Consider the following 52,321-nt stretch of genomic DNA (forward strand, 5'->3'; position numbering starts at 1 on the left):
GCCCACCACCGACAACCCGACCCCGTCCACAGCCCCGCACACGCAGAAAGCCCGGCACCCACAAAACTCCAGGCCTCTACAGGTAGCTCGGCGTCCGCCGGTGATCGGTCGTCCGTTGGCAATCCGGCGCTCGTCCGCACTCACGCACCCGTCGGAAACCTGATGTCTGCAGGAAGCCCGGCGGCCGCGGGTTCGGCCTTCACCGGGATCATGCCGTCCACCAAAAGCTCGGCGTCCGGGATCCCCACCTCTGTGGGCAACTCGGCGCCCGCGGAAAGGTCGGCCTTCGCTAGCACCCTGGCCTCCGCCGGTACCCGGGCGCTAGCGGGGGCTCCGGTGCACGCGGTTAGGGCGGGTCGTGTGGAGATGTCGGCCTCCGCAGGTACCCGAGTCTCCGCTGGCGGCCCGGCTACCGCAGACACCCCGGTGCCCACGAGCAGCTCGGTCTCCATCGGCACTCCCGTTTCGGCCCGGAGCTGGGTGGCCGCTGACACGTCTGCCTTTGCAGGTAGGACGGTGCTTGCGCGGAGCCTGGCCGTTGCTGGGGGTCTATCGGACGTGAGGCATCAAGGTCTTGCGGCAGTGGAGGGGACATCGTGACACCGACGGTCGCCCGGACACGGGACGAACTGGCCGAAGCTCGCTCCAGGATCAAGGGGACCCTGGCGCTTGTCCCGACCATGGGGGCGCTGCACGAAGGCCACCGCTCTCTGATCCGGCAGGCTCGTCGAAGCGCGGACGCGATCGCGGTCAGCATCTTCGTCAACCCGCTTCAGTTCGGCCCAAATGAAGACTTCGACCGTTATCCACGGACGCTCGCCGCCGACCTTGAGATCTGCACTGCCGAAGGCGCTGACCTCGTCTTCGCGCCGCCCCACCCGGTGATGTATCCAGACGCCCCGCAAGTCACGATCAAGTCGGGCCCAATGGGTGAGATCGTCGAGGGAGCCACCCGGCCGGGCCACTTCGACGGGATGCTCACCGTCGTCCTGAAGCTGCTCAACCTCGTCCGTCCCGATGTGGCGATCTTCGGTGAGAAGGACGCGCAGCAGCTCGCGATGATCCGCCGGATGGTCGCCGATCTGAATGTCCCCGTCGAGATCGTCGGCGCCCCGACCGTCCGGGAGCCGGATGGCCTGGCCCTCTCGAGTCGTAACCGCTACCTCTCCGAGGCCGAACGCCAGACCGCCCTCGCCCTGTCGCGCGCCCTCCATGCCGGCGTGGACGCCACCTCCGAGGGGCCCGAGGCGGTCATCGCTGCGGCGAGCACCGTCCTCGACAAGGCCGCGACCGCCGACCCGCCGCTCCTCCTCGACTATCTCGTCCTGGTCGACCCCGCGACCTTCACCGCGATCACACCTCCCTACGGGGGTCCGGCCGTCCTGGCCGCCGCCGGCCGTGTCGGCGCCACCCATCTCATCGACAACGTCCCCCTCCAGTTCCCCGAGGAGCCCTGATGTTCAGGACGATGTTCAAGTCGAAGATCCACCGCGCCACCGTGACGCAGGCGGACCTGCACTACGTCGGCTCGCTGACCATCGACCAGGACCTCATGGACGCCGCAGACCTGCTGCCCGGCGAGCAAGTCTCGATCGTGGACATCGACAACGGCGCCCGCCTGGAGACCTACCTGATCGCGGGCGAACGCGGCTCCGGCGTCATCGGCATCAATGGCGCCGCCGCACGCCTCGTCCAGCCCGGCGACCTGGTCATCATCATCAGCTACGCCCAGGTCACCGACGCTGAGGCCCGCGAGTTCGTCCCTCGTGTCGTCCACGTCGACCGCTCCAACAGGATCATCTCCTTGGACTCCGACCCTGCCGCCCCCGTCCCCGGCACCTCTCAACTGCGCGGTGACCAGACCCACCGCTAACGCACCCACCCGACTCAAAGCCGAGACCCACCAGACCGCCACCCTCACCCGCGGACGCCCGTTGCGCCGGACGCCCGTTGCGCCGGACGCCCGTTGCGCCGGACGCTACGCCCGTCCGACGTTTGCGTCCGCCCGACGCTGCGGCTGCCCGGCGAAGCGCCCTTGGTTGGTAAGGCCTTCTCTCGCTTAACGGTCTTGCCTTGAGGCAGGCCACCTCGCGTTGATGCAACGGTCTTGCTCGTCTCGGCGTAGCGGCCGCCCGGCACGGCGACCTCGTCCGGCACAGCGACCTTGTTTGACGCGGTGACCAGACCCACCGCTAACGCACCCACTCGCCTCAAAGCCGAGACCCACCAGACCGCCACCCTCACCCGACCGACGCCCCTCTCGCTGGGCGCCCATTGCACCGGACGTTGTGCCCGTCCCACGTCGCGCCCCGTCCGACGCTGCGGCTGCCCGGCGAAGCGCCCGTGGATGGAAGGGTCTTGCCTCGCGTGACGGTCTTGCCTTGAGGCAGCTCACCTCGCGTTGATGCAACGACCTTGCTCGTTTCGGCGCAGCGGCCGCTCGGCACGGTGACCTTGCTCGACGCGGCGATCCAACTCACCGCTAACCCACCCACTCGACTCAAGCCGAGACCCACTAGACCGCCGCCCTCACCGACCGACACCCCTCGCGCCGGACGCCCATTGCGTCCGACGCTGTGCCCGTCCGACGCTGTGCCCGTCGAAGCGCCCGTGGATGTAGAGGCCTTGTCTCGCGCAACGGTCTTGCCTTGAGGTAGCCCAGCTCGCGTTGATGCAACGACCTTGCTCGTCTGGGCGTCCTCGTTTCGGCGCAGCGGCCGCTCGGCACGCGACCTCGTCTGGCAGCGACCTCTGTCCGACGCGGCCACCTTGTTCGACGCGAGATCGCGCTCGTCTCGGTGGCCTCCATGAAGTATCGGCCTCGCCTGACGCATGGTCCTCGCCCGATGTATCGGCCTTGCTTGGGGCAGCGGGTTGCTCAGTGCAGTGGCTTGCTTTGGCGAAGCGGCCTTGGTTGGTGTGGTGACTTTGCTCGTGGTGGTGGCTTGTGGGCCGGGGCGTGCTCACAGGCTCTGGGCTGGGGGTGGTGGTTCCGGTTGTCCGGGGTTTGTGTGGAATGTGGGGGCGGGCGTTCGGGTGAGGTGGAGTTAGGGTCATAATGACGAGAACCGATCCCGAGGAGGGTTCATGATCCCTTCCGTTCTCGCCGCCCCCGAGCCCGGCTGGACTACTGAGACTGATGTCGTCGTCATCGGCTCCGGCATCGCGGGCCTGGTCGCCGCGTTGCGGTGCCGTCAGCATGGGCGGGTGCTGCTCGTTACCAAGTCCCTCCTGGACGCGGGGTCGACCCGCTGGGCGCAGGGCGGGATCGCCGCGGCGCTCGCGCCCGACGACACCCCGGAGGAGCACTTCGTCGACACCCTCACTGCTGGTGTTGGGCTGTGCGACGAGGACGCTGTTCGGGCGCTCGTCAACGAAGGGCCGGACGCTGTTCGCGGGCTCATCGAGCTCGGTACCGCATTCGACCGTTCCAGCGGTGGGGACATTGCGCTGACTCGGGAGGGCGGACATCACCGGCGGCGGATCGCGCACGCGGGCGGCGATGCGACCGGTGCGGAGATCAGCCGTGCTCTTCTTGCCGCCCTCAAAGACTCTGGTGTCGATGTGATCGAGCATGCGCTCGTCCTCGATCTGCTGAAGGACGGCACCGGACGCGCGGCCGGGGTCACCCTTCATGTCATGGGCGAAGGGCAGCCGGGCGGCGTCGGTGCCATCCGTGCCCGTGCCGTCGTGCTCGCCACCGGGGGGCTAGGGCAGGTGTTCTCGGCCACTACGAACCCCGAGGTCTCCACGGGCGATGGTGTCGCGCTCGCGTTGCGGGCGGGAGCCGATGTCGCCGACCTTGAGTTCGTCCAGTTCCATCCGACCGTGCTGTGGCTCGGTGAGGGTGCACGCGGGCAGCAGCCGCTGATCTCGGAGGCTGTGCGGGGCGAGGGCGCATATCTCGTCGACCATTCGGGGGAGCGGTTCATGGTCGGGCGCCACGAGCTCGCGGACCTCGCTCCACGTGACGTCGTCGCCAAGGGCATCGTGAACCGGATGCGCGAGACCGGTGCGTCCCACATGCTGCTGGACGGCCGGCACTTTGGCGCCTCGATGTGGGAGAACCGGTTCCCGACCATCCTGGCCGCCTGCCGGAACTACGGCATCGACCCTGCGACCGAACCGATCCCGGTCGTGCCCGCCGCTCATCACGCGAGCGGGGGTGTCCGCACGGACCTGCACGGACGGACGTCCGTCCCCGGCCTCTACGCCTGCGGGGAGGTCGCCTGCACCGGCGTCCATGGCGCGAATCGTCTGGCGTCCAACTCCCTTCTGGAGGGGTTGGTCTTCGCCGAACGTATCGCCGCCGCTCTTCAGTCCGAACTGGAGTCGGCCTCTAGCCCGCTGGCAGTCGGAGGCCATCCGTTGGGGTCAAGCCGTCCGTCTGCGTCAAGCCACTTGCCAGCGTCTACCGCAACCGTGTCAGCGTGCGCGTCCGCAACCGTCCTGGCGGACCCGCCGGCTGCGGATGGATCTTCTGTGGGCGTGGTTGGCGGGGGAGCCCGTGAGTTGGCTAGGGGAGTGGGCATGGTGGGCGGCTCCGATGGCGTTTGTGGGCTTTTTGGGGCTGGGGCGAGGGAGGAGATCCAGCGGATCATGACGGCCTATGCGGGTGTGCTGCGTGGGGCGGAGGGGCTTGAGATCGCCGCCCGTGAGCTGGCCGCACTGGCGGGTGCGGGTGCGGGTGCGGGTGTGGGGCCAGAGTTGGGTGCGGAGTCGGGGCCTCAGCAAAGGGCTGAACCGGGTGCGGACGCTGGGCGTGAGCTGCGTGCGGACGCTGGGCTTGAGCTGGGTTCGGAGTTGAGGACTCGGTCAGGGCTTGAGGTGGGTGTGGAGGCCGGGTCTGAGGTGGGTGCAGACGCTGGGCCTGGGCTGGGTTCGGAGTTGAGGGCTCGGTCAGGAGCCGGGCCGGGGGTGGAGGCCTTGCCTGAGCTGGGTGTGGGCGCTGGGCGTGAGTTGGGTGTGGAGGCCGGGCCTGGGCTGGGTGTGGAGTTGGGGCGCGAGCCTGGGGGCGAGCCGGGGGCGGTTGTTGAGCCCTGGGTGGAGGCTTGGGAGGCGACCAATCTGCACATTGTCGCGTCCGCGATCGTGGCGGCGGCGCGGCGGCGGGAGGAGACGCGGGGCAGCCACTGGCGGCAGGACTTTCCAGAGAGACGCGACGGCGAATGGCGCGGCCGCCTGATCGCGCGGCTGGAGGGGAACGTCCTGACGACCACCTACGAACCTCTGGAAGGAAAGCGCTCATGACACCGGAACTGTCGCAGAAGCTGAGCGACGCCGGGCTCGATCCACAAGCTGTGGATAACCTCGTCCGGACGGCGCTGGCCGAGGACGGCGAAGTCGACGTCACCAGCATGCCGATCTTCGCGCCCGAGGACACTGCGGCCGGGGACCTCAGAGCCCGTGAGGACGGCGTCATAGCGGGCGTTCCCGTGGCGTGCGTCGTGCTCGACATGCTGGACGTGGCGTACGAGGCAAAGGTTGAGGACGGAGACCGGGTCGTCCCAGGGCAGGTGCTCATCTCGGTGAGCGGCCCCACCAGGGCGGTGCTGCGCGCGGAAAGGACGGCCCTGAACCTGCTGACCCACCTGTCTGGAATCGCAACGGCCACCCGGAAGTGGACGGACGCGATGGCCGGCACCAAGGCCAAGGTGCGTGATACGCGGAAAACGCTGCCGGGTCTGCGCGCCCTGCAGAAGTACGCCGTGCACTGCGGCGGCGGCGTCAACCACAGGATGGGCCTGTACGACGCCGCGCTCATCAAGGACAACCACGTCGCGGCCGCTGGAAGTATCACCAAGGCCTACGAGTCCATCCGCGCTGTGTATCCGTCCCTCCACATCCAGGTGGAGTGCGACACCCTCGCGCAGGTCGAGGAGGCCCTCGCGGTGGGCGCGCAGAGCATTCTGCTGGATAACATGACCGACGCCGAGACGGCCGAGGCGGTGCGGCTTGTCGCGGGGCGGGCGGAGCTTGAGGCCAGCGGTGGGCTTACCCTGGATCGGGCCCGAGACGTCGCCGTGACCGGCGTGGACTACCTTGCCGTCGGCGCGCTGACGCACTCGGCGCGCGTGTTCGACATCGGCCTTGACTTCACCTGATCAGCGGGGACCTGATGCTGCTCACCATCGACGTCGGCAACACCCAGACCGTCCTCGGCCTGTTCGAGGGCGACGAGGTGATCGAGCATTGGCGGATCAACACCGATCCGCGCCGCACCGCCGACGAGATCGCGGTGGTCCTGCAGGGGCTCGTCCAGCAGAGCCCATTGCTGGCCGAGACCGACATCAGCGGCATCGCCCTGTGCTCCACGGTTCCGTCCGTCCTGCACGAGATGCGGGAGATGTGCCGCCGCTACTACGGCGACGTGTCGGCGGTGATCGTGGAGCCCGGCGTGAAGACCGGCGTCCCCGTCCGGATGGACAATCCGAAGGAGGTCGGCGCCGACCGCATCGTGAACGCGCTGGCCGCCGTCCACACGCATGGCGGCCCCGCGATCGTCGTCGACTTCGGCACCGCCACCACGTTCGACGCCGTGTCCGCGAAGGGTGAGTATGTGGGCGGCGCGATCGCGCCCGGCATCGAGATCTCGATCGACGCGCTGTCGTCGCGCGGGGCTCAACTGCACAAGATCGAGCTGGTCAGGCCGCGGAACGTGGTGGCCAAGAACACCGTCGAGGCGCTTCAGTCCGGGATCATCTTCGGCTTCGCGGGGCAGGTGGACGGCATCGTCGAGCGGATGTCCGAGGAACTCGCCACGGACCCCGCCGAGGTCACGGTCATCGCCACCGGCGGCCTCGCGCCCCTCGTCCTGGAGGAGTCCCGCAGCATCGACGCGTTCGAGCCGTGGCTCACCCTCATCGGCCTGCGCCTGATCTACGAGCGCAACACCGTCTAGGCGGCCCTTGGCGCTTCCGTCTGACCCGGCCTAAGCGGCACGCCCGCCTGGTCGTCACGCCTGGCGTAATTGTTGGGTCCGGCTTGACTGTCTTGCGCTCGGTGTGGGCGTGTGGCCGTGGGGATGGGGCGGTAAGTCGTTCGCGGGGCATCGAACGGGGTGGATAGCCTTTGGGGCGTGACAGACGAGACCTTCGACGAGCTCCCGGAGCAGATGCGTGTGCGCCGGGAGAAGCTCGACCGGATCCGGGCGAGCGGCATCGACCCCTACCCGGTGACCTTCCCGCGGACGGCGACGATCGGCGACGTCCGCGCGAAACACCCGGACCTGGAGCCGGGCACCGAGACGGGCGAGAAGGTCGGCGTCACCGGTCGCGTCATGCTGATCCGCAACACGGGGAAGCTGTGCTTCGCGACCGTCCGGGACGGCAGCGGAGAGATCCAGATCATGCTGTCGCTCGCCAAGGTCGGGCAGGAGCAGCTCGACGCCTGGAAGCGGGACGTAGACCTCGGCGACCATGTCGGCGTCGAGGGCGAGGTCATCACGTCCCGGCGCGGTGAGCTGTCCGTCATGGCGGACCGGTTCGCGATCACGTCCAAGTGCCTGCGCCCGCTGCCGGAGAAGCACGCGGGCCTGACCGACCCGGAGGCGCGGGTCCGGCAGCGGTACGTCGACCTGATCGTCAACGACGAGGCCCGGAAGATGGCCCGGCTCCGCAGCGCCACCGTCCGCGCGGTGCGGGACTTCTGGCAGGACGAGGGGTACCTCGAGGTCGAAACGCCGATGCTGCAGCCGATCCATGGCGGCGCGACGGCGCGTCCGTTCGCGACGCACATCAACGCCTACAACATGGACCTCTACCTGCGCATCGCGATCGAGCTGTACCTGAAGCGGCTCGTCGTCGGCGGAATCGAGAAGGTCTTCGAGATCAACCGGAACTTCCGGAACGAAGGCGCGGACTCCACGCACAACCCCGAATTCACAATGCTGGAGGCGTACGGGACATACCTCGACTACAACGACATGGCCGACCTGACGCAGCGGATGTACCAGAAGGCGGTCGTCGCCGCCCTCGGCACCACCGTGGTCGTCCATGACGGTGTCGAGGTCGATCTCGGCGTGCCGGAGTGGCCGCGGATCACGCTGTACGGGTCGGTGTCGGGTGCGCTTGGCGAGGAGGTCACGCCGCACACGCCGCTAGAGGACGTCCGGAAGCTGGCCGATGCGCGCGGTGTCTCGTGGGACCCGAAGTGGGGGCAGGGCAAGCTCGTCCAGGAACTGTTCGAGGAACTGGTCGAGCACACCCTCGTCCAGCCCACGTTCGTCATGGACTACCCGGTCGAGACGTCGCCGCTGACCCGCCAGCACCGCGAGGAGCCCCTCCTCACCGAGAAGTGGGATCTCATCGGCTTCGGGACGGAGCTGGGCACCGCGTACTCCGAGCTCATCGACCCGATCGAGCAGCGCCGCCGCCTCACCGAGCAGTCGCTGCTCGCCGCGGGCGGCGACCCCGAGGCCATGCAACTGGACGAGGACTTCCTGCGCGCCCTGGAGTACGCGATGCCGCCCACCGGCGGAATGGGCGCCGGCATCGACCGGATGATCATGGCATTCACCGGCAAGGGCATCCGCGAGACCATCCTGTTCCCCCTGGTCAAGCCCGAATAACGACCGGAAGATCGCCCGGTAGCGCGCGGGTGACCTGTCGGCGTCGCTGGTACGCCGCCGCCGTATAGGCGCGGCGGCTTGGTCGGCGCGGCACCCGCCTACCGGTCGAACCTGCCACGCTGCTGGGACGTCTGCAGCAGGTCGCAGGGCTGTCCAGGCCGTGTTCGTGTTCGAGCGGGCCGGAATCGACTCCCGCGGTCGCCAACCGGTTCCTGGCCGCGCCATTGCCCTCAATACTGGTTGTGCGAGAGAAACCTGAACGAGCCATGGCCCGCTAGAAAAGGAGCGGTCCATGGCCCGTGCGATAGCCGGACGGTCGAGCGTTTTCAGGCGCTTTCACGAATGACGAGGTCGGGTCTCAAAACCACCTGGCGGTGTTGATGGGACTTGCCCTCGCCTATTTCGGCCAGGGCGAGTTCGGCGGCTTCCCAGCCGAGTTCACGGCGTGGCTGCCGGATGGTGGTGAGCGGCACGGCGGCGCTCGCGGCGAGTTCGATGTCGTCGTACCCGATCACGGCGATGTCCTCGGGGACGCGGGCGCCGAGACGGGTCAGCTCGTTGATCAACCCGATCGCGAGCAGGTCGTTGGCGCAGAACACGCCGTCGGGCTGCGGCGACATCGCCATGATCTCGTGGGCGGCGGCCTGTCCCTCGCCGGGGCTCAGCGCCTCCTGGATCAGGGTGGGGGGCTTTCCGAAACCGGCCTCGACGATGGTGCGGGCGGCGCCGTCGCGGCGTTCGACGCAGGGCTGCGGCTCGGGGACGCCGGTCACGAAGGCGATCCGTTCGCGGCCGATGCCGAGCAGGTGCGCGGCGGCGATCTCACCGCCGGCGACGTGATCGACCTGGGCGGAGCAGACCTCGCTGGCGTCCCGGTCGATCAGCACCACGCTCATCCCGGCGGCGCGGAGCTGGGCGATGTCGCGGGAGCCGAGCCCGACGGGGATGATCAGAACCCCGGCAGCATTCTGCTCCTCCAGGAGTTCCACGGACCGCCGCTCCTTGGCGGCGGAGTGGTCGCTGGAGAGCCAGAGCGCGTCATGGCCGAGGGCGTTGAGCGCGGCCTCGGCCCCCCGGGCGACGTCGGTCGCGTACGGGTTGGTGAGGTCTTCGACGACGACTCCGAACGCGCGGCGCGGCTCGTCGCCGAACTCGCCGGCGGTGCGTTCGGGGCGGCGGCGGAGCCTGCGAGCGGACTCGTTTCGGACGAATCCGAGCTCCTCGATCGCCGCGCGAACACGGTCACGGGTAGCTTCGGCCACGAGGTCTGGCCGGTTTAGGACATTCGAAACGGTCCCAACTGAGACTCCAGCACGCCTCGCGACCTCACGAATACTGGTCTGTGGCAACTCGCTCCTCGTCCCGTCCCAGGCTTGTTTTCCCAGGTAGTGGCGTTTTGCATAGTGCATCCGCGAATGCGTGGTCACAGACCGCGATCATCGGCGCGCACATTGCACTGAACCAGCGCTTGACGGGCCGGATCCGGCCGCCTAGCGTTCCGAGCCGAAGCGTAGCTTGAAACGATTCACGATCTTCGACCACGGCGAGATCTGGCGAGTCGAACGAGAAGGGACGGGTGCGGATGGCTGGCGATCTCATCCCGTCTCCCTCGGATGGCCAACGAGTGAATCGTCACCCGGAGTTCCCCCGAACGACCCCGCAATCGGCCCAACGGCCACCTCCGGCCAAGCGCGTGAGACAGAAAAGGAACCCGATGATCTGAGTCCGGAGGCGCTCCGGACCCGGCAACCCAACGCGCGTACAGATCGAGGCCAACCCGTGCCTGTGCAGCGGACGGCTGCATCCCCGCGGTCATCACCACGGACGAGGGAGGACGGAGTGGAACAGGCCACACTCGCACGTCGTGGCACCGACGATTTCGGGCTGAGCGAGGAGGAGATTCGGCTGCTCGCTCAGATCGCCAGCGGTGTCACCGCCGATGTGGCGGCACGCAAGCTGGAGCTGAGCGCACGGACCTTGCGACGCCGGTTGCGGACCATCTGCGACCGGCTGGAGGTCAACACCCCTATCGAGGCCGTGGTGTGGGCGGCCCGAAGGCAGCTCATCTAGCGGCAACCCCCAACGACGCTCGTCCGGGGACGGCGAGCGTCACGAGAAATCCAGGCGGCGAAATCTTCAGAAGAACCCCCGTCCGACCCCGCAGCGGCGGCGCCCGCGCCCTGACAGGTAGGTCCCTGCAGGAGGCGTCGCCGCGGACGGTGTTCAAACCACGCCGTGGATCTCCTTAAGCACGCGCTCGACCTTTTCGACCCCCGTTCACACCCGGCCGGGACGTCATCGGCTGGGGCGCCATCCATGACGCGCGGCCTCAGGCCCGCCCTCCGCTCCTTGGAGGGAGCGACCTAGGGCGACTCCAGAGGCCGCCGTGATCGCTGTCACACGGCCCGTACGGGAGCGCTCAGGGGTATCTACCGAGCGCCGTGGGGCTGTCCGTCCAGGGAACTCAAGGGCCCGTCCTTCCAACGGACGCCCGAGGGCGTGGATGCGGCCGTTCAGTGAGCTCTCCGCGCATGCCATCCAGATGCAACCAACCAGCCGACGCTCCTAGCGCAGGCTCCGCAGGGCACCTCCTTGTACAGCATCAGCCGTCCAGCTGATTTCCGTAGGACGCCCAAGCGGGTGCACAGGAACTTGCGTGCCGAGCCTTGGGACCGTTCGTTCTGTGGCGTCTTTGACTGCCTTGTGTGGTGGGCGGGCTGGTCAATTGCGAGGGCGTCCGGGTGGTGAGCATGTTCAAGTGGCGCAGGTGTTAGCGGACGCAGAGGGAGGCAGTGTCACCGCCCTTTGCGGGCCTGTGCATGGGGTGCCGAGGGTTGTCGTCTTGCGAAAAGGCCGTCGTCCCACAGGCGTGCGCTGCCGGACGGGTTAAATCGGGGGTCAGGCGACTCGGACGGCGCCGGCGTAGGGGCGTCCGGCGATGGGCGCGATCTTCACGACGTCGCCGGTGTGAGGCGCGTGCAGCATCTTGCCGTCGCCGACGTACATCCCCATGTGGTGCAGGTCGGAGTGGAAGAACACGAGGTCGCCCGGCTGGAGCTCACTGCGTGACACGTGAGTGCCGGCGTTCCACTGGCTGCCGGTGTAGTGCGGCAGGTTGATGCCGACCTGCTTGTAGGCCCACATTGTCAGGCCTGAGCAGTCGAAAGAGTTCGGCCCAGCAGCGCCCCAGACGTACGGGACGCCGATTTTGCTCATCGCGTACCGCAGCGCTTGCGCACCCTTGCCGGTGCCGACGACGGGGAGCTTGGCGAGCTGGGTGGGGTCCCTCTTGACGAGCTTGCCGCGGACCTTCTCGTAAGTTTCGGTGACCTTCTTGCGCTGCGAGTCGAGTTGCGTGCGCAGCGCCTGCACCTGCTTGGCGCGCTCTTCGGCGGACTTACGGGCGCGCTGCGCGGCCTGCATCGCCTGCATGAGACCGAGGACTTTGCTGCTGTCGCGCTTGGCGAAGTAGTTGAGCGTGGCGGCCTGGTCGAGGACGGACTGCGGGTCCTGGGAGGCGACGAACGACACCGCGGGGTCAGAGCCGCCCTGCATGTAGCTGGTGGCGGCCAGAGAGCCGACCTTCTGGCGGATGCTCTCGAGAGTCTTCTCCTGCCGCTGGGCGTTCTCTGTGGCGACCTTGGCGGCGCGTTGCGACTGGGCGAGTTTGACCTTCAGCCCGTTGTACTGCTCGGTGAGCTTCTCCAGCTCGTCGGCGAGCTTGAGGGCCTTCGTCCTGAGTTCCTTCGTGGACGGCTCAGGCTCGGCGTGCGCCACCGCGGTCGTGTGCGGCGCGACCGAGAGGACGGCGAGGGCGCCGGCCACGGTGATCGCCCGGACGCGGAACCGGGCCGTCCTCCGGCCTGGCGTTGGCCGCTGGGAGCTTGAACGAGCAGATCGTGAAAAGGAAGCAGGGCGCGATGGCTCCACGAATTCTCCTCTCCTCGTCCGCCTACCGAGTTAGCTGTCGGGTTGGGGCTGGAGCAGCCCGTCCGCTGGCGCGCGCGGAAGCCGGTTCCACGCGGGCTGCGGATTCACCCCTCACGGCGTGTGCCCGGGGGCGATCCCCGAACGATCCGGAAGTGGGTCCCCGGCTCCTCGGGGCGCTGGTTGCGGCCCGTGGACTCGGCGGTTCGGCCTCCGTCCTGCGGTAGGCCGATGTCAGCGCAGGACACTAACGGAAGCCGCATTGGATGCCAACCACAACCCGTGAAATCGCAGGTGGCGACGCTCGTCGGCCCCGGACCGCCCGCGGTGCCCCCCGAGCATCCATGTGTTCTTGCTCACTTTTTGGGACACTCTATGAGCAATGCCTAGTCGCTTTTATCTAGTTACGCGGGATGGACGTCGCCGCATGCACAGACCCGCCGACAGTTGTAAAGGCGCCACGTTCGATAATCTCGCCTGTTTGTGGAGGTCGTGATCCGGCGAGCCCGTACCGCCGACGTTCAAGAGATCCGCAGGCTGGTCGATCTGTACGCCGGGTCGGGACGACGCCTGCTGAAGAAGTCCGCGGTGAAGCTGTACGAGGACGTCCAGGAGTTCTGGGTCGCCGAGGACGTGCAGCACGGGGCGCCGGGACGGGTCGTGGCCTGCGGCGCGCTGCACGTGATGTGGGAGGACCTCGCGGAGGTCCGCTCCGTCGCCGTGGACAAGGAGTACGGCGGCCGTGGCATCGGCCACCGAATTGTCACCCGTCTGCTGGAGACCGCTAGGGAACTCGGCGTGCGGAGGGTGTTCTGTCTTACCTTCGAAGTGGAGTTCTTCGCGCGCCATGGCTTCCAGCAGATCCTGGGGACTCCGGTGGCGCCAGAGGTGTACGAGGAGCTTCTCCGCTCCTACGACGAAGGCGTTGCGGAGTTCTTGAACCTCGATCGGGTCAAGCCCAATACGTTGGGCAACACCCGGATGTTGCTTCGCCTGGAGGACTGACCCGATGAGCGATTCCCCGAACCGCGGGCGGCGGTACCCGCCGCAGCAGGGGCAGGGCTCCTACGGCCCGCCGCCCCCGTACCAAGGTCCCCAATGGCAGCAACCACACCACCAGCAGCCGCAGAGCCAGCCTCAGCAGCAATGGCAGCAGCAGCCTCAGCAGCAGCAGTGGGGGCAGCAGCCGGCGTACAACGAGCCGTACGACGCCTCCTATGACGAGTACGGCGGCGGTGAGCTGCCGCTGGCTCCGATCCTTCGCCGCGCGGGGGCGCGCCTCATCGACAACGGGCTCGTCGCGGTCTTCGGGTTCGCGCTCGTCCTGCCGATCACGATCGGTGCGTTCGGCCTAGGCAAGCCAGGCAGCAAGACCGAGGACGAGGGGGGTGTGTGGAACTGGCCCATCATCTTCACCCTTTTCTGTGTCCTGTCGGTGCTGCCGCTGCTCTACGAGGCCGTCCAGCTATCCATGTCTGGACGGACGCTCGGCAAGCGCCTCATGGGTATCGGCATCGTCCAGGCGCCTGCCGGGGAACCACTGACCACCACGCAGGCCATCTGGCGCGCTGGAATCGTCCACGTGGGCTACCAGATCGGCGTGTTCTTCTTCCTCGTCATCGCCGTGATGGTGTGGGACTACGCCGCGTACGGGATGGTGCTGGTCTGGGCGGGTGCGTTGATGGCGTACCTGTGGGCGATCTGGGACCAGCCCCTGCACCAGGCCCTCCACGACCGCTTCGCCGGGACACTGGTCATCGACGAGCGAACCGGATACGACGAGTACACCGAGACCGAGTACGCGGAGTAAGCCCGTGCGGGAGGCAACGCTCGCCGAGCCGGGCCAGCGCCTCCTGGCTCGCATCGTCGACACCCTCATCGTCGGCGTGCCTGTCATCGTCGTCGTCCGCGCAGTGGTGTCCGGGCCCACGGTGGACGTCGTCGCTCCACCAGCCTTGGCCGGATGCATGTTGCTCTACGAGGCGATCCAGCTCGCCCTCTGGGGCCGGACGATCGGCAAGCGCGTTGCTGGCATAGAAGTCGCTATCGCCGTCCCAGGCGCGACCCTCGCCTCCACACCCAGGGGGACGGACGCTGAGGCAGGCTCTGAGCCGACCTCAGCGCGTTCAGCGGTCGCTGCTGAGGCCGGCACCGGGGCGGGCGCTGAGACGAACGCTGAGGCGTTCACGGAGACCACCATCGGCGCGGCCGCCGCGCCGAACCCTCTCCAAGACACTGAGACGTCCCCTGCGCCTGACGCCCTACCAGAGCGAGGGCAGGACGCTGGGGCCGCCTCTATGGAGGCTGCTGAAGCTGGGCAACGTGGCCCTGCGCGGGGGCTTACGTCTGACGCCGGGCCAGGGCAAGCGCAAGACGGTGAGTGGACGCAGCTGCGGGACGGCGGGCCCGGGCAAGCGCAAGGCGGCGAGGCGTGGCCAATGCAGGGGGCTGTGCCGAGCTCTGGCCCTGGGGTGGGGTCGATGTCCGGCGATGAACCGGAGCAAAATCGGGGGCTTGAGGCGGAACCGATAATCGGTGCCGATCTCGGGAAAGGGCGAGAGGGCGATGCTGAGGCGACGCCGGATTCCGAACCGGACGGCGTGCTGATCAGTGAGCAGGCTCGCCTGGACGTTGTGCGCGCCGTTGTGCGTGCCGCGGTCTATTCGCTGCCGATCGCGGCCCGTCCGATTCCCGTTGCCGGGCTACTTGCGGGCATCTTCTGGTTGGCGAACGCGGGGGCCCTGTACGAGGGCACGTGGCGCCAGGCCGTCCATGACAGGCTCATCGGGACGCTGGTGGTAAAACGTCCGCCTCCCGATTCCTCGGCCTTCTGAGATCCTCTCGGGCGTCCTCGTCCGAACTGAGGGACGGCCGGGCCTGTGCCCGTCGCACTCATGATCCCTCGGCGAGCGGAGTAGGGCGCGTCCGGCCATACCGGCTTTCGCGGAGATGCTCGCTCTGTTTCGGACGTCTAGCGTTCGGGCTGCTATTGCCAGCTTGCTCAGGTTACGGACCCGAATCGGGGTGAGATGTGTCTCGTCCCGGACGCGTCCTCCGCTTTGAGAGCCGCTTCCGTGTCCCTGGTCCTTCGCCCTGCGTCCCGACCCGCATAGGACTCTGGACTTACTCCGGATGGGACACCGTCTCGCTTGGAACGGGCCTTTCGCTCCACGTGCGCCTCTACATCGAAGGAGTCTGCCGCCCGGCTTCGGGACGTCCCTCGGAGGCGGGTTGAAGAAGTGGGACGTAGGTGGGATTGTGTCGCAATCTCCTGATTTCGGGATGGGTGAGTACCGGCTGCTTCCACGCGGAGAGCGCGGTCGGTGACTTCCCGTCACGAAGCGGCGGCAACAGATTTCGGTGGGAGCCGACCGGCCGTTATCCACCCACATCGTCCGCCGGAGGCGGTGATCAGCTCCCGCGGCGGGTCTCTGCGGGTCCTGGCCGCATTCCTGCTCGTGGCGCGGTTAGTGCCGTTACGCCAGAGTTAATCGGTGGCGGCGGTGTCCGTGAGCCCCGGCCGTTAAGGTCGCCCGCACGGCCTTTTACGCCCGGACGGCTCGTCCGTCCGAAAGCCGAGCCGTCCGCGAACCTGAGTCAATGCGGAGGCATCGCCGCAGGTCAGCGACGCGCGTCGGGACAACGACCCCGCCCGAAATCCCTGCGGTGGTTCCGTCTGACGAAAAATTCGCGGGCCGCCTCCGGCATCCCCCGGCATGCCGCCGGACGTGCCGGAAACGACGACGCGATTACACCCGGTCACGGCCTGGAAGACGACTTCGCCGGGCAGTGCCGGTTCCAAGGACGGCAGCGGAATTGTCATCGGCGCACTACTCGGTATATGTTTGTCAACCGAATGCAGTTTGCTCAAGCCGAAAGGGTCTGTCCCCATGGCACAGAAGGTTCAGGTGCTTCTCGTCGACGACCTCGACGGTGGCGAGGCGGACGAGACCGTAGCGTTCTCGATCGACGGCGCCTCCTACGAGATCGACCTGAGTGGCGCCAACGCAACGAAGCTGCGGGATTCTCTTAAGCCGTTCGTGGAGAAGTCGCGCAAGGCGGGTACGGGGTCGCGTCGCCGCCGGCAGCGTGGCGCGTCCAGCCGCGAGCGCAGCGCAGAGATCCGCGCCTGGGCCAAGAACAATGGCATCAAGGTCAATGAGCGCGGCAGGATCCCAGCACATGTGATCGAGCAGTACGAGGCGGCCAACTGACCCTCAGCCACCGGCGGCCCGTCTCAGTTCGCGAGACGGGCCGTTCGCCTGCGGGCTCGTTCACTGTTCGCTTCAACCGTTCACTGGGCCGGTTCCTCCGGCCCGATCGCCCGGCCGAGTTCGGCCCGAGTTCGCCTGTGTCGCCGTTACCGGGCTCGTTCCCTGGGCCTGTTCCTCGCCTCGTTCCCTGACTTCGATTCCCCCGCCCGTTTCGCTTGAGGCGTCCTTGAGGCTCCGGTTCACCCGGCGGGTTCGTCCGCGAGGTCGTTTCAACTGCAACCCGTTCGCGAGGCTGGTTCACTCATGCCTCGCGTTCACTTGACCGGGTCCGGCTGCGCGTCGTTTCCGCGCACTCCGTTCACCCCCGTACGCGGCAGCCAGTTCCCGCACGGCGTCGTTTCGCCCGCGCCTCCCCTTCACTTGATCAGTTTGTCCGCGGCGTCGTTTCCTGAGCGCCCCTTCACGCCTTGGGGCCGCCCCGCTGCGCCGCCACACACGTCCAGTTCGCACAGCGAATCCGCAGGGCGCATTCACACGTCCCGTACACGCGCGGCCCACACGCGCGGCCCACATGCGCGGCTCGTCCACACGGCCAGCCAGCCTCGCGGTCCGTTCGTGCGGTCCGTTCGTGCGGTCCGTTCGTGCGGTCCGTCTGGGCGGTCGGTGTGGAGGCACTTGTGCGTGCGGACCCTTCGCAGGGCGGTGGCTCAGCTAGTCCGCCTTAACGGGCTGTGGGCGGTCGTTCGCCCAGCGGTACCGTCCAGCCACTCAAAGTCCTGGGGTGGGCGTTCGCTTGTGGCGTAGCGGCCGGACGGTTTGCGTGCTCGCCCGGCGAGGTACAGAGGCCGCGTGGGTGGACCAATACCCCCATTCGGCACTCTCGGCCCGCGCCCTGATCCACCTGCGAAAAGCCCCCGTTCGCTTGGGGCGTAGCGGGAACATGACGCACCGATGCGGTAGTTGGATGAGACTGAACAGCGCTTAGCTGGGGAACGTCTCCTGGTGGGAGTGCACCGGGCGGCCTCCTCGGGGCGGGCTAGCATGCGGAAGGACAGTTCCGGACGTTCCGGACTCTGCCCAACCGCTCTGTGAGGAGCGACGAGATGTTCGAGAGGTTCACCGACCGCGCGCGGCGCGTTGTCGTCCTGGCCCAGGAGGAGGCCAGGATGCTCAACCACAACTACATCGGCACCGAGCACATCCTCCTGGGCCTGATCCACGAGGGTGAGGGTGTCGCTGCCAAGGCTCTGGAGAGCCTGGGGATCAGCCTTGAGGCGGTGCGCCAGCAGGTCGAAGAGATCATCGGCCAGGGCCAGCAGGCGCCATCGGGCCACATCCCGTTCACTCCGCGTGCCAAGAAGGTCCTTGAGCTGTCGCTGCGCGAGGCGCTGCAGCTCGGCCACAACTACATCGGCACTGAGCACATCCTGCTGGGTTTGATCCGTGAGGGCGAGGGCGTCGCGGCCCAGGTTCTTGTGAAGCTCGGCGCAGACCTCAACCGGGTGCGCCAGCAGGTCATCCAGTTGCTGCACGGCTACCAGGGCAAGGAGCCGGCCGCCTCCGGCGGTCCCTCTGAGTCGGCTCCGTCCACCTCCCTCGTCCTCGACCAGTTCGGCCGCAACCTGACGCAGGCCGCGCGCGAGGGCAAGCTCGACCCGGTTATCGGGCGTGGCAAGGAGATCGAGCGGGTCATGCAGGTGCTGTCCCGCCGTACCAAGAACAACCCGGTGCTGATCGGCGAGCCCGGCGTCGGCAAGACCGCCGTCGTCGAGGGGCTCGCGCAGAAGATCGTCAAGGGCGAGGTGCCCGAGACGCTGAAGGACAAGCAGCTCTACACCCTCGACCTGGGCGCGCTGGTCGCCGGCTCCCGGTACCGCGGTGACTTCGAGGAGCGCCTCAAGAAGGTGCTGAAGGAGATCCGCACCCGCGGCGACATCATCCTGTTCATCGACGAGCTGCACACGCTGGTCGGTGCGGGCGCCGCGGAGGGCGCGATCGACGCCGCGTCCATCCTCAAGCCGATGCTGGCCCGCGGCGAGCTGCAGACCATCGGCGCGACGACGCTGGACGAGTACCGCAAGTACCTGGAGAAGGACGCCGCGCTGGAGCGCCGCTTCCAGCCGATCCAGGTCGCCGAGCCGTCGCTGTCGCACACGATCGAGATCCTCAAGGGCCTGCGGGACCGCTACGAGGCGCACCACCGCGTGTCGATCACCGACAGCGCGCTGGTCGCCGCGGCGCAGCTCGCCGACCGCTACATCAGCGACCGGTTCCTGCCCGACAAGGCGATCGACCTGATCGACGAGGCGGGCTCGCGGATGCGCATCCGCCGGATGACCGCTCCGCCGGACCTGCGCGAGTACGACGAGAAGATCGCCGACGTCCGGCGCGACAAGGAGTCCGCGATCGACGCGCAGGACTTCGAGAAGGCCGCGGCGCTGCGCGACAGCGAGAAGAAGCTGCTCGGCCAGAAGGCGCAGCGGGAGAAGGAGTGGAAGGCCGGCGACATGGACGTCGTCGCCGAGGTCACCGACGAGCTGATCGCCGAGGTCCTCGCCACCGCCACCGGGATCCCGGTCTTCAAGCTGACCGAGGAGGAGTCCACCCGGCTGCTGCGCATGGAGGACGAGCTCCACAAGCGCGTCATCGGCCAGGAGGACGCCATCAAGGCGCTCTCGCAGTCGATCCGGCGCACCCGCGCCGGCCTGAAGGACCCGAAGCGTCCCGGCGGCTCGTTCATCTTCGCCGGCCCGTCCGGCGTCGGTAAGACCGAGCTGTCCAAGACGCTCGCGGAGTTCCTGTTCGGCGACGAAGACGCGCTGATCCAGCTCGACATGTCCGAGTTCATGGAGAAGCACACCGTGTCGCGGCTGTTCGGCTCCCCGCCCGGCTATGTCGGATACGAGGAGGGCGGCCAGCTCACGGAGAAGGTCCGCCGCAAGCCGTTCTCGGTCGTCCTGTTCGACGAGATCGAGAAGGCCCACCAGGACATCTTCAACAGCCTCCTGCAGATCCTGGAGGACGGCCGCCTCACCGACGCGCAGGGCCGTGTCGTGGACTTCAAGAACACCGTCATCATCATGACGACGAACCTGGGGTCCAAGGACATCTCCAAGGGCGTGTCGATGGGCTTCGCCCGCCAGAACGACGAGCAGGGCTCCTACGACCGGATGAAGGCGAAGGTGTCGGAGGAGCTCAAGCAGCACTTCCGTCCCGAGTTCCTCAACCGCGTCGACGACACGGTCGTGTTCCACCAGCTCACTCCGGCCGAGATCATCCAGATCGTCGACCTGATGATCGCGAAGGTGGACGACCGGCTCAAGGACCGCGACATGGGCATCGAGCTGCAGCAGGATGCCAAGGACCTGCTGGCGCTGCGGGGCTACGACCCCGTCCTCGGCGCCCGGCCGCTGCGCCGGACCATCCAGCGGGAGATCGAGGACAGCCTGTCCGAGAAGATCCTCTACAGCGAGCTGAAGGCCGGCCAGATCGTGATCGTGGGCACGGAGGGCTTCGACTCCGACAACAAGGACGCGACGGTGGAGAACGCCAAGTTCACGTTCAAGGGCGTCCCGAAGCCGACCACCGTCCCCGACAGCCCGCCGCCCATCGAGGGCGCGGTCAACTTCAACAAGGACTGAGAACGTCCAGGAAGGGCCCGCACCGGTTCCCGGTGCGGGTCCTTCCGCATTCCCAACACTCCTAGGAATTCCCAACACTCCTAGGACCGCATGCCCGCACCTGTGACCCAGGCCTCTGCGACTGCCTCCGTCGGCGTCCCTATGGCCCGCGGCCTCCTTTGCAGGCGCGCCCTGAGCTCCCTGCGACCGCACGCTCGGCCGCACCCTTGCGGCCAGTAGCCCTAGGCCCAGGTGGCCGCTTCTCGGGCGTCCCTGCTGGCCCGCGTGGCGTCCTGCAGGCTCATGCCAGCGCCTCGTCAACCGGCATCTCCGGTCACCCCTGTGGGCCGTAAGGTTCAGGCCCTGGTGGCCGTATCAGGGCGTCCCTGCCTGCGCGCGGCGTCACTACAGGCCGCGCCCAGCGCTTCTGCGGCCGCCCCTGCGGCTATTAGGTTCAGGCTCTGGTGGCCGTCTCCGGGTGCCTCTGCCTGCGCGCGTGGCGCGTCCCTACAGGCCGCGCCCAGCGCCTCTACGACCGCATCTGCGGCATCCCTGCGGCTATTAGGTTCAGGCCCTGGTGGCCGTCTGCGAGCGGCCTGCCTGCGCGCGTGGTGTCCCTGCAGGCCGTGCCCGGCGCCCCCTACGACCGCACCTGCAGCACGCCTTCAGCCGCATTTCGCCGCACCAGGGCTTCCCTGCGGATGCGCGTAGCGTGCCTGCGGCTGGTGTGCCCGGTGTCAGTGTGGCCGAACGCCCCCGATCTATCCCCTGCAGGCGTGACCGGCACCATTGCGGTCGTCGCGTGCATAGACGCCTAGGCGGCGTCCAGAGGCGTCCTCTGTGGGTGCGCGGCGCGTGGTTGGCGCATCTGCTGGCCTAGTGCTGGCGCTGACCGTGCGGGCGCCTGCTCAGAGGTGTCCAGAGGCGTCCAGCGGCGTCCTGCAGGCCGATCGCCCGGTGCCGCTGCGGGCGCATGGTTGGTGTCTCGGCGGGCACCATGCGCGTACCGCTGGCGGCAAACGCGTATTGCCAGCGCATCGGCGTACCGAACGACTCGCAGGAGCCGACATGAGTCACCCGCCGCGCATGGTTCTGTCCGCACCCGTCCTCGACGCCCCAGACCCGCACGCTCTGGCGGCCTTCTACAGGCGCCTCCTGGGCTGGACGGTCGTTCAGGACGAGCCTCACTGGGTGAAGCTCCGGCCGCCCAACGGGGGCACCGGGCTGTCGTTCCAAGCGGAGCCTCTCTACAAGGCGCCCACATGGCCCGCCGCTGCCGACGACTCCCAGCAGATGATGACCCACCTGGACATTGAGGTGGACGACCTGGACGCGGCCAGCGCGCACGCAGAAGCCACGGGTGCGGTCCTGGCCGACTTCCAGGCCGACGAGGACGTTCGCGTCTACCTTGACCCGGCCGGACACCCGTTCTGCCTCTTCCTCCCAGAGCCGGAAGAGCCTCTCCACCCCGACGACGGCCCGTAATCCACAGAACGCTGTTCTAGTGCCTCCGACCACCGGCGTCAGCAACCCTAGATGTCGGAGGTGGCCCATAGTGTTCGAACATGCGATCGAATATGGAGCCTCAACGGGAAAGGCGCGCCCGCGAGGCCCACGTCGCGCAGGCGTTCCTGCGGGACGTCCGCTCTCCCGCGCCGGCCCAGCTTCCGATCTTCCGGTCGCGCCTGCAGGGCGAGCTGCTGGCGCGGCTGCTGCTGGGGCCGGAACGCGAGATGTCCATGCTCGATCTCGCGGTGATGCTCCGCACCGACCTCGCCTCGGTGATGCGCGAGGTGGAGCGCCTGGCCCGGGCAGGCATCCTCGACCTACGCCGCACCCTGGCCGGACGCTTAGTGAGGCGGGACGCCGACAGCCCGCTGTACGAGCCCCTCGCCCACCTCCTGATGCTGACCTTCGGTCCGGCGGCGGTGGTGGCCGAAGAGTTCGGACGGCTGCCGTCCGTCCGGGAGGTCCACCTCTTCGGCGCTTGGGCGGAACGCTACGAACACCCGGCCGGCACCCACCCAGCCGACGTAGAGGTCCTCCTCGTCGGACACATCACCCCAGACGTCGCATTCGACGTCGCTCAGGAAGCCGCTGCACGCCTGGCTCTCCCGGTGCATCCCGTCGTCCGCACACCGGCCCAATGGCACGACGACTACGACCCCTTCCTCCGCGAAATCCGCAACGCCCCCCGAATCACCCTCCACCCTCAAGAGCCGACAGCCAGGCGCTGATTTCGCGGTGGAGTCGGGACTTGGTCGAGGACGGGGCGAATGAGGCGTCAACGCCGGCACGGGCCAAGCTGGCGAGGATTTGGTCGTCGTAGCCGAAAGCGTCGCGGACACGGGCGTACTCGGCGCTGAGGGGAGTGCCGATCAGGGCAGGGATGTCGGTGTTGAGAGTCACGATCAGGCCCGCGTCAAGAAGACGGGGAAGGGGGTGATCTTCAAGGGCGGGGACGAAACCCAGAGCGAGATTCGAGGACGGGCACACCTCCAGCGGGATCTGGCGTTCGCGGACTTCGGCGACAAGGTCCGGATCGTCCAGGACACGGATGCCGTGACCGAGGCGTTCGGCATGCCCAGGGCCGATGGCCTGGCGGATGCTCGCCGGCCCCTCGCCTTCGCCCGCATGGTGAACGACGTGCAGGCCCGCCTCTCGCGCAGTGGCGAACACCTCGTTGAAGGGATCGCCGGGGTAGCTCTCATCACCGGCGAGGCCCACGGCGACGACGCCTTCGTGGCGGCGCGAGAGATCGAGTGTCCGCCAGGCCCGTTCGACGGACCGGCGCCGCGAGTGGTCGAGGATAAGGCGGCACTCGATCCCGAACGCTTCGCGCCCGGCGTCCAGCCCCTCCAGGACGGCGGCCAGCGGCATACCGAGGTCGCCGAGGCGCTCGCCGTGGCCGGCCGCGGTAAAGGACACTTCGGCATAGCGGACGCCCTGCGCAGCCTCGTCCTCGCAGAACTCAAAGGCGACCCTCCGGAAGTCATCTGCGCGGCGTAGGCAGGCCCGGACGAGGTCGTTCTGCGCGAAGAAGGCGGCGAAGCTCCCAAAGGCGCCCACGTCATCGGGCACCTTCACACCGTTGGCCACGCCGATCTCCCGAAGCGTGGCCCACCGCACGGTGCTCTCCAGATGCACATGCAGATGGACTTTGGACAAGCTCAACAGGTCACGCACGCCCGTAAGCTACGCGACGCCCGACACGCCCGCCCAACCATTATTGGGCGCCGACCTGCGAAAGGCCCCGACCAGACTCCGTCCGAGCGCGGTATGCGGGCTCCCGGACACGATGCTCCGCGCGATTGGCGCGCAATAGGACGCAAGCACATCCCAGCAACCGCCCTACGTCGCCGCCCCGAGCGATGGTTCGCCAGAGCGTCGCGCAGAACTCCGGCCGATGATTCGCCCGACACCCGCAACAACCGCGCCACCCACCCGTGGCCGCCCCGCACACACCCATCGGCAAATGGTCGCCTGGGAGCGACGTCGGCAATTCGCCGCCGCCAACCTCCCCTACACCTTGACCAGCCAAACCGTCGCCAAGACCCGGATCCCCACAAGCACGGCGAGTGGCCGCGACTTCGCCAAGGCCCGGATCTCGCAAGGACGGCGAGTGGCCGCGACTTTGTCAGGGCCTGGATCTCGTAAGGACGGCGTGTGGCCGCGACTTTGCTGTCGGAAGGAAACGGCTTCCCGGGGTCGAGAATTGGCGCGGATTCGGACGGCGGTGATGGTCGGGCTCATACGGGTGAAATACCGGCAACATCCGGAGTTGGCAGAAGTGCTGCTCAGGGCGCGGTTCCGCCGATTGTGTAGGCGGGATGGAGTCCGCCACTGGATCACGGGTGGGGGAACCTGCCGCAACTGGGTGGGACGGCCACTGAACTCGTGCGATCGGAAGTTCGAGTCCAAGATTCAGACATCGCTTTCCTCTGAGGCCGCGCGGCCCTAGTCTGATCAACTTCGCCGACGGGGAAAGGGGAACCGGTGAAGCACAGGTGGATGTACGGGGCCATCGGGGTACTGACCGCAGCGGCTCTGGCGGGCTGTTCCGCGAGCCCGGCCCAGGTTGAGGCGGCGAACGTCGCCGACGCGCAGAAGACGAGCAAGGTCGCGGAACGGCTGCGCCTCGTCATGGACGAGTTGCGGTTTCAGGAGGTTCTCGACACCGCGCCGCCGACCACGGCACAACTCCGCACCATGCAAAACCCCGTGGACAAGGAGGCACAGCGCTCACGGCCGTTCACCACGGCCGACCCTAAACCGATAGTGCAGCAACCGCAGATGGACGCCACCATCATCGAATTGGACAAGCACGGTCGTCCCGTCTCGTCCGGCACCGTTCTGATGAGCCCGTCCTACAAGAACGGCGTGATCGTGCCGGTCGACCGGAACCTGTCCACGACGAGTGTGCGGTGGCGCCAGTGGGATGACGCGGGCTGGTACAAGAACAAGGGTCAGGGCACCATCGATGTGGTTCCGGGCAGGGAGGGCGCGCCGCTCGACCACATGCTCGATTACCCCGCGTCTGTGTTGAAGCTCATGGTCAACTTCGGGGTGTTGCAGCTCGTCGACAAGGGCGAGATCACGCTGGACGAAACCTACGCCTATGAGCCGACCGAGATCAGCCCGCTGTGCGGGGAGGCCACCAGTAACACCGTCCGCAAGTACATGGACGCGTCGCTCACCTGGTCGTCCAACGCCGCGTCCTGCGCCCTGATCAAGCTGCTGCACGACCACAAGGCCATCGACCCGCTGAACCAGACGTTCCAGGACCTCGGGCTGCAGACGCTGCAGCTCAAGGGCACGAGGGCGTCCAACGGCGGCCGCTGGTCGAACGAGGTCACGATGAGCTCGCTCGACACGGCCAAACTGCTGACGCTCGTCAACGGCGCCCCAGGCACGGTGTGGACGGCCCCCAACGGCAAGCCGGTGAAAAGCGACGACGTGTTGAGCCCGGCGTCGCGCAAGTTCTTCCGCGCCGTGCTGGCGCAGCAGGGGTTCAACGACATGCTGTCCAGCACGAACTGGTGCGGTGGGAAGTACCCGGCGGCCGGCCTGCCGAACGCCGCCCCGTCCCGCTGGGTCGGCGCGGACGGCACCGTGACCGTCGACGGCAACAAGTTCGGGCGGGACGTCCGTCCCTGCAACAAGAAGGCCGAGGTCGCGTTCGCGCACAAGACCGGCTGGGTGAACAACTCGGCCGGCGACGCGGGCATCGTCCGGGCCCTGCGCGGCGAGGGCGGGCGCCACTACGTGATCGTCGTCTTCTCGAACCTCGGCACGCAGTATGTCGATGCTGGACGGCCTGAGACGCCGCCCGGCATCTACCCGTTCACCTACACCGAGAAGTTCGCGCAGCTCGGCCGCATCATGGACGCCTACGAGAAGCGCCGCGCCGCCACCAACTGAGGCCCCCGCTTGAGGGCCGGTCGCCCGAGGACCGGCCCTCAAACGTGACGGTCCAGGCTTGGGTCCGTGGAGCGTCGTCCGTCCTGGTCGGCCGGTTCTGATCGGTTCTCGAGGCTCAGACCGTCCTTGCCCGGCACCGCAGGGTCGGTCCTGGTCGTGTCTGCAAGGGGCGCTTCTGGACGGGCCTCCTGCAGGGGGTTGGACTGAGTCGCTTCTGCAGGTCGGTTTCGAGCCCACAATCTACGGATTAAAGTCCGGAGTTCTGGGGTGGGCCTTGGTTGGGTCCGCAGGTTGCTGATCGACGGGTGTCCTGCAGGGGCGAAGCTAGGGAGTGGTTACTGGGGGAGGGCGTAGCGGCCGTCTTCCAAGGGGTCGACCAGGCCGTCTGCGATGAGGGCGTCGAGGGCGCGTTCACGCTGAGGGGCGTCCGACCAGACGATGTCGAGGGCCGGTTTCGCGACCGGTCCTTCTGCGTCGCGGAGGACGGCGAGGATGCGGCCCCGGCACTGCCGGTCGGTTCCCGCGTACGTCTGGCCCCGGCGTGGTGGACCGTCGTAGGCGGGACGCCCGTTCCGCTGCCACGTGCACTTGTCGAGCACCGGGCAGTCGACGCAGCGTGGCGTGCGGGCCGTGCACACCAGCGCGCCCAGCTCCATGACGGCGACGGCCCAGCGGGCGGCGGTCGCGGGATCGACGGGCAGGAGGCTCTCCGCCAGCTCCACCTCGGCCTTCGTCTGCGACTTCGGCGGATACTCGTCGCCGGACAGCAGCCTGGCCAGGACGCGCCGCACGTTGGTGTCCAAGACGGCGTGCCGCTGCTTGAACGCGAAACTCGCGACGGCCGCGGCGGTATAGGCGCCGATGCCGGGCAGGGCCAGCAGCTCCTCGTGCGATGACGGGACCTCGCCGCCATGCCGTTCGGTGATCGCGCGGGCGCTCTCGTGCAGGCGCAGCGCGCGGCGCGGATAGCCGAGCCGCCCCCATGCCCGGACGGCCTCCCCGGACGGTTCGGCCGCGAGCTCGGCGGGCGTCGGCCAGCGGGACATCCAGGCGTCCCAGACCGGCAGGACGCGCGACACCGGCGTCTGCTGGAGCATGATCTCGCTGACCAGGACGCCCCACGGGGTCGCGTCCGGCGCCCGCCACGGGAGATCCCGGGCGTTCGCCTCGTACCAGTCGAGGATGGGCGCGGTGTAGGCGGCGTTCACGGTGGTGGTGTTCATGGCGCGCCGCCATTGTGGCACGCGGCGGGTCGTCCCCTCTTTCCGGATCGCTGAATGCATACTGACCGCATGGGGGCGAATACTGGACGTAACACGGACGGTTCTCGGCTCGATCAATACTGGCGGCGCCGCGCGGTCGCCTTGATCTGCGTTCTCGGCGCGGTCGGCCTGCTCGCTTGGGCCTGTGGCGGCGGCAGCGGCGACTCCGGCGGCTCGGGGGAGTCCGGGCCGGTTCGGAACGCGGGCGCGGTCGGCGGCGCCGGCCCCGGGTCCCCGCCGACGGCGATGCCGACGGTCACCGTCACCACGACGGCCACTCCGGAGCCGAGACAGTCGGACGACGGTGGACCTTGCCGCGAGGGCGACCTCGTGATCAGCATGTCGACGTCCCGGGACGCCTACGCGGGCGCCGCCCGTCCCGAGTTCAAGATCATGGTCGTCAACACGGGCGAGGGTTCCTGCGAGTTCGCCGGGCGCGGCTTCGACGTCCGTGTGACGTCCGGCGACGACAGGATCTGGTCGTCCGCCGAATGCCGTCGCGGCGACCCAGCCAAGGAGACGCTCCGGAGGGGCATTCCCTTCGTAGAGACCATCACCTGGAACCGCACACGCGGCTGCAAGGACAGCAGTCCCGCCCGTCCGGGCACCTACGTGGCCGACCTGAAGGGCCACAAGGTCAAGAAGCAGATCTTCCGCCTCCGCTGACCCGGCCCCGAGCACCTCCGCCGACCGAACCGCGAGCCGGAGCCGGACGGCCCGACAACAGCACCCGCGACTGCGCCTACCGCAGCCCACCGCTGCAACCCGCCGCTGCAACCCCCGCCGCCGCAGCCTGCCGCTGCAACCCCCGCCGCCGCGACCGGCTGCCGTAACCGGCTGCCGCAACGCGCCCCCGCGACCCGCCGCCGCAGCCTGCCGCTGCAACCCCCGCCGCCGCAGCCTGCCGCCGCAACGCGCCGCCGCGACCGGCCGCCGCGACCGGCCGCCGTAACCGGCCGCCGCAGCCCGCCGTCGCAGCTGGCCGCCGGAACCCGCCGCCGTTGCAACCGGCCGCCGCGACCCGCCGCTGCAACAGCCCGCCGCGACCCGCCGCTGCAACCGGCCGCCGCTGCCCGGCGCCGCAACGGCGCTGCGACCGGCCGCTGCGACCGGCCGCTGCGACCGGCCGCTGCGACCGGCCGCTGCGACCGGCCGCTGCGACCGGCCGCTGCGACCGGCCGCTGTAGCCCGGCGGCGCTTGTTGCCCGGCGCTACTGCAACCGGCCGCCGTAGCCGGCCGCCGTAGCCCGTCGTCGCAGCGGCGCAGCAACCGGACGCACCTGCTACTGCGCTGGCCTCAGCCATCTGCTTGCTGGCCTTGGCTGGCTAATGCGCTGGCCTCGGGCATCGCCGCAACCATGCGACTACCGAAACCGTTGCGATCGCGTCCGGAGGCTTGGTCGGGGGCGAAGACGCGAGTGAAGCGAGAAGCCGATCGTGTAGCGAGCCGTCAGGCGAGTCGGAGCGATGCCGGCGAGCGCGCCGTGTTTCTCGACGATGGAGGGCCCCAGGGCCCGAAGGAGGAGAGAAAAGCCAATTACACGTATCGTTCGAGGATTGAGGATTCGGCCAGGCGGGAGAGGCCCTCGCGGACGCTGCGGGCTCGGGATTCGCCGACGCCGCCGACGGCCTGGAGGTCGTCGATGCTGGCCGCGAGGAGTTTCTGCAGGCCGCCGAAGTGTTCGACGAGGCGTTCGACGACCATGCTCGGCAGCCTCGGGACCTTGGCGAGGAGGCGGAAGCCCTTCGGGCTGACGGGCAGGTCGAGGGCGTCCGGGCCGGCGAAGCCCATCACCTCGGCGACCGTGGACAGGTCGAGCAGTTCCGTCGCGGACAGCGTGTCGAGCGCGGAGAGGATGGCGTTGACGCCTCGGGCGCGGGTGTCGTCGGACGGGTAGTCGCGGACGATCAGCTCCCGGTCGACGTCGACGCCGGACACCAGCTCGTCGAGCTGCAACGACAGCAGGCGGCCGTCCGTGCCGAGTTCGACGACGTAGCCTTCGATCTCGTCGGCGATGCGGCGCACCATCTCCAGGCGCTGGACGACGGCGCTGACGTCCCGGACGGTGACGAGGTCCTCGATCTCGAGCGCCGACAGCGTGCCGGACACCTCGTCCAGCCGCAGTTTGTAGCGTTCGAGCGTGGCCAGGGCCTGGTTGGCCTTGGACAGGATCGCGGCGGAGTCTTCGAGGACGTAGCGGATGCCGTCGAGGTACAGCGCAATGATGTGCATCGACTGGCTGACCGAGATGACGGGGAAGCCGGTCTGGCGGGCGACGCGCTCGGCGGTGCGGTGGCGCGTCCCCGACTCCTCGGTGGGGATGGTCGAGTCGGGCACGAGGTGGACGGCGGCGCGGACGATGCGGCTGTGCGTGTCGTCGAGGACGATCGCGCCGTCCATCTTCGCGAGCTCGCGCAGCCGGGTGGCGGAGAACTCGACGTCGAGTTCGAAGCCGCCCGAGCACAGATCCTGGACGGGTTTGTCCCAGCCGAGCACGATCAGGCCGCCGGTGTGGCCCCGCAGGATCCGCTCCAGTCCGTCGCGAATCTGGGTGCCCGGGGCCACCGCGGCCAATGTGGCGCGGCGGCGTTCGTCATGACCCTTGTCGTGTGATGGCACCTGACCCCCGGAGGTCGCTGGACGGCGTCAGTTTACCGAGGAGGGCCGCGCACTGGTTCCTCCCCAGGTCGCAACCGTGTGCTGCGCGGGGTAATACTCTGGCGGGACCCAGGTTACGGGGCCGTAAAGGCGACCTGGAGCGCCTGTTGCAGGCTGTCGACCTCCATCACCTTCATGCCCTCGTAGCTCGTGAGCTGCGGGTCGGCGCGTTTGAGCGGCGATCCGTCGGCGAGTTCGAGGGATCCGCGCGGGACGACGGCGTGCTTGAATCCGAGCCGCGCCGCCTCGGCCAGCCGCCGCTGGACGCCCGGCACGACGCGGACCTCGCCGGCGAGCCCGACCTCGCCGAGCGCGATCAGGCTGCCCGACAGCGACTGCTCGACGGTGGACCCGGCGACGGCGAGGGCGAGGGCCAGGTCGACGGACGTCTCGGTGAGCCGGACGCCGCCGACCGTCGACACGTACACGTCCTGCTCGTGCATGGAGATCTTGCAGCGCTGCGCGAGGACGGCGAGGACCATCGCGACGCGGGAGGTGTCCAGCCCGGACGTGGCGCGCCGCGGCGCCGGGAGGTGCGACTTGGCGACCAGCGACTGCACCTCGGCGACGAGGGGGCGGCGGCCTTCGAGCGTCACGGTCACGCAGGTGCCGGGGACGGGCTCGTCCCGCCGGGTGAGGAACAGCCCGCTCGGGTCGGGCAGGCCGACGATGCCGAGTTCGGACAGGTCGAAGCAGCCCAGCTCGTCGGTCGGCCCGTAGCGGTTCTTCACGGCGCGGATCATGCGGAGCCGGGAGTGCCGGTCGCCCTCGAAGTACAGGACGACGTCGACGAGGTGCTCCAGCAGCCGCGGCCCCGCGATCGCACCCTCCTTGGTGACGTGGCCGACCAGCATGACGGTGATGCCGCGTTCCTTGGCCACCCGGATGAGGTTGGCGGCGACCTCCCGGATCTGCGTGACGCCGCCGGGCGCGCCGTCCGCCTCGGACGACCCGATCGTCTGGATGGAGTCGACCACGAGGAGGGACGGTTCCACGGCGTCGACGTGCCCGAGGATCGCGGACAGTTCCGTTTCGGCCGCCAGGTACAGGTCGTCGGTGATCGCTCCGACGCGGTCGGCGCGCAGCCGGACCTGTTCGGCGGACTCCTCGCCCGTCACATAGAGGACGCGCTGACCCTCCGCCTTGTCGCCCTCCGATCCGCGCGCCACTGGGACGTTGGTCTCGGACGGCGTGGACGCCAGCGCGGCGACCTCCAGCAGCAGCGTCGACTTGCCGATGCCCGGCTCGCCGGCCAGCAGCAGGACGGCCCCGGGCACGATGCCGCCGCCGAGGACGCGGTCCAGTTCGTCCAGGCCGGTGGCTCTGGTCTGCGCGGACCGCACGTCCACCTGCCCGATCGGACGCGCCGGTGTGCTGACCGGCCCGGCGGACACGACCCGCGCCGGGGTCGCGGACGCCGCTTCGGTGACCGTCCCCCAGGTCTGGCACTCGCCGCAGCGTCCGACCCACTTGGACGTCTGCCAGCCGCACTCCGAGCACCGGTAGGCCGCCTTGGCTGTCTTCGCCTTCGCCATGCGCCGAAGCGTAGAGGTCTCCTCTGACACGCGGGCGCAGCCAGGCGCAGGCAGGCGCAGGCAGGCGCAGGCGGGCGCAGGCGGGCGCAGGCGGGCGCAGGCGGGCGCAGACCAACGTGGACCGGCGGGCGTGGGTCAGGCGGAGAGGTTCTTGCGGGCGCGGTCGATGAGGTCGCCCAGGTGATCGGCGACGACGCTCGGACGCTCCATCATGACCATGTGCCCGGCGGACGGGACGATCTCCACCCGCGCGTCCGGCACACAGGAGGCGATCTTGAGGCTGTGCCCGGCGGGGGTGAGCAGGTCGTGTTCCGCGCCGATGACCAGGGTGTCGGCGCCAGCGAGGGACGCGCAGTCGCTGATCCCGTCGGTCGTGATCATCGAGTGGAGGAAGCCGGCGAAGGCGTCCATCCGGGTCTCGGCCATCATCTGCTCGGCGAACGCGACGGCGCCGGGACCGGCGTCGGGACCGAACGCGATCAGGTCCTCGACGAGCATGGCGGCGCGGCGGCCGAGGTGGCGGACCCTCTCGACGGCGCCCGACCCGGCGCCGAGGGCGCCGAGGGCGCGGGGCAGCATACGGTGGGTGGCGCGCGCGAGCAGCGCGGGTGCGCCGAGGGTGACCTCGCCGAGCCCGCCGGACGACGTGCACACCAGCCCGGTGGCGACGATCTTGCTGCCGATGAGGCCGGGGTTCTCGTCCGCGTACCGCATAACGGTCATCCCGCCCATCGAGTGCCCGACGAGGATGACCGGCGTCTCGGGCGGGACGGTCGCGTCGATGACGGCGCCGAGGTCGGCGGCGAGGCGGGAGACCGCGTAGCCCTCGCGGGCGCCGCCGTCGGAGCGGCCGTGGCCGCGGTGGTCCCAGAAGACGAGGCGGCCGAGCCCGCGCAGGGCCTTGCGCTGGAAGTGCCAGGAGTCCTGGGTGAGCGTCCAGCCGTGGGAGAACACGATGGCGAGGTCGGTGCGGTCGTCGCCGTCGATCTCGGCGTAGAGGCGCGTGCCGTCGTCGGCGCGGACGGGGACGGGACGTCCGCGCAGCGATCCGAACGGCTCCCCGGCGAACGGGTCGGGGCGCAGGTGCAGGCGGCGCAAGGCGCGGCGCTGGACGGTCAGCCCGGCGAGCCCGGCCCCGGCCCCGGCCGCGCCGAGCGCCGTGGCGGCGAGCGCCCCGCGCAGCGCCCGTCCCCGACGTGCGCCACCTCCGGGCGCCCGTCCCGGACGAGCCCGTCCCGGGGGTGGTGATCCAGCGGTGACGCGGCTCGGTTTGGCGGCACGGTCCATGGCCGGTTCCTCCCGTTGCTCAAGGTCGCGGCACGCCGTCCGGGTGCCGCGAGCACCTCCGGACCATTGTTGTATACCGAGTCCAGTAAGCGCCATCCCGGGGGCATGCCGGTGGCTCAGGGGCAGCGCCACCACAGGTTCACGGCGTAGTCCACCTCAAGCCCCGGGTGTTCGCGCAGGCAGGCGTCCGCCACGTCGGGCGGGAACTCGATCCCCAGGACGGCGGCGAAATCGTCCCGGCTCTGGAACGACCACCGGATCGTCAGCGGCTCGCGGGCGAAGCCGTGCCGCGCCCAGAACCGCTCCACGGCCTCCGGGTCGTACTTCGGCAGGCCGCGCCGGAACCAGCGGCCGAACGTCGACCGGGTCGCGTCGTTGTCGATGATGAAGATCGCGCCGCCGTGCCGGACGACGCGTCCCAGCTCGGCGAGGCCCGGCTCGCAGCCCGGCCCGAAGAAGTAGGCCCACCGGGCGTGGACGACGTCGACCGACGCGTCCGGAAGCGGCAGCGCCTGCGCCGCGCCGACCCGGACCGTGACGTTCGGCAGGCCCCGGGTCCGGCGCGCGGCCGCGGACGCGAGCGCCTTGTGCGGCTCGACGCCGATCACGCGGTTCGCGTCCTCGGCGAAGAACGGCAGGTGGAAGCCGGTGCCGCAGCCGACGTCGAGGACGTCCGCCCCTTTCCACGGACGGATCGCGCGCATCGCATCGGCCAGGACGCCGTCAGGGTCGACGGCCCGGTTCTCCAGTTCGTAGACCTCTGGGGTGTTCCAGATGTTGGGGCTCGGCACGGCGCCCGGTGCGATCTCGGCCACGGGGACAGAGGGTAGCCACCGAAAGCAGGATCACGCGGGGCGAGGGTTTCATCACGGCCGGGGCCGCATAGGCTTTCCTTTGCGTACAGCACCCATACGAAACTGCCGAGCGACCATTCCTGGCGAGGAAGCCTTGACCGCGCAGCACAACGGCGTCTCTTCACCGGCCCTCCGCGTCCCGGACGCGCCGATCACGCTCTCCACCGCGTCGGTGTACCCGGAGAAGGTACCGAGCGCGTTCGAGATCGCCGCGCTGCTGGGCTACGACGGCATCGAGGTCATGGTCTCCACGGACGCCTCGTCCCAGGACCTGAACGTCCTGCGCCGGCTGTCCGACTACCACCAGGTCCCGATCCGGTCGATCCACGCGCCGTGCCTGCTGCTCACCCAGCGGGTCTGGGGGCGCGAGCCTTGGGGCAAGCTGGTGCGTTCCAAGGAGGTCGCGGAGGAGCTCGGCGCGGAGGTCATCGTCGTCCACCCGCCGTTCCGCTGGCAGCGCGACTACGCCAAGGAGTTCGTCGAGGGCCTCGCCCGCATGCAGGACGAGACCGACGTGCTGTTCGCGGTGGAGAACATGTTCCCCCTCAAGGCGCGCGGCGCTGAGGCGGGCATGTACCTGCCCGACTGGAACCCCGTCGACCAGGACTACCCGCACGTCACCCTCGACCTGTCGCACACCGCCGTCTCCGGCTCCGACCCCCTCGACATGGCGGCGAGCCTCGGCGACCGGCTGCGGCACATCCACCTCGCCGACGGCGTGGGCATCACCAACAAGGACGAGCATCTCGTCCCCGGCCGCGGCAACCAGCCGTGCGGGACGATGCTGGAGAACCTCGCCGAGAGCGGCTTCGGCGGGCACATAGTCATGGAGATCAACACGCGCCGCGCGTCGAGCCGCGTCGAGCGGATGGAGGACCTCGCCGAGGCGCTGGCCTTCGCGCGTCTGCACCTCGCCGCCGCCGACCGCACCTGGGAGGTCACCCCGGCCGGTGAGGTCACCCGCCGGAGCGTCCGGTGACCCGGCCGGTGGACGAACCGGACGCGCGGCAGACGGGCAAGAAGCGCAGCGGGAGCGGCTCGTCGCGGGGGCCGGGGCGGCGGCCAGGCCCGACCGAGACCCGCGAGAGGATCCTCGCCGAGGCGCGCGACCTGTTCGCCGAGAAGGGCTACGACGGCACCTCGCTGCGCGCGATCGCCCGCGCCGCCGGCGTCGATCCCGCGCTCGTCCACCATTTCTTCGGGACGAAGGAAGGCGTGTTCATCGAGGCGATGCGCTTCCCGGTGGACCCGGCCGTCATGCTGCCCCGCGTGCTGTCCTTTCCCAGGGACCGGTTCGGTGAGCTGATGGTCCGCACATTCCTGGACGTGTGGGGCGACGACGAGCGCAGGGCGCCGATCCTCGCCATGCTCCGCTCGGCGATGACGAACGAGCGCGCGGCGGCGCTGCTGCGCGAGTTCGTCACCACCGTCCTGTTCGGCCGCGCCTCGAAGTTCACCGAAGCTCCGGCGTTGCAGATCCAGGCCGCCGCGGGCCAGATGATCGGGCTGATGATCCTCCGCTACGTGGTGCGCGTGGAGCCGCTCGCGTCCGCCACCGAGGACGAGCTGATCGAGCTGGTGGCTCCCACCATCCAGCGCTACTTCGTCTCCTGACCCTCCCGTCCGGGACGCTCCCGGAGCCAGGCTCCCTCCTTCCGTCATGCGGGAACCCCTTGACCGCATACGCATGCGAGCATAAATTCAACACATGATGAGTTTTAGTCCGGCGGTGCGCGTCCAGGCCCTCCGGGTCGTGCGCGGCGGCCGCGAGGTCCTGCACGGGGTCACCTTCGACGTGCCGCGCGGCTCCGTCCTCGGACTGCTCGGCCCGAGCGGCTGCGGGAAGACCACGCTGATGAGGGCGCTCGTCGGCGTCCAGATCGTCAAGAGCGGCACGGTGACCGTCCTCGGGGAGCCCGCAGGGTCGCCCGGCCTGCGGCGCCGTGTCGGGTACTCCACGCAGACGCCCGCCGTGTACGCCGACCTGACCGTCGCCGAGAACCTGCGCTACTTCGCGTCCGTCCTGCGGGCGCCACGCACCGACGCCGACCGCGTCACCGACGAGGTCGGCCTCGGCGACCATCGCGACCAGACCGCGCAGACGCTGTCCGGCGGGCAGCTCAGCCGCCTCAACCTCGCCGTCGCCCTGCTCGGCTCGCCCGACCTGCTCGTCCTGGACGAACCGACCGTCGGCCTCGACCCGGTGCTGCGCCAGGAGCTGTGGGAGCTGTTCCGCGGGCTGGCCGACCGGGGCGTCACCCTCATCGTGTCCAGCCACGTCATGGACGAGGCGGGACGCACCGACCGGCTGCTGCTCATGCGCGAGGGCAGGCTCCTCGCCGACGGCACGCCCGACGGGCTGCGCTCCCGCACCGGCACGCCCGACCTCGAAGAGGCGTTCCTCCAGCTGATCGCCGAGAAGGCAGGGAGCCCCGCATGAGCCTCGCCGTCACGCTCGCCACGATGCGGCGCATCCTGGCGCAGCTCAAGCACGACCGCCGGACGCTCGCCCTGCTGATCGGCGTGCCCGCGCTCCTGATGGTCCTGCTGCGGTACGTGTTCGACCAGCCGGCGCTCTTCGACCGGATCGGGCCGATGCTGCTCGGCCTGTTCCCGTTCATCGTGATGTTCGTCGTCGCCAGCGTCGCCACCCTCCGCGAGCGGACGAGCGGCACCCTCGAACGGCTGATGACGATGCCGCTCGCCAAACTCGACCTGCTGATCGGCTACGCCCTCGCGTTCGGCGTCCTCACGCTCGTTCAGGTCGGCGCCGTGCTCCTCATCTCGCTGACCTGGCTCGGCCTCGACCTCGACGGGACGCTCGGCTCGCTTGTCCTCGTCTCCCTGCTGGACGCGCTGCTCGGCATGGCCCTCGGCCTGTTCGCGAGCGCGTTCGCGCGGACGGAGTTCCAGGCCGTCCAGTTCCTGCCCGCGTTCGTCCTGCCGCAGCTGCTGCTCTGCGGCCTCATCATCCCGCGCGACTCGATGGCGTCCTGGCTGGAGGCCATCTCGGACGTCCTGCCGCTCACCTACGCCGTCGAGGGCATGCAGGAGATCAGCGCCCATCCCGACGTCACCGGCACGCTCACCCTGGACATCGCCGTCATGGCCGCGTTCACCCTCACCGCCCTCCTCCTCGGTGCCGCAACCCTCCGCCGCCGCACTGTGTAGACCCAGGGGGGCGACCCCCTGGAACCCCCGTCACGAGCCGGTCGATCCTCACGCCACGCTGCGGGTCGCCGTGACCGTGCGGCTTGTGACGTGGCGCTGCGGTCGCCCGGCTCGGCGGGTCGTGCGACCTCCGGGCGCTGGGCGCCCTCCGGCCGCACAACCCGTGACCCCGGCTGAGGTCTTGTCAAGGCGGCGCGATCTGGCTCGTCCAAGAATTGGGGTTGGGGGTGGGTGCCTGAATTGGACACATGGGGTGAACTGGGTCTTCCTGCTTGATCAGGCTGGTAGCTTCGGCGCATGACCGCCCGAGATCTTCCTGGCGCGTCGGCGTCGCAGCCGTCCGGTGAGGAGCCGCCGCCGGTCGCGGAGCCGAGCACGCCCGGGACCGAGGAGAACGCGACGTTCTGGGGCGGGACCGACGGGTCGGGGGAGTCGACGCGGAAGCGGCGGTGGCCGCGGGTGCTGGTTGCGATCGGCGTGTTCTTCGTCCTTGTCGTGGCGGGGATCGGGGGGCTGGTGTGGCAGCGGCAGTCGTCCTACAACGGCAACATCGACCGGATCCCCGGCGTGATGCCGGACGACGGCGCGCGGCGCCCCGGCCCGAACATGAAAGGCACCGAGAACTGGCTGCTCGTCGGGTCGGACTCGCGCGCGGAGGCGGCCACGACCGGTGAGGGCAACCAGGTCTGGAAGCCGGGCCAGCAGCGCACGGACACGATCATGCTGCTGCACCTGCCGGCCGACCGGAAGAAGGCCTACATCGTCTCGTTCCCGCGCGACTCGTGGGTCGACATCCCCGGCTACGGCAACCAGAAGATCAACGCGGCGTTCTCGTTCGGCGGGCCGAAGCTGCTGATCGAGACGATCGAGAACCTCACCGGCGTCCGGGTCGACCACTACGGGGCGATCGACTTCGAGGGGTTCAAGTCGATGACGGACGCGCTCGGCGGCGTCACCGTCAACATCAAGCAGAGCGTGTACGACCCGGCGCGCAAGAAGCAGTGGACGGCCGGGAGGCAGAAGCTCGACGGCGAGGAGGCGCTGCTGTTCGTCCGGCAGCGCTACAACCTCCCGAACGGCGACTTCGACCGGATCAAGCGGCAGCAGGCGTTCCTCGGCGCCCTCGCCAAGCAGGCCGCCGACCGCGGGACGCTCACCAACCCGCTGAAGCTCGACCGGTTCCTGTCCGCGCTCACCAAGTCGATCAGCGTGGACGAAGGGGTCTCGGCGGGCGACCTGCGTTCGCTCGCGGTGAGCATGCGGAGCGTGCGCGCGTCGGACGTGATGTTCCTGACGGCCCCGCACAAGGGCACCGGCAGGCGCGGCAAGCAGAGCGTCGTCCTCCTCGACGGGACGAAGGCGCCCGCGCTGTTCGACGCCGTCAAGACCGCGCGCATGGCCGAGTACGTCCGGCAGCACGGCGGCGGCAACAGCCTCGGCACGGTCTCCTGAACGAGGTGCCCTGATCGCCGGATTTCCGTGCGGGCATAACCTGGACATTGGGAGGGCCGTCCTCGGCCGGTGATCAGGCCCGTCGGACAAGGGGTTCGCAGAGTGCTTCGTCAGGCGTTGCTCGTCGCGTCGCGCAGCGGCGGCGCACGCAGGGTTGTGGAGACCGCTCCGTTCACGGGTGATGTCGTCCGCCGGTTCATCGCCGGTGAGACGATCGAGGACGCGGCCCGCGTCACCAGCGACCTCACAGGCGAAGGCTTGCTCGTGACCCTGGACGTCCTAGGCGAGGACACGCATGACAAGGGCCATGCAGAGGCGAACGTCCAGAATTACGTCGAGCTACTGGAACGGCTTGGCGCGGCCAGTCTCGGTACACGCGCCGAGGTGTCGCTGAAGCTTTCGGCCATTGGCCAGACATTCGGCGAAGACCTCGCCCTGGAGAACGCGCGCCGCATCTGTGCGGCCGCCCGTTCGGCCAGTACGACGGTCACTCTCGACATGGAGGAGCACACCACCGTCGACTCGACGCTGAGAATCGTTCACGAACTGCGGCGCGATTTCCCGGATGTGGGTGCCGTCATCCAGGCGTACCTGCGGCGGGCCGAGGAGCACTGCGCGGAACTGGCGTACGAGGGTTCGCGCGTAAGGCTGTGCAAGGGCGCCTACGCAGCACCCACCGCGGTCGCGTTCACCGACAGGGAAGAGGTCGACAAGTCCTTCGTGCGGTGCATGAAGGTACTGATGGCCGGTAAGGGCTACCCGATGCTCGCCACGCACGACCCACGGCTCATCGACATCGCCGGTGCGCTGTCCGTCCTGAACGAGCGCGACGCGGACACGTTCGAGTACCAGATGCTTTACGGCATCCGTCCGCAGGAGCAGCGGAGGCTCGCGGCCCACGGCGCGCAGGTCCGCGTCTACGTCGCGTACGGCCGCGATTGGTACGAGTACTTCATGCGGCGCCTCGCGGAGCGTCCCGCCAACCTCCGCTTCTTCATGCGCTCCCTGGTCGGACGCTCCTGAACCCGCCCGCCCACCGGCACCGCTATAGGCTGGACGCGTCGTTGAATCCCCACGTCAAGGTATGTCGATGATCGCGATTCTGGGTGCCGGGAAGATGGGCGAGGCGCTGCTGTCCGGGGTGCTCCGGGCCGGCCGCCGCCCGTCGGAGCTGATGGCGACCGCGCGCCGCGAGGAGCGGGGCGCGCTGCTGCGCGAGCGGTACGGGATCGAGATCGTCCCGAACGCGGAGGCCGCCGCGACGGCCGAGACGCTGATCCTCGCCGTGAAACCCCAGGACATGGGCGTCCTGCTGGACGAGATCGGCCCGCACGTCCCGTCCGGCCGGCTGGTCATCTCGATGGCGGCGGGCATCACGACCGGGTTCATCGAGGCGCGGCTGCCCGAGGACATGCCGGTCGTGCGCGTCATGTCGAACACGCCCGTCCATGTGGACGAGGCGATGAGCGTGATCTCGCCCGGCTCGCACGCGGGCGAGGAGCACCTGAAGCTGACGGAGGAGCTGCTGTCCCCGGTCGGCAAGGTGCTGCGCATCCCCGAGTCGCTGCAGGACGGCGCGACGGCCCTGTCCGGCAGCGGCCCCGCGTACTTCTACTACCTCGTCGAGGCGATGGTGGACGCGGGCATCCTGCTCGGCATGCCGCGCGCCGCCGCGCTGGAGATGGTCATCCAGTCGGCCGTGGGCGCCGCCGTCATGCTCCGCGACTCCGGCGAGCATCCGGTGCTGCTGCGCGAGGCCGTCACGTCCCCGGGCGGGACGACGATCTCCGCGATCCGCGAGCTGGAGCGGCACGGCGTCCGCGCCGCCGTCCTGGAGGCCATCGAGGCGGCCCGCGACCGGGGCAGCGAACTCGCCAGCGGCTGACCCGCCACGAAGCCCCGGACGAACCGGACAAAAGTTCATCCTTGAACCATTGAGCCGATCCGGGGTCCCCACCCGTGTAGGAAGTATGGGACTTCTACTCCGCCTGCTCGTCGCCGCCGGACTGGCGGCGGACGCCATCGTGCACTGGAGGTTCGCGCCCGAGATGGCCTTCGTCCAGGGCGGCTCCATCGACGGCGAGCTGCTCTTCCGCGTCCAGGCGGCGGTCGCCGGCGTCGTCGCGGTCGTGATCCTCACCTACGCGACCCGCTGGGCGTACGCGCTGGCCTTCCTCGTGGCGGGCAGCGCGGTGGGCGCGATCGTCTTCTACTACTACGTCGACGCCGGGGCGATCGGACCGCTGCCCGCCATGTACGAGCCCGTCTGGTACACGGAGAAGACGATCAGCCTGGTCGGCGAGGGCGTCGCGACGCTCGCCGCCCTGGCCGGCTTCGTCACCGCGTCCCGCGCGAAACGCGAGGACGAGGACGCCCGCGCCCCGGAGCCCGCGACCCGCCTCTGACCGAGCCTGATTTGGGGGCCGCGATACCGTGAGGGCATGAGCAGCGCCGCGTCCCCCCTCCGGTCCGGTCCCGAGAACTGCGGGCTGGAGATCTTCTGGGACGAGCGGCTCATCTCCTACGATTTCGGCCCCGGGCATCCCATGAACCCGGTGCGCGTCGAGCTGACGATGGCGCTGGCGCGGGAGCTCGGCGTCCTGGACCGTCCCAACGTGACCGTGTCCGGATTCGACGCCGCGGACGACAAGCTGCTCCGGCTCGTCCACGAGGAGGGCTACATCGCGGCGGTGAAGCACGCCGGCGCGACCGGGACGCCCGACCCCCGGCACGGCCTCGGCACCCCCGACAATCCCGTGTTCCTCGGCATGCACGAGGCGTCGGCGCTGGTCGCGGGCGCGTCCGTCGCCGCGGCCGAGGCCGTGTGGACGGGACGCGCCGAGCACGCCGCCAACATCTCCGGCGGCCTGCACCACGCCCTCAGCGGCGGCGCCAGCGGGTTCTGCGTCTACAACGACCCGGCCATCGCGATCGCGTGGCTGCTGGACAACGGCGCCGAGCGCGTCGCGTACGTCGACATCGACGTCCATCACGGCGATGGCGTCCAGGCCGCCTTCTACGACGACCCGCGCGTCATGACGATCAGCCTGCACGAGACGCCGCGGACGCTGTTCCCCGGCACCGGCTTCCCGGACGAGACCGGCGCCGAGGGGACGTCCGTCAACATCTCCCTGCCGCCCGGCACCGGCGACGGCCCGTGGCTGCGCGCGTTCGACGCGATCATTCCGCCGCTGCTGCGCCGGTTCCGCCCGGACGTCCTCGTCACGCAGCACGGCGCGGACGGCCACGCGCTCGACCCGCTCGCGCACCTGACCCTCAGCGTCGACGGCCAGCGCACCGCGTACAGCCTGCTGCACCGGCTCGCGCACGAGACCGCGGGCGGCCGCTGGATCGCCACCGGAGGCGGCGGCTACGAGCTGGTCCAGGTCGTGCCGAGGGCGTGGACGCACCTGCTGGCGGAGGCGGCGGGCGGGCCGATCCCGCCCGACACCCCGACGCCCGAGGGGTGGCGCGAGATCGCCCGGCACCGGACCGGCGAGATCGCCCCGCTCCGGATGACCGACGGCACGGACGAGGTGCGGATCAGCAGGTGGGGGGACGGCTACGACCCGGGAAGCCCCGTCGACCAGGCGGTCCTGGCGACGCGGCGCGCGGTGTTCCCCGAGCACGGCCTCGACCCGATGACGGACGAGTGAGGCGCGCGTGAACCCGGTACCGACGCGCGACGAGCTGCGCGCCCACCTGGTGCGGACGATGATCGCCGGCGATGTCGCGACCCCGCGCCAGAACAACCTGCTGCACTACCGGCGGATGGCCGCGGGCCACCCGTACTACCAGTTCGGCCTTGAGCTCAAGCCCTCGTGGACGGAGCAGACCGTCCTGGAGATGATGGTCGAGCGCTGCGGCGTGAACGCCGACCCCCGGCACGGGTACGGCGACGACACCATCGACCCGGAGATCACGCTCGACACCCTGGAGGCGATGGGCGACCGCATCGGCCTCGCCGCCCGCCGCCGGGAGAGCGTGATCCTCGCGACCGGCCATCCGTCGACGCTGGGGCCGCTGTACCAGGCCGTCGCGCGGGCGCTGGAGGAGGCCGGCTGCCGGCTCCTCACCCCCGCCGCCGGCTGGACGTACGAGATCGAGACCGGCTACGGCGGCTCCGACCTGCGCCGCATCGTCTACGCCGAGCCCGGCGTGGCCATGCTCGAAGACTGCGGCGCGGCGGGGGTTCGCCAGGCGCAGCACACCCACGACTCCCTCCCGATGGAGACCATGCTCCACGAGCTGGCCACTACCGCTCCAGCGGACTCTCCGGAGGCTAAACCTGATTTTTGGCCGGATCTGGCCATTGCCGATCACGGCTGGGCGGGAGCCGCCGGGCAGGCGGGCATCGACACCGTCGGTTTCGCGGACTGTAACGATCCCGCGCTGTTCGCCGGCGCCGCCGAAGGCAAGATCGACGTCGCCGTCCCGCTCGACGACGGCGTGGCCCCGCGGCACTACGCGCCTCTGACCGCCTACATCCTCGACCGCGCGGGGCTCGGCCCTTCCGCCTGACCTTCCTCGTCCCCGGCCGCCCGGCCCTCCTGCGCCACGTGCCCGGCCGTCCCTGCTGTCACTGCGTGTGACAGGGCTGCCGTAACGGGACGGATGGGCTTGCGCGACGCCACCGGGAGCATCGGAACCGCAGGTCAACACGGGGTTCTGGTTGACAACCGTTCGCCGCGCCACGCGTGGTGCCGTCAGGTCCACCCTCCGAGGGGATTAGCACTGTGTCCTCCTGGTCAGGTCGGGATACGGAAATGTGCGGAACTCCCCTCTTGCGACTGCCGATACGCGATTTACGCTGGAGGAAGTACACGTGCGTGATCAAAGTCACCCGAAGGGCCGGTGCGCGGCACGTGTGGAAGAGGGCGTCCGATGACCTCAGGCGAGCGACCTCTGAGCGAGGTCAGGTTCCTGACCGTGGCCGAAGTGGCGGCGGTGATGCGGGTGTCCAAGATGACCGTCTACCGCCTCGTCCACTCGGGCGAGCTTCCCGCGATCCGCGTGGGCCGCTCGTTCCGGGTTCCCGAGCAGGCCGTTCACGATTACCTGCGCGACGCGTACATCGAAGCCGGATAACGGGTAAGGGCGGGGGATGACCCCGCCGCCTACTCCATACCCGGCCGTGCAGGGGGCGTCGGGACGGTTCCCCGGAACCGTCCCGAAGCTGGGGAAGCAAGACGAGGACCGGGACGACGGTCCGGACACCGGGCGGGACGGGCGGTGGCGCGTACAGCGCCCACCGGACGGGCCCGTCCGCGCGAAACGGTGCCCGGCGTCGCGCGACGCGCGGCGCCAGGCTCCGCACGCCAGGTGCTTGGCTCTGCACGCCCATCGCGCGGCCCACCGGCGTGACCCGCCCCGTACAGCGGTACCCTTGGGCGGCGGACCGTGCGCGCACTTCGAGCGAAGCTCGCCGGCGGCACGCCCGCCTCCTGCACATCACCCGAAATGCCGAGCGAGGTCCCGTGGGCTCTGTCATCAAGAAGCGGCGCAAGAGGATGGCCAAGAAGAAGCACCGCAAGCTGCTGAAGAAGACGCGCATCCAGCGTCGCAACAAGAAGTAGTCGTCACGCCGGCCATTCAGCCGTAAGGGGTGGGGCGCACCATGTCCTCCATGCCCGCCGCCGCGGCCCGTGTCGTCCTCGTCACGGGCGTCTCCCGTTTCCTGGGGGCGCGGGTCGCGAACACCCTTCAAGCCGACCCCGGCATCGAGCGCGTCATCGGCGTCGACACCGTGCCGCCGGACGCGTCTCTCGGCGTGCCGCTCGGACGCACCGAGTTCGTCCGCGTCGACATCCGCACCCCGAGCATCGCGAACCTCATCGCCTCGGCCGGGGTCGACACCGTGGTGCACCTCCACCTCGTCACCTCCTCGTCCGTCCCGCGGGCGAAGGTGAAGGAGCTCAACGTCATCGGCACGATGCAGCTGCTCGCGGCCTGCCAGCGCTCGCCCGACATGCGCAAGCTCGTCGTGCGGTCCTCGGCCGCCGTGTACGGCTCCTCGCCGATGGACCCGGCCGTGTTCACCGAGCTGGACGAGCCCGTCGAGAGCCCGAAGTCCGGGTACGCCAAGGACGCGGTCGAGGTCGAGGGGTACGTCCGCGGGCTGACGCGGCGCCGGTCCGACCTGACGGTGTCGGTGCTGCGGTTCGCGAACGTCCTCGGGCCCGGCGTCGACTCCCCGCTGACCCGGTACCTGCGGCTGCCCGTCGTCCCGACGGTGCTGGGCTTCGATCCGCGGCTGCAGTTCGTCCACGAGGACGACGGCGTCGAGGTGCTGCGCCGCATGACGGTCGAGGAGCATCCCGGCTGCTTCAACGTCGCGGGCGACGGCGTCCTGCTGCTCTCCCAGGCGCTCCGCCGTGCCGGACGCCCCTATATGCCCGTCCCGTCGCCGTCCCTCTCGATGCTCGGCGACATGGGACGCCGCTTCGCCGGCCTGTCCGGGTTCTCGCCGGAACTGCTGCGCTGGCTGACGTACGGCCGCGTCATCGACACCACGGCCCTGGCGAACGAGCTGTCCTGGCACCCGAAGTACAGCTCCGAGGCCGCCTTCGCCGACTTCGCCGCCGCCCAGGGCTTCGGCGCCAACCCGCTGACCGCGCTCTTGGGACGGCCCTGATGATGAACGCCCACCACGAGGACGACGACGACCAGGACGCACAGGTCATCCGCCTCGACACCGCCCGCCAGGACGACGGCGACGCCGCTGACGAACGCAGCCCATTGGAACGAGGCATAGCCTCTGGCCTGGCATTTCTGCGCCGCCGCCTGTCCGGCGAATACGAGGTCGACGAGTTCGGCTACGACCCCGAGTTCAACTCCACGCTCCTCCTGCCGCTCGCCCGCGCCCTGTACGAGCACTGGTTCCGCGTCGAGCTCGGGGGCGTCGAGAACGTCCCGGACGGCGGCGCCCTCGTCGTCGCGAACCACTCCGGCGTCATCCCCCTCGACGCGCTCATGCTGTCGGTCGCCCTGCACGACCACGCCGACCGCCAGATCCGCCTGCTCGGGGCCGACCTCGTCTACCAGATCCCGATCCTCGGGCACCTGTCCCGCAAGGCCGGGCACACCCTCGCCTGCCAGGCCGACGCGGCGCGCCTCCTCGGCAAGGGCGAACTCGTCGGCGTGTTCCCTGAGGGCTTCAAGGGCGTTGGCAAGCCGTTCGCCGAGCGGTACCGGCTCCAGCGCTTCGGCCGCGGCGGCTTCGTCGGCACCGCGCTGCGCGCCGGGGTCCCGATCGTCCCGTGCGCCATCGTCGGCGCCGAGGAGATCTACCCGAAGATCGCCGATGTGAAGCCGCTGGCCCGCCTGCTCGGCCTCCCGTACTTCCCGATCACCCCGACGTTCCCGCTGCTCGGACCGGCCGGGCTCGTCCCGCTGCCGTCCAAGTGGATGATCCAGTTCGGCGAGCCCATGACCCTGGACGAGTACGACGCCGACACCGCCGACGACCCCATGACGGTGTTCGACATCACCGATCACGTCCGCGAGAACGTCCAGCAGATGCTCTACGAGACGCTTTTGCGCCGAGGCCCCGCCTTCCTCTGACCGGCGCATCCCCGCCCTAGAGTGAGCGCATGAAGGCGTTCCGTAGCCGCATGGTCGCCCGCGACGTGGACGAGCCGCACCGCGCGGCCACCCCGCTCGAACTGCTCTTCGACCTGACGTTCGTCGCGGCCGTCTCCCAGGTCGCCGGGCGGCTGGCGCACGCCACCGAGGAAGGGCACGTGGGCGACGCCGTCCTGCCGTTCCTCATGGTGTTCTTCGCCATCTGGTGGGCCTGGATGAACTTCACCTGGTTCGCGTCCGCGTACGACACCGACGACGTCCCGTACCGCGTCATGACGTTCCTGCAGATGGCGGGCGTGCTCGTCCTGGCGGCGGGGGTGCCGGACGCGTTCGACGGCGACTTCACGACCGTCACCATCGGCTACCTCGTCATGCGCGTCGGCCTGGTCGGCCTGTGGACACGCGCCGCGATCGCGCATCCGGAGTCGCGCGCCACGACCGTCCGGTACGCGATCGGGGTGTCTTTCGTCCAGGTGTTCTGGCTGTCGCGGCTCGCGCTGCCGGGCGACGGACCGAGCTGGGTGTTCCCGCTGCTGGTGCTGCTCGAACTCTCCGTCCCGCAGATCGCCGAACGCGCGGGCGCGACGACCTGGCACCCGCACCACATCGCCGAACGGTACGGCCTGTTCACGATCATCCTGCTGGGGGAGAGCGTCCTCGCCTCGACCAACGCCGTCCAGGACGCCGTCGAGCACGGCCTCAGCAGCGAACTCGTCATCATCGCGCTCGCGGGCCTGGCCATCCTCTTCACCCTCTGGTGGATCTACTTCTCCGAGCCCGCCGGCGAGGGGCTGGCCGCGCGCCGCGAATGGTCCTTCATCTGGGGCTACGGCCACTACGTGATCTTCGCCGCGCTGGCCGCCGTGGGCGCCGGGCTGGAGGTCGCGGTCGTGTGGGCGGGCGACCACATCAAGGCGGACGAGAAGACCGTGATCGCGGCCGTCGCCGTCCCCATCGCCGTGGTGCTCGTCATGCTGTGGGCCCTCCACGCCCCGATGCGGCGCACGGCCGTCCGCCCCGAACTCATCGCCATCACCGCCGCCCTGGCCCTGCTCACCACCTTCGCCGCCCCCGCCATAGGCGTGGCCGCAAGCCTGATCGTCCTAGCCGCCCTCCTCGCCCTCCTCATAGCCGCCACGATCGTCACCAGGTCGACGGGAAGAGCCGGTGCTTGAGCAGGCGGCCGACCTGCGCGGCGGCCGCTTCGGCGTCGCCGCAGAGGCACAGATAGCCGTGCCGCCCGAACTGCGCCTCGTGGTAGCCCCACGTGCCGCCGGAGGTGGCGAGGACGCTGACCACCATGCCGACGTCCTTGGTCGCGCGCGCGTGAATCCACAGCAGCGGCACGGGGACGGCGAACTCCTCGCGCCGGTAGAACTTCATGAACCGCCAGCCCTCCGGCGCGAGTTCGGCGGCGAGATCGTCCAGGTAACGCACCGCCGTCTCGCGTCCCCAACGCGTCCGCAGGCGCAGGAGCCGCCGCTCGGCCCGGACGGCTAGATCCCGCACTTCGCCCACGCGACCTTCCCTCCTTCCGGCAGCGACCGGGTCCCCCAGCTGTGCGCGAGCCCGGCCACCATCAGCAGCCCGCGCCCGCCGATGGCGGTGTGGTTCTCCGCCCGGATGACGGGCCGCCCGTCGCCGTCGTCCCGGACCTCGATCACCGGCAGGCCGTCGCGCTCGTCCTGGACCACCCGGAGGACGATCGGCCCGTCCCCGTGCACCAGCGCGTTCGTGACGAGCTCGGAGACGATGAGCCGCCCGTCGAAGTCGTCCGCGATGCCCCACCCGGCGAACCGCCCCGCGAGAAACCGCCGCGCCTCGGCCACCGCCTCATTCGTACGTTCGAGGACGCACTCACTCCCATCTCGCTCCTGAACCACCTCTTTTGTGAATTCATACATCGTCACACGCCATCCTTCCTGTCCGATTTGCGGTGGAGATGGCGAAAAGACATTCCGCTTTGACCGATTCGGGGGGAACTGTCAAAACGATCGCCTCGAACATCGCGACCTCCATTTCCGTCATCCCCTGGCCGAGCATCGCGCAAAGTGTCATGCTTATGAATGTGTACGCCATGTCATGAAGCAACCTCGGAGCATGGCCCGGCACCCACTGGTCGTCATGGGTCATGACTGGTCATCGGGAGGACGAAATGCCGCAGCCCCCAAAGCGCCTCACTCCGTCGAACAGCGCCCTCGACCTGTTCGGATCAGAAGTCCGCAGATACCGCGTGCTCGCGAATTACAGCATCAAGCAGCTCGCAGCTAAGATCCCCTATAGCCCATCGTTCATCGGCGCGGTCGAACGCGCGGAATCGCACTGCGAGCGTTCCTTCGCCGAACACTGCGACACCGTCCTCGACACCAAGCAGGCCCTGTCCCACCTCCACGACGGCCTCTTCGGCAACAAGAAGGACGGCTTCCCCGAGTGGTTCCGCAAATGGCCCACCATCGAGGAGGAGTCCGGAACCCTCAAGGTCTACGAGCCCATCGTCATCCACGGCCTGCTCCAGACCGAGGACTACGCAAGCACACTCCTGTTCGGCGACCGTGAGGCCATCGAGGCCCGGTTGGCCAGGCAAACCATCCTGGCCCGGACAAACCCCGTACCGCCGCGCCTCGTCTACGTGCTGCCCGAAACTGTTCTCTGGAACAACGTTGGCGGTCCGGAAGTGATGCGCGCTCAGCTCAAACGCTTGGTGGATGCGGTCGGACCCCGCCTGAGCGTTCAGGTCGTTCCTAATGGCGCCGTCCACCCCGCCAATCAGGGAGCGTTCGCTCTCGCCACCCTTACCGGGGGCGAGGAGATCGCTTACGTCCCGACTGCTGCACGTGGCATCATGATGGAGGCCCGGGAAGACATCTCGACCATCAAGGACAAGTTCGACACGATCCGGACGCAGGCGCTCCCCAACAATCTGAGCATCGATCTGATTAATCGCACGATCGACGAGAGGTGGAAGACATGATGCGGGAGATTAATTGGCGCAAGTCAAGCTACAGCAGCAGCGACGGTGACATGTGTGTCGAGTTGGCTGGCGTGGCCAACAAGGTGGCTGTCCGAGACTCGAAGGACCCCCACGGACCAGTCCTTGTCGTGTCCCGCGAAGCGCTGCGTGTCGCCATCCGAGCTGTGGACGAGTGAAGATGCCCATGCATGCGCTGACCTGGCGCAAGTCGAGCCGCAGCAGCAGCGCCGGTGACCAGTGTGTTGAGCTCGCCAGGCTTGAAGCCTCGATCGCAATTCGGGACTCGAAGGATCCCCACTGGCCGATTTTCGTTGTGTCCCGGAGGGTGCTGCGTGAGGCGATGAGGTCGGTGGACGAGCGATGAAGGACGTGACCTGGCGTAAGTCGAGCCGCAGCGGCAGCTCCGGCGGTCAGTGCGTCGAGGTGGCCAGCATGGGCAGCAAGGTGGCCGTTCGGGACTCGAAGGACCCGGACGGCCCCGTCCTTGTCGTCGCGCGTCCGGTCCTGTGTGCGACCCTTCGCGACCTGATCCGTCGTTAGTTCGGACGGAGACCCCTTGAAGGGCGGGTTCACCAGCTGTCTTGGAAGAAGGCCAGGAGGGCCGGTGAGGGGTCGGCTGCGGTAGTGGTGTTCGCTACGGCGACGACGATTCCGGTCAGGGCGAGCAGGGCTGAGAGGACGCCGAACGATCCCAGGACTCGCCTGGCTCGCCTGCTCGACCGCTCCGTCCGCGCGAACCGCCTCCACAACGTCGCGCTTAGGGCGATGAGGGCGGCAGCGACGATCGCGGCTATCACGGCCATGGCGACGTGGTAGCGGGCGAAGTCGTCGATCATCAATTGCAGGGCGGGTGTGGTGTGACCGTCCGCGCCTGGGGAGTCGGCCAGTTGCCGCCGGATCTGATCGAGCGTGCCGGTGAGTTGGGCGTCGCTCGCATCCGCCGTCAACATCGGCAGTAGTGAGGCGTAGGGAGCGACCATGCCCTGGAGGTTGGCCATCACCGCCACCAGTGAGAACAGTGCGAGCATCGTGAGGACGACGCCGGTCGAGGCCAGCGCGACGCTCCTTCCCGTTCCCCGGCCCTCGGCCTTTACGAATGCCTTCCAGACACGAACGCCGAGCGCGACGAGCACGACCAGCAAGAGCGCGGCGATCGCCGCTTTGGCCAGGTGATAGCGGAACCAGTAGTCGACAACCCCTTCCAGGCCCGGGGACAGCTCCCGGTCGCCGGAACTCCAGTATCCGGTGAACGACGTCCGGAGAGCTTCGGCGAGGTCGCGCTCACCGGCGAAGCCGCTGCCCGGCCCGATGCCCGCCATGAAACGAGGGGCGACGACGAAGGCGGCGGCCAGCGCCACCGCGAGCGCGGTGAGTACCGCAAGGGCGCGACCGGGAACTCCCGCGGGGCGGCGCATCGGGGCTGCATGAACTGACATGAGGTTCCTTCAGCGATAGCGGGTGGGACCTCCATGAGCATTTCGCTCCGACGACCGGCCTACATCGGTCCCCAGCGTGATCCGGCATCAGTGCCTGGTGTGACTTCAGGAACCGGTCGTCTCGTAGTTGGGGAGTGGGGCCGGGGTGGTCGGGGTCGTTGGGCGCATGGTCAGGACGAGGATGGCCAGTCCGGCGAAGATGACCGCGGAGACGGTGCCCGTGACGTGCAGGCTGACGGTGAACGCGTCCCGTGCGGTGTGCAGCAGCTCCGCGCCTTCGGCGGCGGGCAGGTTCTCAGCGGTGGCGGCGGCTCCGGCCAGGGAGTCGGATGTGTCGTTCATCCGCTCGCGGTAGACCACGGCGGCCACCGTGCCGAGCAGGGCGAGGCCGAGCGATCCGCCGATGTAGTTGCCGGTCTCCGACATCGACGCGGCCGACCCGGTGCGCTCCGGCGGGGCGGACCCGATGATCAGGCCGGTACCCAGCGCGAACAGTGGGCCGGTGCCCAGCGCCAGGACGGTGATGCCGGTGATTGCGAGGGGGAGGGCGCGGCCGTCGGCTACCGCGACCAGCAGGAGGCTGCCGATCGCTGATGCCGCCAGCCCGGCGGCGATTGCCGTTGTCGGCTTCATCCGGCGGGCGAGCAGGGGGGCGGTCAGGGTGCCCGCCGCTACTCCCAGGCCCATGGGGGCGAACAGGATCGCTGATGCGAACGGCGAGTAGCCCAGAACGCCCTGGAGGTACTGCGTCACCAGCAGGCCCGTACCGGCCATCGCGATGCCCGCGAAGACCAGCGCGACGAGCACGGCCGTGAAGGGGCGGTTGCGGAGGAGCCGTAGGTCCAGGAGTGGAGTGTCCAGGCGTAGTTGGCGCCGGACGAACAGCCAGCCGATGGCCGTCCCGGCGACGAGGGCCACGGCGGGCAGGGCGCGGATGTTCTCTACGGTCAGCTGCTTGATGCCGTACACGATCAGGAGGACTGACGCGAGCGATAGGCCGACGCTGGCGGGGTCTAGCCGTCCTGCCTGGTCGCTGCGGGACTCCGGCAGCAGGACGGGCCCGGCCAGTACGAGAAGCGTCATTGCGGGGACGGCGGCGAGGAACACCGATCCCCACCAGAAGTGCTGGAGCAGCAACCCGGCGAGGACGGGGCCGAGCGCGCCGCCGGTGAACTGGCAGGTGGCCCATACCGCGATCGCCTTCCCGCGCTGGTGCTCGTCCCGGAACATGGTGGTCAGCAAGGCGAGGGTGGACGGCGCCAGAGTCGCTCCGGCCACGCCTAGCAGCGCCCGGACGACGATCAACATCAGCGGGCCCGTCGCGAACGCGGCCACGACCGACAGCGCCGCGAACGCCGCCGCGCCCGTGAGCAGCAGGCGGCGGCGGCCGATCCGGTCGCCGAGCGTGCCCATCGTGATGACCATCCCGGCCACCAGGAACCCGTAGCCGTCGCTGATCCACAGCTGCTGGACGCTCGTCGCGCCAAGGTCGGCGGCCAGCTGCGGCAGGGCGAGGAGCAGGGCCGTCAGGTCCATGGCGACGAGGAAGGTCGGGAGCATGAGCAGGGCCGCTCCCAGCCACGTGCGGTTGATTCGCATATCCGAAGTTCTCTCTGTTCTGTCGAGACGTCTCGCTGGTCGGTCGGAGCGGACGGGCGCTTCTCGACATGCGGGGCGGAGAAATCTTCGGGGGTTTGACAGGGCCCACTACGACGGGTAGTACTACCTGCCGTAGTGACGTGCGGGCGACGCGGAGGACACCATGCCGGCGAAGAGCAGCAGTTTGAGCGACCTCGGTGAGCGCAACTCGGTCTTCTGGTTCCGGGTGGTCACGCTCGCTGAGGGATGGTCGTTCGTCGTCCTTCTGATCTTCGGGTCGCTGCTGAGCCGCGTCTCCGACATCGACCTGGTGCAGCCGCTCGGCATGCTGCACGGTGCGCTGGTCATCGCGTGGGCGGTGGTGTTCATCGCGGCGCGTCGCAGGCTCGCGTGGGGCGTCAAGCCCTCGCTGCTGGCGGTGCTCGCCTGCCTGCTGCCGCTGACCCCGTTCATCTTCCACAGGAGCAAGCGCGCGGAACTGCTGCGCGCCGAAGCCCAGGCGTAGGGCGAGCACGCCGCGGCGGGGTCAGGCCATGGCCAGTGCGGCTGCCGGTCGCTCCGGCGTGCTGCTGACCAGTCTCGTCCTGTGGCTTCGCCACCGTCCATCGTCGGACGTGGTCTTGTGGCGCTAACGGTGTGCGGGGTGGCGGCCCGTGTGGTCTTCCGGCTGTGCCGTCCTGCGGTCTTGGGTGTGGGCGGTGTTGGTGTTGTCGGTCAGGTGGGGTGGTGGCGTCGGCCGGTGTTGTGCGGGGGTGGGTGG

Annotated in this window: 49 protein-coding genes, 1 pseudogene and 1 riboswitch; of the genes and pseudogenes, 37 read left to right on the plus strand and 13 right to left on the minus strand. The window is 69.2% G+C overall.

Annotated features, from left to right (window positions below; genetic code table 11):
- Nucleotides 1–596: 596 nt before the first annotated feature.
- The 6 genes from panC (at nt 597) to lysX (ending at nt 8,569) form a co-directional block, all read left to right on the plus strand.
- Nucleotides 597–1,457 carry a pantoate--beta-alanine ligase gene (gene panC / locus E1287_RS17930; RefSeq protein WP_131966100.1) on the plus strand — a complete coding sequence of 287 codons (861 nt, stop codon included), beginning with the start codon at nt 597–599 and terminating at the stop codon, nt 1,455–1,457.
- Complete coding sequence (gene panD, locus E1287_RS17935) at nt 1,457–1,873, plus strand: aspartate 1-decarboxylase (RefSeq protein WP_131966101.1); 417 nt, start codon at nt 1,457–1,459, stop codon at nt 1,871–1,873. Before panC ends, panD begins: the two co-directional genes overlap by 1 nt.
- Nucleotides 1,874–3,087: 1,214 nt before the next feature.
- A complete protein-coding gene (locus E1287_RS17940; RefSeq protein ID WP_243719154.1) occupies nt 3,088–5,250 on the plus strand; it encodes an L-aspartate oxidase in 2,163 nt (720 codons plus the stop codon).
- A complete protein-coding gene (gene nadC / locus E1287_RS17945) occupies nt 5,247–6,104 on the plus strand; it encodes a carboxylating nicotinate-nucleotide diphosphorylase (RefSeq protein ID WP_131966102.1) in 858 nt (285 codons plus the stop codon). Before E1287_RS17940 ends, nadC begins: the two co-directional genes overlap by 4 nt.
- Before the next feature lie 14 nt (nt 6,105–6,118).
- Nucleotides 6,119–6,901 carry a type III pantothenate kinase gene (locus E1287_RS17950; protein ID WP_131966103.1) on the plus strand — a complete coding sequence of 261 codons (783 nt, stop codon included), beginning with the start codon at nt 6,119–6,121 and terminating at the stop codon, nt 6,899–6,901.
- Nucleotides 6,902–7,078: 177 nt separating this feature from the next.
- Nucleotides 7,079–8,569, plus strand: coding sequence for a bifunctional lysylphosphatidylglycerol synthetase/lysine--tRNA ligase LysX (gene lysX / locus E1287_RS17955; protein ID WP_131966104.1), 1,491 nt, complete (start codon nt 7,079–7,081; stop codon nt 8,567–8,569).
- A gap of 326 nt (nt 8,570–8,895) precedes the next feature.
- Here lysX and E1287_RS17960 read toward each other — a convergent pair whose 3' ends face one another.
- Nucleotides 8,896–9,978, minus strand: a complete 1,083-nt coding sequence (locus tag E1287_RS17960; RefSeq protein ID WP_131966105.1) for a LacI family DNA-binding transcriptional regulator — start codon at nt 9,976–9,978, stop codon at nt 8,896–8,898.
- Between the two features lie 430 nt (nt 9,979–10,408).
- Here E1287_RS17960 and E1287_RS17965 point away from each other — a divergent pair, with 430 nt between their 5' ends.
- Nucleotides 10,409–10,639 carry a LuxR C-terminal-related transcriptional regulator gene (locus E1287_RS17965; RefSeq protein ID WP_067902439.1) on the plus strand — a complete coding sequence of 77 codons (231 nt, stop codon included), beginning with the start codon at nt 10,409–10,411 and terminating at the stop codon, nt 10,637–10,639.
- A gap of 828 nt (nt 10,640–11,467) precedes the next feature.
- Here E1287_RS17965 and E1287_RS17970 read toward each other — a convergent pair.
- Complete coding sequence (locus E1287_RS17970) at nt 11,468–12,394, minus strand: NlpC/P60 family protein (RefSeq protein WP_165969065.1); 927 nt, start codon at nt 12,392–12,394, stop codon at nt 11,468–11,470.
- A gap of 108 nt (nt 12,395–12,502) precedes the next feature.
- A riboswitch (cyclic di-AMP (ydaO/yuaA leader) is annotated at nt 12,503–12,697 on the minus strand.
- A 276-nt stretch (nt 12,698–12,973) separates the two neighbouring features.
- Between E1287_RS17970 and E1287_RS17975 the strand changes: the two genes are divergently transcribed.
- The 8 genes and pseudogenes from E1287_RS17975 to E1287_RS18005 all read left to right on the plus strand — a co-directional run bounded on the left by E1287_RS17975 (nt 12,974) and on the right by E1287_RS18005 (nt 22,567).
- Nucleotides 12,974–13,501: an amino-acid N-acetyltransferase gene (locus E1287_RS17975; protein ID WP_131966106.1), complete on the plus strand. Its 528-nt coding sequence runs from the start codon at nt 12,974–12,976 to the stop codon at nt 13,499–13,501.
- Nucleotides 13,502–13,505: 4 nt separating this feature from the next.
- Nucleotides 13,506–14,306, plus strand: coding sequence for an RDD family protein (locus E1287_RS17980; protein WP_131966107.1), 801 nt, complete (start codon nt 13,506–13,508; stop codon nt 14,304–14,306).
- A gap of 4 nt (nt 14,307–14,310) precedes the next feature.
- A pseudogene (locus E1287_RS46365) lies at nt 14,311–14,526 on the plus strand (RDD family protein); the annotation flags it as partial.
- Between the two features lie 450 nt (nt 14,527–14,976).
- Complete coding sequence (locus E1287_RS43790) at nt 14,977–15,330, plus strand: hypothetical protein (protein ID WP_165969064.1); 354 nt, start codon at nt 14,977–14,979, stop codon at nt 15,328–15,330.
- 1,056 nt (nt 15,331–16,386) lie between these two features.
- The gene (locus E1287_RS17990) at nt 16,387–16,710 is read left to right on the plus strand and encodes an Lsr2 family protein (RefSeq protein ID WP_131966136.1); all 324 of its coding nucleotides are present in this window, start codon (nt 16,387–16,389) and stop codon (nt 16,708–16,710) included.
- Nucleotides 16,711–17,813: 1,103 nt separating this feature from the next.
- On the plus strand, nt 17,814–20,351 hold the full coding sequence (locus tag E1287_RS17995) for an ATP-dependent Clp protease ATP-binding subunit (RefSeq protein WP_131966108.1): 2,538 nt from the start codon (nt 17,814–17,816) through the stop codon (nt 20,349–20,351).
- Nucleotides 20,352–21,398: 1,047 nt separating this feature from the next.
- Complete coding sequence (locus E1287_RS18000; RefSeq protein ID WP_131966109.1) at nt 21,399–21,815, plus strand: VOC family protein; 417 nt, start codon at nt 21,399–21,401, stop codon at nt 21,813–21,815.
- An 80-nt stretch (nt 21,816–21,895) separates the two neighbouring features.
- Nucleotides 21,896–22,567 carry an ArsR family transcriptional regulator gene (locus E1287_RS18005; protein WP_131966110.1) on the plus strand — a complete coding sequence of 224 codons (672 nt, stop codon included), beginning with the start codon at nt 21,896–21,898 and terminating at the stop codon, nt 22,565–22,567.
- On the opposite strand, the gene add is transcribed toward E1287_RS18005, so the two are convergent.
- Nucleotides 22,530–23,516 (minus strand): adenosine deaminase, encoded by a 987-nt coding sequence (gene add / locus E1287_RS18010; RefSeq protein ID WP_131966111.1) that lies wholly within the window; start codon nt 23,514–23,516, stop codon nt 22,530–22,532. The genes E1287_RS18005 and add overlap by 38 nt on opposite strands.
- Before the next feature lie 810 nt (nt 23,517–24,326).
- Here add and E1287_RS18015 point away from each other — a divergent pair.
- On the plus strand, nt 24,327–25,751 hold the full coding sequence (locus tag E1287_RS18015) for a serine hydrolase (protein ID WP_131966112.1): 1,425 nt from the start codon (nt 24,327–24,329) through the stop codon (nt 25,749–25,751).
- A gap of 335 nt (nt 25,752–26,086) precedes the next feature.
- On the opposite strand, the gene E1287_RS18020 is transcribed toward E1287_RS18015, so the two are convergent.
- Complete coding sequence (locus tag E1287_RS18020) at nt 26,087–26,974, minus strand: A/G-specific adenine glycosylase (protein WP_131966113.1); 888 nt, start codon at nt 26,972–26,974, stop codon at nt 26,087–26,089.
- A gap of 69 nt (nt 26,975–27,043) precedes the next feature.
- On the opposite strand from E1287_RS18020, the gene E1287_RS18025 reads away from it, so the two are divergent.
- Nucleotides 27,044–27,679, plus strand: coding sequence for a hypothetical protein (locus E1287_RS18025; protein WP_165969066.1), 636 nt, complete (start codon nt 27,044–27,046; stop codon nt 27,677–27,679).
- Nucleotides 27,680–28,550: 871 nt separating this feature from the next.
- Here E1287_RS18025 and disA read toward each other — a convergent pair.
- From disA to E1287_RS18045, 4 genes are all read right to left on the minus strand, one after another.
- Nucleotides 28,551–29,633: a DNA integrity scanning diadenylate cyclase DisA gene (disA, locus tag E1287_RS18030; protein WP_131966114.1), complete on the minus strand. Its 1,083-nt coding sequence runs from the start codon at nt 29,631–29,633 to the stop codon at nt 28,551–28,553.
- Between the two features lie 113 nt (nt 29,634–29,746).
- Nucleotides 29,747–31,207, minus strand: a complete 1,461-nt coding sequence (gene radA, locus E1287_RS18035) for a DNA repair protein RadA (protein WP_131966115.1) — start codon at nt 31,205–31,207, stop codon at nt 29,747–29,749.
- A gap of 135 nt (nt 31,208–31,342) precedes the next feature.
- Nucleotides 31,343–32,494: an alpha/beta hydrolase gene (locus tag E1287_RS18040; protein ID WP_131966116.1), complete on the minus strand. Its 1,152-nt coding sequence runs from the start codon at nt 32,492–32,494 to the stop codon at nt 31,343–31,345.
- Between the two features lie 116 nt (nt 32,495–32,610).
- Entirely contained in the window at nt 32,611–33,309 is a 699-nt protein-coding gene (locus E1287_RS18045; protein ID WP_131966117.1) for a class I SAM-dependent methyltransferase, read from the minus strand.
- A gap of 133 nt (nt 33,310–33,442) precedes the next feature.
- On the opposite strand from E1287_RS18045, the gene E1287_RS18050 reads away from it, so the two are divergent.
- The 15 genes from E1287_RS18050 (at nt 33,443) to E1287_RS18120 (ending at nt 46,730) form a co-directional block, all read left to right on the plus strand.
- Nucleotides 33,443–34,327, plus strand: coding sequence for a sugar phosphate isomerase/epimerase (locus E1287_RS18050; protein WP_131966118.1), 885 nt, complete (start codon nt 33,443–33,445; stop codon nt 34,325–34,327).
- Nucleotides 34,324–34,962 carry a TetR family transcriptional regulator gene (locus E1287_RS46370; RefSeq protein WP_279505460.1) on the plus strand — a complete coding sequence of 213 codons (639 nt, stop codon included), beginning with the start codon at nt 34,324–34,326 and terminating at the stop codon, nt 34,960–34,962. The genes E1287_RS18050 and E1287_RS46370 overlap by 4 nt, the downstream gene beginning before the upstream one ends.
- A gap of 94 nt (nt 34,963–35,056) precedes the next feature.
- Complete coding sequence (locus tag E1287_RS18060) at nt 35,057–35,788, plus strand: ABC transporter ATP-binding protein (RefSeq protein ID WP_207934287.1); 732 nt, start codon at nt 35,057–35,059, stop codon at nt 35,786–35,788.
- On the plus strand, nt 35,785–36,519 hold the full coding sequence (locus E1287_RS18065; RefSeq protein WP_131966119.1) for an ABC transporter permease: 735 nt from the start codon (nt 35,785–35,787) through the stop codon (nt 36,517–36,519). Before E1287_RS18060 ends, E1287_RS18065 begins: the two co-directional genes overlap by 4 nt.
- Nucleotides 36,520–36,816: 297 nt before the next feature.
- Nucleotides 36,817–37,971, plus strand: coding sequence for an LCP family protein (locus E1287_RS18070; RefSeq protein ID WP_131966120.1), 1,155 nt, complete (start codon nt 36,817–36,819; stop codon nt 37,969–37,971).
- A 102-nt stretch (nt 37,972–38,073) separates the two neighbouring features.
- Nucleotides 38,074–38,994 carry a proline dehydrogenase family protein gene (locus E1287_RS18075; protein ID WP_131966121.1) on the plus strand — a complete coding sequence of 307 codons (921 nt, stop codon included), beginning with the start codon at nt 38,074–38,076 and terminating at the stop codon, nt 38,992–38,994.
- Nucleotides 38,995–39,061: 67 nt separating this feature from the next.
- Nucleotides 39,062–39,856, plus strand: coding sequence for a pyrroline-5-carboxylate reductase (proC, locus tag E1287_RS18080; RefSeq protein WP_131966122.1), 795 nt, complete (start codon nt 39,062–39,064; stop codon nt 39,854–39,856).
- Nucleotides 39,857–39,941: 85 nt separating this feature from the next.
- A complete protein-coding gene (locus E1287_RS18085; protein ID WP_131966123.1) occupies nt 39,942–40,376 on the plus strand; it encodes a hypothetical protein in 435 nt (144 codons plus the stop codon).
- A 90-nt stretch (nt 40,377–40,466) separates the two neighbouring features.
- Nucleotides 40,467–41,627 carry an acetoin utilization protein AcuC gene (locus E1287_RS18090; RefSeq protein ID WP_131966140.1) on the plus strand — a complete coding sequence of 387 codons (1,161 nt, stop codon included), beginning with the start codon at nt 40,467–40,469 and terminating at the stop codon, nt 41,625–41,627.
- Between the two features lie 7 nt (nt 41,628–41,634).
- Nucleotides 41,635–42,492 carry a phosphatase gene (locus tag E1287_RS18095; protein ID WP_131966124.1) on the plus strand — a complete coding sequence of 286 codons (858 nt, stop codon included), beginning with the start codon at nt 41,635–41,637 and terminating at the stop codon, nt 42,490–42,492.
- Nucleotides 42,493–42,855: 363 nt separating this feature from the next.
- A complete protein-coding gene (locus E1287_RS18100; RefSeq protein WP_021591693.1) occupies nt 42,856–43,059 on the plus strand; it encodes a helix-turn-helix domain-containing protein in 204 nt (67 codons plus the stop codon).
- Between the two features lie 389 nt (nt 43,060–43,448).
- On the plus strand, nt 43,449–43,547 hold the full coding sequence (locus tag E1287_RS18105) for an AURKAIP1/COX24 domain-containing protein (protein WP_018654693.1): 99 nt from the start codon (nt 43,449–43,451) through the stop codon (nt 43,545–43,547).
- 50 nt (nt 43,548–43,597) lie between these two features.
- The gene (locus E1287_RS18110; RefSeq protein WP_131966125.1) at nt 43,598–44,605 is read left to right on the plus strand and encodes an NAD-dependent epimerase/dehydratase family protein; all 1,008 of its coding nucleotides are present in this window, start codon (nt 43,598–43,600) and stop codon (nt 44,603–44,605) included.
- 2 nt (nt 44,606–44,607) lie between these two features.
- Nucleotides 44,608–45,534 carry a lysophospholipid acyltransferase family protein gene (locus E1287_RS18115; protein ID WP_131966141.1) on the plus strand — a complete coding sequence of 309 codons (927 nt, stop codon included), beginning with the start codon at nt 44,608–44,610 and terminating at the stop codon, nt 45,532–45,534.
- Nucleotides 45,535–45,563: 29 nt separating this feature from the next.
- Nucleotides 45,564–46,730, plus strand: a complete 1,167-nt coding sequence (locus tag E1287_RS18120; protein WP_207934288.1) for a low temperature requirement protein A — start codon at nt 45,564–45,566, stop codon at nt 46,728–46,730.
- Here the strand turns inward: E1287_RS18120 and E1287_RS18125 are convergent.
- From E1287_RS18125 to E1287_RS18135, 3 genes are all read right to left on the minus strand, one after another.
- On the minus strand, nt 46,699–47,073 hold the full coding sequence (locus E1287_RS18125; protein WP_131966126.1) for a hypothetical protein: 375 nt from the start codon (nt 47,071–47,073) through the stop codon (nt 46,699–46,701). The two genes, E1287_RS18120 and E1287_RS18125, sit on opposite strands and share 32 nt — an antisense overlap.
- On the minus strand, nt 47,052–47,384 hold the full coding sequence (locus tag E1287_RS18130) for an ATP-binding protein (protein WP_165969067.1): 333 nt from the start codon (nt 47,382–47,384) through the stop codon (nt 47,052–47,054). The genes E1287_RS18125 and E1287_RS18130 overlap by 22 nt, the downstream gene beginning before the upstream one ends.
- A 67-nt stretch (nt 47,385–47,451) precedes the next feature.
- Nucleotides 47,452–47,688, minus strand: a complete 237-nt coding sequence (locus tag E1287_RS18135; protein ID WP_131966128.1) for a hypothetical protein — start codon at nt 47,686–47,688, stop codon at nt 47,452–47,454.
- Between the two features lie 22 nt (nt 47,689–47,710).
- On the opposite strand from E1287_RS18135, the gene E1287_RS18140 reads away from it, so the two are divergent.
- From E1287_RS18140 to E1287_RS18155, 4 genes are read left to right on the plus strand one after another with little or no spacing between them, the layout of a single operon-like run.
- The gene (locus E1287_RS18140; protein WP_131966129.1) at nt 47,711–48,526 is read left to right on the plus strand and encodes a DUF5753 domain-containing protein; all 816 of its coding nucleotides are present in this window, start codon (nt 47,711–47,713) and stop codon (nt 48,524–48,526) included.
- Nucleotides 48,526–48,702, plus strand: coding sequence for a DUF397 domain-containing protein (locus E1287_RS18145; RefSeq protein WP_207934291.1), 177 nt, complete (start codon nt 48,526–48,528; stop codon nt 48,700–48,702). The genes E1287_RS18140 and E1287_RS18145 overlap by 1 nt, the downstream gene beginning before the upstream one ends.
- An 8-nt stretch (nt 48,703–48,710) precedes the next feature.
- Nucleotides 48,711–48,890 carry a DUF397 domain-containing protein gene (locus E1287_RS18150; protein WP_243719158.1) on the plus strand — a complete coding sequence of 60 codons (180 nt, stop codon included), beginning with the start codon at nt 48,711–48,713 and terminating at the stop codon, nt 48,888–48,890.
- Entirely contained in the window at nt 48,887–49,066 is a 180-nt protein-coding gene (locus tag E1287_RS18155) for a DUF397 domain-containing protein (protein WP_131966132.1), read from the plus strand. The genes E1287_RS18150 and E1287_RS18155 overlap by 4 nt, the downstream gene beginning before the upstream one ends.
- A gap of 29 nt (nt 49,067–49,095) precedes the next feature.
- Here the strand turns inward: E1287_RS18155 and E1287_RS18160 are convergent, their stop codons facing one another.
- Entirely contained in the window at nt 49,096–49,884 is a 789-nt protein-coding gene (locus tag E1287_RS18160; RefSeq protein WP_207934289.1) for a hypothetical protein, read from the minus strand.
- A 183-nt stretch (nt 49,885–50,067) separates the two neighbouring features.
- On the minus strand, nt 50,068–51,561 hold the full coding sequence (locus E1287_RS18165; RefSeq protein ID WP_131966133.1) for an MFS transporter: 1,494 nt from the start codon (nt 51,559–51,561) through the stop codon (nt 50,068–50,070).
- A gap of 163 nt (nt 51,562–51,724) precedes the next feature.
- Here E1287_RS18165 and E1287_RS18170 point away from each other — a divergent pair, with 163 nt between their 5' ends.
- Complete coding sequence (locus E1287_RS18170) at nt 51,725–52,066, plus strand: DUF3817 domain-containing protein (RefSeq protein ID WP_131966134.1); 342 nt, start codon at nt 51,725–51,727, stop codon at nt 52,064–52,066.
- Nucleotides 52,067–52,321: the final 255 nt, after the last annotated feature.

Origin of the sequence: Actinomadura sp. KC06 (genome assembly GCF_004348735.1) — a bacterium.
Taxonomy (GTDB): domain Bacteria; phylum Actinomycetota; class Actinomycetes; order Streptosporangiales; family Streptosporangiaceae; genus Spirillospora.

Bases quoted from the DNA above. Each gene is read 5' to 3' on its own strand.
- E1287_RS17980 (WP_131966107.1), top strand. From the start codon at position 13,506: ATGAGCGATTCCCCGAACCGCGGGCGGCGGTACCCGCCGCAGCAGGGG.
- E1287_RS18170 (WP_131966134.1), top strand. From the start codon at position 51,725: ATGCCGGCGAAGAGCAGCAGTTTGAGCGACCTCGGTGAGCGCAACTCG.
- proC (WP_131966122.1), top strand. From the start codon at position 39,062: ATGATCGCGATTCTGGGTGCCGGGAAGATGGGCGAGGCGCTGCTGTCC.
- E1287_RS18100 (WP_021591693.1), top strand. From the start codon at position 42,856: ATGACCTCAGGCGAGCGACCTCTGAGCGAGGTCAGGTTCCTGACCGTG.
- E1287_RS18060 (WP_207934287.1), top strand. From the start codon at position 35,057: ATGATGAGTTTTAGTCCGGCGGTGCGCGTCCAGGCCCTCCGGGTCGTG.
- E1287_RS18020 (WP_131966113.1), bottom strand. From the start codon at position 26,974: ATGAACACCACCACCGTGAACGCCGCCTACACCGCGCCCATCCTCGAC.
- E1287_RS18135 (WP_131966128.1), bottom strand. From the start codon at position 47,688: ATGACCCATGACGACCAGTGGGTGCCGGGCCATGCTCCGAGGTTGCTT.
- E1287_RS18005 (WP_131966110.1), top strand. From the start codon at position 21,896: ATGCGATCGAATATGGAGCCTCAACGGGAAAGGCGCGCCCGCGAGGCC.
- E1287_RS17990 (WP_131966136.1), top strand. From the start codon at position 16,387: ATGGCACAGAAGGTTCAGGTGCTTCTCGTCGACGACCTCGACGGTGGC.
- panD (WP_131966101.1), top strand. From the start codon at position 1,457: ATGTTCAGGACGATGTTCAAGTCGAAGATCCACCGCGCCACCGTGACG.
- E1287_RS18065 (WP_131966119.1), top strand. From the start codon at position 35,785: ATGAGCCTCGCCGTCACGCTCGCCACGATGCGGCGCATCCTGGCGCAG.
- E1287_RS18140 (WP_131966129.1), top strand. From the start codon at position 47,711: ATGCCGCAGCCCCCAAAGCGCCTCACTCCGTCGAACAGCGCCCTCGAC.
- E1287_RS18165 (WP_131966133.1), bottom strand. From the start codon at position 51,561: ATGCGAATCAACCGCACGTGGCTGGGAGCGGCCCTGCTCATGCTCCCG.
- E1287_RS18070 (WP_131966120.1), top strand. From the start codon at position 36,817: ATGACCGCCCGAGATCTTCCTGGCGCGTCGGCGTCGCAGCCGTCCGGT.
- E1287_RS17950 (WP_131966103.1), top strand. From the start codon at position 6,119: ATGCTGCTCACCATCGACGTCGGCAACACCCAGACCGTCCTCGGCCTG.
- E1287_RS17940 (WP_243719154.1), top strand. From the start codon at position 3,088: ATGATCCCTTCCGTTCTCGCCGCCCCCGAGCCCGGCTGGACTACTGAG.
- E1287_RS18145 (WP_207934291.1), top strand. From the start codon at position 48,526: ATGCGGGAGATTAATTGGCGCAAGTCAAGCTACAGCAGCAGCGACGGT.
- radA (WP_131966115.1), bottom strand. From the start codon at position 31,207: ATGGCGAAGGCGAAGACAGCCAAGGCGGCCTACCGGTGCTCGGAGTGC.
- E1287_RS18000 (WP_131966109.1), top strand. From the start codon at position 21,399: ATGAGTCACCCGCCGCGCATGGTTCTGTCCGCACCCGTCCTCGACGCC.
- nadC (WP_131966102.1), top strand. From the start codon at position 5,247: ATGACACCGGAACTGTCGCAGAAGCTGAGCGACGCCGGGCTCGATCCA.
- E1287_RS18040 (WP_131966116.1), bottom strand. From the start codon at position 32,494: ATGGACCGTGCCGCCAAACCGAGCCGCGTCACCGCTGGATCACCACCC.
- E1287_RS18110 (WP_131966125.1), top strand. From the start codon at position 43,598: ATGCCCGCCGCCGCGGCCCGTGTCGTCCTCGTCACGGGCGTCTCCCGT.
- E1287_RS18150 (WP_243719158.1), top strand. From the start codon at position 48,711: ATGCATGCGCTGACCTGGCGCAAGTCGAGCCGCAGCAGCAGCGCCGGT.
- E1287_RS18155 (WP_131966132.1), top strand. From the start codon at position 48,887: ATGAAGGACGTGACCTGGCGTAAGTCGAGCCGCAGCGGCAGCTCCGGC.
- E1287_RS17960 (WP_131966105.1), bottom strand. From the start codon at position 9,978: ATGCACTATGCAAAACGCCACTACCTGGGAAAACAAGCCTGGGACGGG.
- E1287_RS18120 (WP_207934288.1), top strand. From the start codon at position 45,564: ATGAAGGCGTTCCGTAGCCGCATGGTCGCCCGCGACGTGGACGAGCCG.
- E1287_RS18085 (WP_131966123.1), top strand. From the start codon at position 39,942: ATGGGACTTCTACTCCGCCTGCTCGTCGCCGCCGGACTGGCGGCGGAC.
- E1287_RS18025 (WP_165969066.1), top strand. From the start codon at position 27,044: ATGGGGGCGAATACTGGACGTAACACGGACGGTTCTCGGCTCGATCAA.
- E1287_RS43790 (WP_165969064.1), top strand. From the start codon at position 14,977: ATGTCCGGCGATGAACCGGAGCAAAATCGGGGGCTTGAGGCGGAACCG.
- E1287_RS17995 (WP_131966108.1), top strand. From the start codon at position 17,814: ATGTTCGAGAGGTTCACCGACCGCGCGCGGCGCGTTGTCGTCCTGGCC.
- E1287_RS18115 (WP_131966141.1), top strand. From the start codon at position 44,608: ATGAACGCCCACCACGAGGACGACGACGACCAGGACGCACAGGTCATC.